Consider the following 47,493-nt stretch of genomic DNA (forward strand, 5'->3'; position numbering starts at 1 on the left):
AGCATCCATTCGTCCACGCGATCCGACAGCAGCAGCACTTCGATGCCCTTCTTGCGGAAGATTTCCAGATGCGGGCTGTTGCTGGCCGCGGCGAACGTGTCTGCCGTGACGTAGTAGATCTTGTCCTGGCCTTCCTTCATGCGCGACACGTAGTCGGCGAACGACACCGTCTGCGCCTGGTCGCCCGACTGCGTGGACGCAAAGCGCATCAGCTTGGCGATGCGTTCCAGGTTGGCCGAATCTTCGCCCGCGCCTTCCTTCAGCACCTGGCCGAATTCCGACCAGAACGTGGCGTAGTCTTCCGGCTTGTTCTCAGCCAGGTCTTCCAAGAGCGACAGGATGCGCTTGGCCGAGCCTTCGCGAATCGCGCGCACATCACGGCTTTCCTGCAAGATTTCGCGCGACACGTTCAACGGCAGGTCGGCCGAATCAATCACGCCGCGCACAAAGCGCAGGTACGACGGCAGCAGCTGGTCGGCGTCGTCCATGATGAACACGCGCTTGACGTACAGCTTCACGCCGTGGCGGCCGTCGCGGTCCCACATGTCCATGGGTGCGTGCTTGGGCACATACAGCAGTTGCGTGTATTCGCTGCGGCCTTCGACGCGGTTATGCGTCCAGGCGAGCGGGTCGTCGTAGTCGTGCGAGACGGTCTTGTAGAACTCGCGGTACTGCTCGTCCGTGACGTCAGACTTGCTGCGGGCCCACAGGGCGCTTGCCTGGTTCACCGTTTCCAGTTCTTCGGTCTTGACCTGCTCGCCCTTCTCTTGGTCCCACTCTTCCTTGGCCATGCGGATCGGCAAGGAAATGTGGTCGGAGTAGCGGCGCAGAATCTCGCGCAACTTCCAGCCGTTCAAGAGTTCGTCTTCATCAGCGCGCAGATGCAGCGTCACGTCGGTACCGCGCGTGGCCTTCTCGGCGGCGGCAATCGTGAACTCGCCCTGGCCGTCGGATTCCCACTGGATGGCGTCGGTGGCGCCGGCGCGGCGGCTCACCACCGTGACCTTGTCCGCCACGATGAACGACGAATAAAAGCCCACGCCAAACTGGCCGATCAGTTGCGCGTCTTTTTGCTTGTCGCCCGTCAGTTGCGAGAAGAATTCCCGCGTGCCGGAACGCGCGATCGTGCCCAGGTTAGCCACGGCTTCTTCACGCGACAGGCCGATGCCGTTGTCGGAAATCGTGATGGTGCGGGCGGCCTTGTCATAGCTGACCGTGATGGCCAGTTCGCCATTGCCTTCCAGCAGCTCGGGCTGGTCGATGGCTTCAAAGCGCAGCTTGTCGCAAGCGTCCGATGCGTTCGACACCAGCTCGCGCAGGAAAATTTCCTTGTTGCTGTACAGCGAATGAATCATCAGGTGCAGCAGTTGCTTCACCTCGGCCTGGAACCCCAGGGTTTCGGACGTGGAAGACGTGGCGGTTTGGCTCATAGTTTTACGAGAAGGTCGAAAAAATTAGGGACAAATAATGGCGGAATGCCCGGGCGCAACGGCGCTTGCGGTTGCGCTGCCCGGCAGCCGGGAAACCCTACTGTAGTGGGGGCTATCACGCCCTTTTCAAGGGTTCCTCAAAACAGTGACAGAAAGCCGCGATATCGCGTCTTGGCGTGAAGCACTTCCTCGCCGGCAGGCGCCTGGAGCTTTCCGCTGCGAATCAGCTTGCGGATATCGTCCATCCTGATGTCCAGCGTCTGCTGCGACCGCAACAGAAAATCTGCCGTCTCGCTGTCCATAATCCGATAGATGGGGCTGGACACCAATTGGCTGTTGCCCGTCTCGTCAAAATAATAAAGCCGCTCACCGTTCTGCCAGACCGAACCGAAGCGGTGATAAACGTCACCCCGTTTTTTCCACTCGCCCACGGGCGCGTCGTTCAGCCGCATGATCAGCGTAGACCGGGAAATCAACCCGCCCCGGCCGCCCCGCGAAGAACCCCAGGACTCTTCGCCCTTTAAATACAGCACCTGCTTGCCGTCCGTAAACACAAACGGCGACATCGCCGAAAACCGCCCGGACGCGAACGGATCATCGCCCGCCCGCTCCATGCGCCGCTTTTGGTTATTGAAGAAATAAATGCCGTCCTTGCCCGCAAACAGCACTTGATAGATATGCTCGCCGCGCTCGCTCAAGAGCCGGTACGGCGCATGCGCCGCATCAAAGGGCTGCGCGCCCACGTAAATCATGCCGTCGCGCGGGTCGTGCAAATAGGCTTCGCGGTCCAGGTCGCCCACCTTGAAGGTATTGAGCGCCGGGTCATCCGACAGCGGCAGCAAGGTGTCATGAAAATACACGCGGCGCCCATCCGCAAAGAAATCATCGCTGGTCTGCTCGCGGCTATTCCGCGTGGCCGGTAAACGGCGCAGCGTGGCCGGCTGTGCCTGCGGCATCTCGCGGCCTTCGTAAAAAACCCGCGACCCATCCGTTGCCAAATCCCGATCCAGCAGCGCCCGATAGGGTTGCGAGCTGGCGGGCAAGGCGGTAAACGGATGCAGATACGTCTGCGGCTTGGGGCCATGCCCGGTCCTGAACCGTATCGTCTGCCAGACCTCGCGCACGGCGCCCAGCTGGCGATTGATGGTGGTGAACAGCGCGCAGTAATACGTGGTGTTGCCGTCGCTGAAATAGCTATTGCCCAGAAACTGCGTCGACGCGGGTTTCAGGCCTGGCAGGATCAGATTGCCGCAATACACATGGCGGCTGTCCCTGGCGGCCTGGCGGCCATCATAGGTGGGCGTGTCAAACGCCTTGAAACTGGCCCGGTCCGCCTCGTCCATCCGGTAATAGCCATTGCTGGGCACGGCGGCGTAAATCGCGCCTTCATAACGCTTGTAGATGCTGCCCTTATACGATTCCCCGTCATCAGCGGCGGCGTAATCATCGTTGTCCAGCACCAGCAACAACAGGGTCATCGGCAAACCGGCGATGACCAAGGCCAGGATAATTCCGATCCATCTCTTGCGATTCAGCATTCGGCCTTTTTGCATTCACAGTGGCGGCCCAAAATTCTAACAAGCCCATACCGCCATTGCCGACCGCGATTAACTCCCCAGGCAAGCCCGGGCCTTCCCCGCTAAAATCCCGCACTTTCCCCTCCTACCCCCTCCACCTGGCCGGCCCTCCGCCCATGCAACCCGCCTCCCTTTCCCAACCCGCCCCCCACAGCGCCGCCGACGACGCGCCCAGCCATGATCTGGTCTATGGCCCCGACGACCGCCCCGCGCCGCCCGTCGCCTTCGTCGCCGCGTTGCAGCACCTGCTGGCCATCCTGGTTCCCATCGTCACCCCCGGCCTCTTGATCTGCCAGGCGCTCGGCGTCAGCAGCCGCGACACGACGCTGATCGTGTCGATGTCGCTGGTCATCTCCGGCATCGCCACCTACGTGCAGTGCAAGCGCTTCGGCCCCCTGGGCGCCGGGCTGCTCATCGTGCAAGGCACGAGCTTCAACTTCGTGGGACCGCTGATCGCTGGCGGCTCGGTCATGGTCAAGCAAGGCACGCCGGTCGAAGCCGTGATGGCCGCGATCTTTGGCGTCGTCATCGCCGGCTCGTTCGTCGAGATGGGCATCAGCCGCATCCTGCCGTTCGTCAAACGCCTGATCACCCCGCTTGTCACCGGCATCGTGGTGCTGTTGATCGGCCTGACCCTGATCAAGGTCGGCCTGATCAGCATGGGCGGCGGCTTCGGCGCCATGGCCAACGGCACCTTCGCCAGCGCGGAAAACCTGACGCTGTCCGGCCTGGTGCTGGGCACGATCATCCTGCTGAACCGCGTGCCGGTCGTGTGGATTCGCAGCACGGCGCTGGTCCTGGCGCTGGCCATCGGCTACATCGCCGCCGCCGCCATGGGCCGCCTGGACTTCACCGGCGCGCGCGAAGCCGCCCTGTTCCAGATTCCCGTGCCGCTGCACTTCGGCCTGGGCTTCTCGTGGGCGCTGTTCGTGCCGATGCTGATCATTTATCTGGTCACGTCGCTCGAAGCCATCGGCGACGTCACCGCCACCAGCAAGGTGTCCAAGCAGCCCGTTGAAGGCCCGCTGTGGATGCAGCGCATCAAGGGCGGCGTGCTCGTCAACGGCGCGAATTCGCTGTTGGCCGGAGTCTTCAACACCTTCCCGAGCTCGGTCTTCGCGCAGAACAACGGCGTGATCCAGCTGACCGGCATCGCCAGCCGCCACGTCGGCGTGTGGATCGCCGGCATGCTGATCCTGCTGGGCCTGTTCCCGGGCGTGGCGGGCGTGCTGCAAGCCGTGCCCGAACCCGTACTGGGCGGCGCCGCCATGGTGATGTTCGGCGCGGTCGCCGCATCCGGCATCAACATCCTGGCCGGCATTCAGCTGGACCGCCGCGCGCTGCTGATCATCGCCGTGTCGCTGGCCTTGGGCCTGGGCGTGTCGCAAGTGCCGGAAATCCTGTCGCACCTGCCGCACGCAGTGAAAAGCGTGCTGGAATCGGGCGTGGCTACCGGCGGCATCTGCGCGCTGGTGATGAACTGGTTCCTGCCGGAAAAGAAGTAATTGCGGGATAGGGTGGATGGGCGTTGCCAGCGGATTTTGGTGCTGGCGACGCCCTGCCCACCCCCTGTCAGACCGCCCAAAAATCAGGCCGCCTGACAATTTTCAAAAGTCCGCATATAATCGCTGTCTTCGTTCTCCCGCAGCCGTCATCTGGACGTGTTCGCGACCCCCTTGCCCGGGTGGTGAAATTGGTAGACGCAGGGGACTCAAAATCCCCCGCCGCAAGGCGTGCCGGTTCGATTCCGGCCCCGGGCACCAGAAAGCTCTCAAGCATTCGCCGGTTATATCGAAACCGCGCAACGCAAATTCCTCTGCATTGATTCCGCCATACGTTCCGCCTTTAGCCGGCGTAGAACGATGTGCTCGGGCGCGATTAGTTCGTTGCACGAACCAAGAATGCACGACAGAAGATTCAAAAGCCTCTGCACAAGCAGAGGCTTTTTTTTCGTTGCGGAGTTTGGCACGGGGGCAAACCCAGCCGCACGTTGAGCCACTAACGATGGGCAGCTACCCAACATTCCCAATATGGGTACAATCACACCCAATATGGGTATATCAGCCAAAGCCCCCCTCCCGCACAGCAGCCTTGCCGATGCGCTCTTTCCTGGCACCAAACAACGCGTGCTGGGGTTGTTGTTCGGCCAGCCGGATCGCAGCTTCTATGCCACCGAAGTGATCGGGCTTGTCGCCAGTGGATCGGGAGCTGTGCAGCGCGAGTTGGCCAATCTCGCGCAGACCGGCTTGGTGACGGTGAAGGCGGTCGGCAATCAGAAGCACTACCAAGCCAATCCCGACTCGCCCATCTTCGCGGAACTCTGCGCCATCGTGCAAAAAACGATCGGCTTGGCGGAGCCGCTGCGCGAGGCGCTTGCCCCGATGGCACCGAAGATCCAGGCGGCTTTCGTCTACGGCTCGGTTGCAAAAAACACCGACACCGCTCGCAGCGACATTGATCTGATGTTGCTTAGTGACGACATCAGCTACGGCGATGTATTCGCAGCATTGGAGGTTGCGGGTAATACGCTTGGCAGGCCGGTGAATCCGACCATACTGACGCACAAGGAATTCACCAAACGGGTGAAGGCGCAAGAGTCTTTTCTGACCCGAGTGCTGGCGCAGCCCAAGATCTGGATCATAGGAGGAGACGGTGACCTCCCCATTTGAAACGCTCAGCGGCCCGGGAAAACCACTGAAGCCCGAGCCTCCCGACCCCAGGGAATTTGAAGGTCTGAAACGCTCAGGGCATGCCAGATGGTTGCTGCGAAGGTCGATGCACTCGCACCGCTAGACGCGGGGAATGCAAGCGGCACCGCATAGGCGTGATTGCCCCAGAAGGCGTCACACCCCGACTCATCGTCAGATACCGTCAAGAGCGCCGGGAGTCACATCGGAAGACATGAAGTTCTCACATCACCTATGGGCAGTGGCCCTCAGCGTCATGGCGTCTTCGAGTATGGCCACGGAACCCTCCGCTCCTGGTGAGCTGGACGCCATACAACGTGCATCGCCGCAAGAGGCCCCTCATAAGGCGCCAGCTGACATCGCCGCTTCACCCCCAGCGCCCATCCAGATCTACGCCCCATCCGCGCCCTGCCGTGCCAAAACTGTCCGGCCCGGCGCCAAGACGATTGAAATCTACTGGACTAACGGTACGGATGGCGCGCGTGTGACGACTGACGAAGTCGATCACTACGTGGATTTGAACGTGGTCGTCAGAACGACAGGCTATCGGCATGGCGACTGCATCGAAGTCAAATTCCACTCTTCAGACGGCGAGGATGTGGCTATGGGAGAAAAGGAAATCGTGGTGCGCGGCAGAGTGAACGAAAGTGGCATCGCTTACTTCAAAGAACCGTTAAGAAACCATACTCTCTGGCTACGGGCACACACCCCTCAAAGCGTGTACCGTTGACAAAAATCATCATGACTCTTGCATCGCTTCGGATAGGCTTATGCGCAACGTAAAAGGCAAGTCCTCGTCCACCACGGATGGCTATTTGTTTTCTGATCAGATAGGTCACCTGCTGCGGCGTGTCTATCAGCGGCACACCGCGCTGTTTCAGCAATACATTCCCGATTCCCAACTCACCGCCGCGCAATTCGTGGTGCTGTGTTCGGTGCGGGACAATGGCGCGAGCTCGTTGGCTGATCTGGTCAAGGCCACGGTCATTGATCAGGCCACGGTGCGCGGCGTGGTGGACCGGCTCAAGCAGCGTGAATTGGTGCAGGTGGACCACGACCCGGTCGACCGGCGCAAAGTCGTCATTAACCTGACGCCCATCGGACAGGCGCTGGTTCAGGAAATGGAACCGTTCGCCAAGCAGATCACCGAAAGCACCTACGGCACACTGAACCCCGCCGAACGTCTGGCGCTGGATTTTCTGCTGACCAAAATGCTGAACGGCGACGAACAGGAATAGCCTGTTCATCGCCGCTGTTCAGTTGTGTCCGTCGCCGTTCCGCAAGCCTGCTCATCGCGTTCCGCGAGCACGCTCATCGCTTCGGGCCACGGCTCGTAGCCATTCAGCGCCACACACCGCGGCCTATCGCGGCATGTGACGATTGATCAAGCCAAGATCAATCCAGCGCCCGGTTCCTCGATTCCACATCTACGGACCAGATCGCGACGGCGCCCGCCACCAGCATGCTCGACAGCACCACCAGCGACAGCGTGAAGTGGCTGGTCATGATGGGTGCGATGATGGCCGGTGCGAACAGCCCGCCAAAACGCGCCACCGCTCCCGCCATGCCCATGCCGCTTGCGCGCAGGTCTGTCGGGTAGACCTCGGGCGTGAACGCGTACAGCGCGCCCCACGTGCCCAACAGCGAGAAGCTCATCAACAAGGTCGAGCCGATCACAACGGCAGGCGACGTGCCCAAGCTGTACAGCATGCATCCCACCGCGCTCAGGATCAGGAAGCCGATCAGCGTGGGCTTGCGGCCCCAGCGTTCAACGCCATAGGCCGACAGCGCGAAGCCGGGCAGTTGCACCAGCGCCAGCAGCACCAGAAATTCCTGCCCGCGCATGAAGGCGAAGCCTTCCGTGCTGAGCTTGACCGGCAGGTAGACGAAGACGCCGTAGTACGCGATGGAGATCAGCGCCCATGCCAGCAACAGCCCAATACTGCGGCGGCGATAGCTGGACGAGAACAGCGCGAACATGGATTTGTGCACGGGCGCTTCCGGTTGCAGCGCAGGCACTTCGACGTCACGGCGGTTGACGCGCGCAACACGCTCCAGCACCTTGCGCGCCTGGTCTGACTTGCCGTTCCGATTCAAGTACATCGGCGATTCAGGGATGTAGAAGCGCAGCACCACACCGATCAAGGCAGGCAGGCCGGTCACGAAGAAGATCACGCGCCAGGCGTCATCGCCCCACGACACGGCGACCAGCGCCAGCAGCGCCAGGAAGATGGTGCCCACGGCCCAGAACGATTCCAGCAGCACGAGCCAGCGGCCACGGCGATCACTGGGCAAGAATTCCGCCATCATCGTGTAGTCCACCGGCAGCGTGCCGCCCACGCCGATGCCGGTCAGGAAACGCAGGAACAGCAGCCACGTGAATTCCGGCGCAAAGGCCGACGCCACGCCCGCGCAGGCGTCGATGACCACGGCAATCATCAGGACCGGGCGCCGCCCGATGCGGTCGGCCATCCGGCCGAACACGAAGGCGCCAATCAGCATGCCGATAAAAAAGAACGTGCCGCTCTGAAGCGCTTGCGGCACGGTGATGCCGAAGGTCTTCGCGATGGACGGCGCGGAGAATCCGATGGACAACACTTGCATGGCGTCGGCCATCCAGACCAACCCGAATATCACGAAGAGCCGGTACTGGAACTTGCCGACACCCGCCACCTGAATGGCTTTGTCCACTGAAACCAATGAAGCTGACATAAATGAAACCCCTTGATGTGATCATCGCTAAAACCGCACGCGTTATGTCCGCGTTTCCTTAATGCAGCGCCGCATGCTCGCGTAGCCGCTTAATCGTTGCCGTGGGATCAGGCCAAGGCGGCGCTTGTGGCGCATGGCGTTCCCGCAAATAGCCAACCAAGTCCGCGACCTGCTGGTCGTTAAGGCTGTCCTTGAATCCCGGCATGTATCCCAGCGCGTCGTCGGCGGGTTCCTGGATGCCATTCAAGATCACCTGGATCAGGTTGTCGGGCGTGGCCGCATGCACGTTGGTGTTTGCGCTTAGCAACGGCCTTGCGCCAAACAGCGTGGGGCCGCTGCCTGCGTCATGACAGGCTGCGCAGGCGTTCTGATAGATGCGTTCGCCATTGGCGCGGCGGCCCTGAAGGGCGTGAATCGTCGCGGCGGGCGCGGGGGTGGCCGTGATGGGCGACGGCGCGGGGGTCACTGCGTAAGGCGATGGCCCGGTAGCGGCGGCGTCAGGCGACGGCGCAGCGGGCATATCGGCGGAAGCGGTCAGATCGCCCACCGCCGCCGGAGCCGCCGCGCCCGCCCCCTTCGGCAAGTCCAACAGATACGTCGTGATGGCGCGCACGTCGCTATCGGGCAATTCGGCCAGGCCATGAATGACCGGCGCCATCGGCCCCGCCGCCACGCCGTGCCGCGTTGAATAGCCCGTGCGCAGATACTTAAACAGCTCATCGCTGCCCCAGGCGCGCGGGCCGCTGGCCAACTGGTTCAGCGCCGGCGCGGTCCAGCCTTCTGCCTCGCCGCCCGCCAGATAATGCACGCCGGTTTTCTCCGCGCCCAGTGGGTTGCGCGGGGAATGGCATGCGGCGCAATGGCCGGCGCCTTCCACCAGATACGCGCCCCGCAACCACTGCGCGCTGCGCGACGGGTCGGTCGTGAACGGCGTGGCGTCGTGAAACAACGCGTTCCAGCCCGCCAGCAGCGGACGCATGTTGAACGGGAACGCCAGCTGTGTCTTGGGCGGTTCCGACTTCACGGCAGGCTGCGACATCAAGTAGCCGTACAGCGCCTGCATGTCCGCATCGCTCAGCTTGGCGTAGGCCGTGTACGGGAATGCGGGATACAGTTGCCGGCCATCCTGATGCACGCCTTGGCGCATGGCGCGTTCGAACGCCGTGTACGACCAGCGGCCGATACCGGTGTCGTTGTCGGGCGTGATGTTGGTGGTGTAGATCGTGCCGAAGGGGGTGTCCAGCGCCAGGCCGCCCGCATTGGTTTTGCCGCCAGGCGCCGTGTGGCAGACCATGCAATCGCCCGCGGCCGCCACCAGGCGCCCGCGTTCAATCGCACGCATTGAATACAGCGACACGTCCGGCCCCGCCGTAAGCGGCAGCGCCGGCTTCACCGGCCAGAGCGTCACGGCCAGACCCGCCAGACCTGCAAGCCCCGCCGCGCCCGCAGCCAGCCACATCCTGGCGCGCGACAAGGCAGTGCGCGCGGGGCGGCGTCCCGCCAGCGCCACGCGCAATGACTCGGCTTCGAACGGCGCTTGCCGCAGGCGCACGCCGGTTGCGTTGTGGATGGCGTTAGCGATGGCCGCCGCAGCGGGCAAGGTCACCACACCGTCCACGTCCAACTGGCCTTGCGTGACGACATCGCCCACAGGCTCGCGGCGGCTCAGTTCATGCGCAGTTTCGTATCGGGACAATGCGCCAGACGAGTCATCCGCGCCCTGCGATGCTGGGCTGGACCAATCGTCGAAGGCGGGTGGCGCGGCCAGCAAGCGGCGGGCGTTCTCCAACAACCACGGAGATTGGCTTTCTATTTCAGCGCGCACCGGCGCGCGGTGCGCGGCGTGCAAATGTTGGCTGTCATGCCCGGCAACCACGCGGGTTACATCGACGTGGCCGGTCTGCGGCTGCACGGCCACCTCGGCGACCCAGGCGCTCCACACCGTGCGGGCCGCGCCGGATTCGTCCGTGCATTGCACCTGCGCGGTCGCGAAGCCGGTTCCGCGCAGCATGCCCGCCCGCGCGGGCGGGGTGTCAGCCGCGGGCAGACCCGCCTGTTCAACGACTTGGCGCGCCAAGTTGCGCGCCCTGCCCTCGGGCAAGTGCCGCAGCCGCCATTGCACGGGGTCTTCGTTCAAGGCCAAGGCCTGCTCATGCCACAAACTTTCCTGCGCAAACACCTGCGCGGCATTCAAGGCATCAACACTTGCGTGCAGCGGCACAGCAGCGCGCTTGCCGAACGCGATGGGCGCATCGCTGCGCGCAGTGGGCTGCGCCGAGGCATCGGCCTGCCCAGGCTGGCTCAACATGCGCGCCAGACTGGGACGCACGGCCCAGGGCGCATCCGATGCAAACACGTGGTTCAACGCATCAGCTGAATGCGCGGATGGCGATATCGCGGCGCGATCGGAGGCCAAATCGGAGGCCACATCAGGGGCCAAATCAGCGGCCACATCAGTGCCCACAGCGGAGCTCATATCAGAGCCCATATCAGAGCCCAAATGAGAGCCCAAATGAGAGCCCACATCGGCAGCCAGCGAACCGTTCGCCTTCGACACGCGCAGCACGAGCTCATCGGCCGCCCCCGACTGGCAAGGCACGCACACCGGCCGGCCCACGGCCTGCGACAGCAGCGCGGCATCGGCCGCGGCGTCCATCAGGTCCAGGGGATGCAAGGCGTCTGTGGCGATAGCACGCGCGCCATCGCCTTCCGCCGTTACCCTGATCGCTGCGTCTTGCTGCTGTAGCAGCTCCGCAAGCTCGCGCCGGATCAACGCCAGCGTTGCCGCCGCGCAAGCCGGCAGCCACACGCGGGTGTGCCCGTTCAAGCTCCATGCCACAACGCGTGCGCCCACAGGCGGTTCGGATTGTGACGGCCGCAGTGCGTATTGAAGTGCATCAGCATCGTCCTCGGACGCCGGCGAGGATGCATCAGGCGTCAAGCGCTGCCACACCGGCGCCAAGGCCGCCGCCGCTTGCCGCGCGTATAGCGGCGTCACCGCCACCACGCCCGCGAAATGCGTGCGCTGCACCGCCGCCACCACACCCGGCTGCGCGCGAACCTCTGCCAGCTGCACCCGCTGCAATACGCTGCCCCGGTAGCGCGCGCCGTCCCACAACACCTCGGGCGGACGCAGCGCCAAGCCGTGCAACAGATCATCGGGCAGCGCGGCCGGCAGGCTGGCGGCACGCGAGGGTGCGTCGAAAGGAATTGCGCTCATCGCGTGGGCTCGCCCTTCACCGCCCGCAGCTGCACCGCCCGCATCGCCGCCTGCATGATCTCGACATGCGTGCCGCAGCGGCACAGGTTGTGATGCAGCTCGCTGCGTATCGCGTCTTCAGTGGGGTTGGGATTGCGCCGCAGCAGCGCTTCCACCGTCATGATCATGCCGTTCAAGCAGTAGCCGCATTGCGCCGCCTGGCAGTCGATGAAGGCTTGCTGCGTGGGGCCGGGGTGTTCGCGCGTGCCCAGCCCTTCCAGCGTAGTCACCGCCCGCCCCTGCGCCGCCTTCACCGGGATGACGCACGACCGCGCCGCCACCCCATCGATCAGCACCGTGCACGCGCCGCATTCGCCCAGGCCGCAGCCGTACTTGGGGCTGTTCAGCTCAAGATCGTTACGCAATACGTGCAGCAGCGCCGTCCCGGGCGCGGCCGGCACGGCGCATTCGCGTCCGTTGACGGTCAAGCGGATCGGAGGAGTGACGCTGCTTGAATTGGCTGGAGATCCCATGGGGCGTGACGCATGTCGGCAGTTCGGAAGGTACGAAGGTTGCCGCGACGCGGGCTGGKGATCAAGCCCCTTTGCCCGCGCGGCGGACACGGCGTCAGGCAGCGGCCCGGGACTTGGGGTCCACAAGCGGCGCGCTGAACACGTCGTAACCAAAGCACCAGGACGGGTCCTCGTTAGTGCGCAGCCAGGTGTTGTCGTGCGAAATGCGTTGCACCTTGCTGGCGCGTTCGGCGCGGTTGGCTTCGTACAGCGCAAACGCCAGCTCGTGGTTATTCACGCCAACTTCCTTGAAGCAACGCGCCAGCATGGCGCCATCTTCAATGGCCATGGCGGCGCCTTGCGCCATGTGCGGCTTCATCGGGTGGCAGGCGTCGCCCAACAGCACCAGGCGGCCCCGGCTCCACAGCGGCAGCGGATCACGTTCCAGCAATGACCACTTGGTCACGTCCACCGTGGCGTCAATCAGCGCCTGCACCGTGGGATGCCAGCCGCTGAACGCCTCGCGCATTTCGTCCTTGCTGCTGGGCAGCCAACGGTCATTCAGGTCCCAGTGTTCGACGGGTACGCCCGTCACGTAATAGAGCTCGTCCGCCTTGCCGGTCACGAAGTACACCATCATGTGGCGGTCGTCGCTCCACCATTTCACGCAGGCGTCGAACGGCAGCATGCCGGCCTTGACCTGCGGCGTGGGAAACACCGCGCGGTGCGCCAGATAGCCTGCGTACTTGGGCAGTTCCGGCCCCAGCAGTTCTTCGCGGATACGGGAGTTCACGCCGTCGGCGCCGATCACGATGTCGGCTTCTTCCGACGTGCCATCGGCAAAGTGCATCACCACCACATCGCCCTTGTCTTCCACGCGCGTCAGGCTCTTGTCGTAGACAACGGCGCTCTTGGGCAGGGCGTCGATCAGCAAGGCATGGAAGTCGCCGCGGTGCACGGTCAGGTACGACGCGCCATATTCCTTCACGGCGTAATCACCCAGCGGAATCTGCGCCAGGATGTCGCCCGTTTCCCAGTGGCGGCTGTACCAGTAATCCGGGTGCGACCCCTGAGCGTTAAGCGCGTCTTCGACCCCGATGCGGCGCAGGATCTTCATGACGTTCGGCCCCACGTGGATGCCGGCCCCTAGCCGCGAAAAACCCGGCGCCTGCTCGTAGACGCGGACATTCAGCCCTTCCTTGAGCAACAGCGCTGCGGTGGCGGCGCCGCCGAGACCCGCGCCGACGATGGCGATACGAGGGGATGTAGACACGGAACTTCTCCTTGCTGTTTTTTGAAAATCCAGAAAAGCGAACGCTTGAAACTTATGAAGTACACGCTTTAATTTTTGGTACCAAAATTTTCAGATCAAGCGTAAACCCCAAGACAGAGCAACAAAATAGTGCCTATATTTCACATGATTAGGTGAAAACCACTACGGAATGCAGGCTGGTCATCTGTCTCGCTCTTTGCAAGAATAGAGCGTATACGCTTCTTTTGAATTTATCGAAAACCCTAGGACCGACACTTTTTCAAGGCTTCCTACATGACGAAGACATTCCGAATTGGCCAGATCGTCCCCAGCTCGAACACGACGATGGAAACTGAAGTGCCCGCCATGCTGCAGGCGCATTCGTCGCTGCGCCCCGCCGACCGCTTTACGTTCCACTCCAGCCGCATGCGCATGAAGAAAGTGCAGAAGGAAGAGCTGGCCGCCATGGACGCCGAGAGCGACCGCTGCGCGCTGGAACTCAGCGATGCGCGGGTCGATGTGCTGGGCTACGCCTGCCTGGTTGCCATCATGGCGATGGGGCGCGGCTATCACCGCGTCTCGCAAAAGCGCCTGACCGAACGCACCGCCGAAAATGGCGCATCCGCCCCTGTCATCACCAGCGCCGGTGCGCTGGTGGAAGCGCTGCACGTCATGGGCGCAAAAAAGATTGCGCTGGTCGCGCCCTACATGGTGCCGCTGACCGAACTGGTCATGGACTACATCGCCGCCGAGGGTTTTGAAATTGTGGATTGGCGCGCGCTGGAAATTCCCGACAACCTGGAGGTGGGCCGCCATGACCCCGCCAAGCTGCCGGGCATCGTCGCAGGCATGAACGTGGCCGATGCCGATGTGATCGTGCTGTCGGCCTGCGTGCAAATGCCGTCGCTGCCGGCGGTGTCGCAAGTCGAAGCCGAAACGGGCAAGCCCGTGCTCACCGCGTCCATCGCCACCACCTACGCCATCCTGAAGGAATTGGGGCTGGACCCGGTGGTGCCGGGCGCTGGCGCCCTGCTCTCGGGCGCGTACCCCTATTCCCGGAGCGCACAATGACCCCCAGCACCTATCTCTACGGCGGCCAGGTACATGCCAACGGCATCCGCCAACACTATCTGCGCTATGGCGGCACGGCCGATAACCGAGCCAGCCGCGCCGCCGTCATCCTGATTCCCGGCATCACCAGCCCCGCCGTCACCTGGGGCTTTGTCGCCGAACACCTGGGCCGCCAATTCGACACCTATGTGCTCGACGTGCGCGGTCGCGGCCTGTCGGCCTCCGGCCCCGGGCTGGACTACGGCCTGGACGCGCAAGCCGCCGACGTCACCGCTTTCGCGCAAGCCTTGGGGCTGGAACGCTACACGCTCGTCGGCCACTCGATGGGCGGTCGCATTGCCGTGCGCGCAGCCAGCAAGCAACCGCAAGGGCTGGCAAGTCTGGTCATCGTTGACCCGCCCGTGTCCGGCCCCGGCCGCCGCGCCTACCCCGCCAATCTGGCCTGGTACGTGGACTCCATCCGGCAAGCCACCCACGGCATGACCGCCGAAGACATGAAGGCGTTCTGCCCCACCTGGACCGAGGCCCAACGCCAGTTGCGCGCGCAGTGGCTGCATACCTGCCATGAGCCCGCCATCGTGCAGAGCTTTGAAGACTTTGGCCGCGACGACATCCACGCCGACCTGCCCCGCATCACCGTGCCGCTGCTGTTGATGACGGCCGAAAAAGGCGGCGTGGTCGGTGACGACGACGTGGCGGAATGGCAGGGCCTGGCGCCGCAGACGCAGCATGTGCGCGTGCCCGGTGCGGGCCACATGATTCCCTGGGACAACGAAGCCGGCTTCTACGCCGCCTTCGGCGATTTCCTTGGGGCTCGGGTGGACTGACGCGCCCTCTACCAATCACTTTGCCGCCTTAAGGAATTCGCCATGTCCGTCAGCGATATCGATTTGATCCACGCCTGGAAGCAGGTGCTAACGCTGTCCCGCTTGGAAGCCGGCCAGATCGTCACCGTGTTGACCGGCGCCGACACGCATCCGCAAACCTTGCGCTGCGCAATTGCCGCCGCCACCGACATGGGCGCGCGCGTCAACCGCCTGGACCTGCCGCCCGTCAACGCCGATAAATCCATCAGCCGCGATGCCCTGGCGTATCTGGGCACCACGCCGCTCACCGGCAACCCGGCCGCCATCGCGGCACTGACGGCCAGCGACCTGGTTCTGGATTTGATGACGCTGCTGTTCTCACCCGAGCAGCACGAGATCCTGAAGACCGGCACCAAGATCCTGCTGGCCATCGAACCGCCCGAAGTGCTGTGCCGGCTGGTGCCCACCGACGCCGACCGCACGCGTGTGCAAGCCGCCGCGCGCCGCATCGAAGCGTCCAAACAGATGCACATCACGTCAGACGCCGGCACCGATCTGCGCTGCGCGCTGGGCGACTTCCCGGCCATTTCCGAATATGGTTTTGTCGACCAGCCCGGCCGCTGGGACCACTGGCCCAGCGGCTTCGTGCTGACGTGGCCCAACGAAGGCCAGAGCAACGGCCGCGTGGTGCTGGACCGCGGCGACATCCTGTTGCCCATGAAAGACTACGTGACCGACCCCATCGAACTCGTCATTGAAAGCGGCTACGTCACGCGCATCAACGGCGGCTTGCAGGCCGACATCCTGAAGGAATACATGGCGGCCTATGACGACCCGGAAGCCTATGCCGTGTCGCACATCGGCTGGGGMTTGCAGCCGCGCGCGCAGTGGTCAATGCTGGCGCACTACAACAAGGAAGCGCATATCGGCATGGACGCCCGCGCCTTCGAAGGCAACTTCCTGTGGTCCATGGGGCCCAATAACGAAGCAGGCGGCAGCCGCAATACCGCCTGCCATATCGACATCCCGATGCGCCATTGCAGCGTCGCACTCGACGGCCAGCCCGTCGTGATTCGTGGCGTGGTGCAAGACGAACCCGGACTGGCGCGCGCCGCCCGCCGCAAGGACACCCCATGAACGCATCCACCCAAACGATTCCCGCCGATGCCGTGCCCGGCGACATCTCGGCCTATTCCCGCCAGGGCTTCGGCACGCCGCTGCCGCTTAAAGCGCCCTTCGGCTTGTTGATCGTCGACTTCGTCAATGGCTTTGCCGACCCGGCCGTGCTGGGCGGCGGCAACATCCCCGAAGCCATCGCGCAGACGCGCCACCTGCTGGCCCATGCCCGCGCGCGCGGCTGGCCCGTGGCGCACAGCCGCATCGTGTTCTCTGACGACGATGCCGACAGCAACATCTTCTGCCTGAAAGTGCCCGCCATGCTGGCGCTGAAAGAACACAGCCCCAACAGCGCCATCGTGCCTGAGCTGGCCCCCGCGCCCGGCGAATACGTGGTGCGCAAGAGCACGCCGTCCGCCTTCTTCGGCACGATGCTTGCACCGTGGCTTGCGCAGCGCGGCGTACAGACCTTGCTGGTGGCCGGCTGCGTCACCAGCGGCTGCGTGCGCGCAAGCGTGGTGGACGCCATGCAGGCGGGCTTCCGGCCGCTGGTCGTAGCCGACTGCTGCGGTGACCGCGCCCTGGGTCCGCATGACGCCAACCTCTTCGACATGGCGCAGAAATACGCCGCCGTCATGCCGTGGGAGCAAGCGCTGTCAGAGACTAACGCCATGGTGGACTCCCTAATGCCGGCGGCTCGCTGAACCCGGCATAATCATCGTCCGGCCTGGACCTGCCCCAATGCCCCTGCCCCAGCCTCACCATTTGTCCCCCGCGCTGCTCGCTCATGCCGACGCATTACTCGTTGTGCGCGAGCCCACCGCGCCGCCCAAGCCGGCGCCGGGGCAACCCGGCACCGCGACGGATTATGTTCAGGCCACCCCCGAAATTTTTGTCGCGGTGGTGGCCGATGGCAGCCGGGTGTCGGAAGGCGGCGCAGGCTGGCGTGTGCTGGCCTTCAATGGCCACGTCGACCTGGGCACCGGCATCCGCACCTCGCTTGCGCAAATCGTCGCCGAAGAAATCGACGTGCCGATGGCGCGGCTGGACATGGTGCTGGGCCACACCAACGCCGCGCCCAATCAAGGGCCAACCATTGCCAGCGCCAGCATCCAGATCTCGGCCGTTCCACTGCGCCGCGCCGCCGCCCAAGCGCGCGAACACTTGATGCAGCTGGCCGCCGAACGATGGAACCTGCCGCGTGACGCGCTGCGCCTGCGCGACGGCGTGGTGCGCCCCCGTAGCAACGATGACCCGCGCCAGTTGGACTACGGTGAACTGCTAGCCGGCCAGCACATTCGGCTGACACTCGCCCCGCCCGATCAACCCGTCCGCTTGAAGCCCGCCAGCGACTACCGCATCGTCGGGCAAGGTGTGGCGCGCGTGGACATTCCCGCCAAGGCCACGGGCGAACTCAGCTTTGTGCATGACGTGCGCGTGCCGGGCATGCGTCACGGCCGCGTGATTCGTCCGCCGCATCCCGGGCGCGACGCCGGAGACTTCATTGGCCGTTGCCTGATCGATGTAGACCGGGATTCCGTCGCGCATCTGCCCGGCAATGTTCAGGTGGTGGCGCAAGGCGATTTCATCGGCGTGGTGGCGGATCGTGAAGAGCAGGCCATTGCCGCGATGCGCGCGCTGAAGGTGCGCTGGAAGCCGGTTCCGCCCGCGCCGCAACTGGACGATCTGGCAGCCGCCATCCGCACGAATCCGTCGAAGGCACGGCCCTTGATTGAAGACGGCGACGTGGATGCCGTCTGTGCCCAGGCCGCCACGCATCTGCGCCGCACCTACGTCTGGCCTTATCAGATGCATGCATCCATCGGCCCGTCTTGCGCCGTGGCGGATTTTTGCGACGGCCGGCTTACCGTCTGGACCGGCACGCAGAACCCGCACATGCTGCGCACCGATCTCGACCGCCTCTTGAAACTGGGCGAAGGCCAGATTGAGCTGATCCGCCTGGAGGCCGCCGGTTGTTATGGCCGCAATTGCGCCGACGACGTCTGCGCCGACGCGGCCTTGCTGTCGCGGGCCGTGGGCGCGCCCGTGCGCGTGCAACTCACGCGCGAACAAGAGCATCAGTGGGAGCCCAAAGGCACCGGGCAATTGATGGACGTGGGCGCGGCCATTGATGCGCAAGGTGAGCTGCTGGCTTACGACTTCGCCGTGCGTTACCCGTCCAACGACGCGCCACTGCTGGCGCTGCTGCTGACGGGCGCCATACCGGGCGAACCGCGCACGTTGGAAATGGGCGACCGCACCGCCGCGCCGCCCTACCGTTACGCAAACCGCCGCGTCGTCTGCCACGACATGCCGCCCATCGTGCGCTCGTCCTGGCTGCGCGGCGTGTCAGCGCTGCCGAATTCCTTCGCGCATGACTGCATGATCGACGAACTGGCCGAGGCGGCAGGCGCCGACCCGGTCGACTACCGCTTGCGCAACCTGGATGACGCGCGCGCCGTTGCACTGATCGACGCCACCGCAAAACACGCAGGATGGCAGCCACGCACGCCGGGCAGCCGGGGAAAGCCGGATGCCGACGGCGTGCTGCATGGCCGGGGCGTGGCCTATGCGCGCTACGTGCACAGCAAGTTTCCCGGCTTTGGCGCGGCCTGGGCCGCCTGGGTTATCGACCTAAGCGTCGACGCCGCCACCGGCCGCGTCCGCGTGCAACGCATCGTCGTCGGACAAGACACCGGCATGGTGATCAACCCAGACGGCGTGCGCCATCAAATCCACGGCAACGTCGTGCAAACGCTCAGCCGCTGCCTGCTTGAAAAAGTGGCCTTCGACCAGGCCGGCGTATCCAGCCGCGAATGGGGCGGCTACCCCATCATCGGCTTCAAAGATCTGCCCGCTATCGACGTCTTGCAGATGCCGCGCCAAGACGAACCGCCCATGGGCGCGGGCGAATCAGCTTCGGTGCCTGGCCCCGCCGCGATTGCCAACGCGCTTTTCGATGCGACCGGGCGACGCTTTTACGAAGCCCCGTTCACGCCCGAGGCGGTGCGCGCCGCGCTGGCGGGCTGAGCGTTTGACGGGAAACCCACGCATGACCGACATCAACCTATTGGTATTGCGCCACGCCGTCGAATGGGCACACGCCGGCATTCCCGTGTGGCTGTTCACGGTGGCGCGAACGTGGGGCTCATCCCCCCGGCCACCCGGATCGATCATGGCGATGAACGCGCAAGGCGCGGTGGCTGGGTCCGTGTCGGGCGGCTGCATTGAGGACGATCTGGCGGCGCGCGTGCAGGAAATGGACGCGGCGCCACAGCCGCCCGCCGTGCTGCGCTATGGCGTGTTGGCCGATGACGCGCGGCGCTTCGGCATCCCCTGCGGCGGCACGGTGGAATTGGTGATGGAACGCGTCGGCCCGCAAAGCCTGTTGCCCGAACTATTGAACGCCTGCATCCAGCGGCGTTGCGTGGCGCGCACGCTGGATTTGGCGTCGGGGCAGGCCACGCTGCAAGCCGGCCCGCCCGACCGCGCACCGAGCTTGGCCGCCACCACCTTCACCACGCACTTCGGCCCTACCGCGCGGCTGATCGTGATCGGCGCGGGCGACACCAGCCGGTATCTGTGCCAGATCGCCTTGACGCTGGGCTTTGACATCATCGTCTGCGACCCGCGCGACGCGCATCCGCACGACTGGACGCAGGCGGGCATGACGTTCACGCGTGAAATGCCCGATGACGTCATCTTGCGGCTGCGGCCCGACAGGCGCACGGCCGTCATTGCGCTAACCCATGATCCGAAGCTTGATGACCTGGCGCTGATCGATGCGCTGCAATCGGACGCGTTCTACGTCGGCGCGATCGGCTCGCGCAAGAACAATTTTCAGCGGCGGTCGCGGCTGCGCGAGTACTTCGATCTGGATGAGGCCGCGCTGAACAAGCTGCACGGCCCGGCCGGCATTTTCATTGGCAGCAAAACCCCCGCCGAGATCGCGTTATCGATCATGGCGGAGGTGGTGGCCGCGAAGAATGGCGCGGCACAAGACACGTGGGAACGCGTGGCCCAGGGCAAGGAACGGCTTGCCCTGGAACGCCCTTAGACACCCTTAGACGCCCTTAGACGTCCTTAGACGTCCTTAGTCCTTAGACGTCCTTAGACGCTGTCCAGGCTGGAGCGGTCCACCTCGGCGGCGGCCGATTGCGCGGCGCGCATTTCCTCGATGAAGACCGGCGCGCACACGCCTGCGATCAGCGCCGCCAGATCGTGATCCGCCTTGTCATAGGCATGGCGCCCGCTCAGCATGTTCAACGACCCGATCACCCGGCCCTCGTGACGCACCGGAATGTTGAACGCCGATTGCAACCCGCGATCAATCAGCATCGGCGCTTCAGAGAACACCGTGCGCACATCGTCTTCATTGCTGGCCACATACAGCCGCCCTTGCTCCAGCACATGGCGCGACCACGGGCCGCTGCCCGTGGCCTTGAAGCCGCCCAGCGGGCTGATGCTTTCGTCTGACGTGTACAGACGCTTCATCAGCTGATGCGACTCCAGATACAGCAGCGCCGTGAAGAGCTTGTGCCCGAAGGCTTCCTCAAGCAGGCCAGAGATCACGTTCCACTGCGCCTCGCGGCTGCTTGCCAGCCCCAAGGCCCGCGCATGCCTGGCCCACGGTTCGAATGCCGATGCGGACGTCATCAGTTGATCTCCTCAAGCACCACGCCACGCGTGTTCTTGCCGAAGAACAGAATGCCCAGGCCGCCCACCAGCAAAATGGCCGTCATCATGGCGAACACGCCCGCAAAGCCCAACACCGGGTACGCCACGCCCACGATGGTGGGCGACGCAATCGAGCCGATCCGCGCAAAGGCCGACGCCGCGCCCATGCCGGTTGCCCGGATAGAGGTCGGGTAGATTTCGGCGGTGTAGGTGTACTGGCCCGCGATCACGCCGTTCATGCCGAAAGACAGCAGCATGCTCAACATGATGATTTGCTGTTCGCCACTGGCCAGCGCCAAGCCCAATGCCGACAGGCACGACAGCAGCATGTAGATCAGAATCGTGTACTTGCGACCGATCTTGTCGTTGAAGTACGCGGCCGAGAAGTAGCCCGGAATCTGCGACAGATAAATCAGGATCGTGTACGAGAAGCTCTTGGTGATCGTGAAGCCGCGTTCAACCAGCAGGCTGGGAATCCACACCAGGAAGGCGTAGTAGCAGAACAGCACGGTGATCCAGAACACCCACACCAGCGCCGTCGTGCCCAGATACTGTTTGGAGAACAGCGAGGCCAGCTTGGCCATGGCGGTCTGTTGCGCAGCAGGCTTGGAGTTGGCCTTGCGCGTGGACACGGGCGTGGGCAGCGGACGGCCCAGCTTTTGCTCCACCTCGGCTTCGATGGCCGAGCAAATGCGGTTGGCTTCGGCGGTTTGGCCCGTGTGTTCCAGCCAACGCGGCGATTCAAACAACGACTTGCGCCACCACAGCAGGAACACCACCGGCACGGACGCAATGATCATGATCCAGCGCCAGCMATCGTCGCTCAACGGCACAATGAAGTAGCCCAGCAGCGCCGACATCACGAAGCCGAACGAGAAGAAGCCGGCCAGCGCGCCGGTGAAGCGGCCGCGATACTTGCTGCTGACGAACTCCGCCAGATACGGCGCGATGATGGCGCCTTCCGCGCCCATCCCAATGCCCGCGATCATGCGCAGGATGTAGAACTCGTGATAGTTGCGGGCAAACGCGTTGATGAAGGTGGCCACGCAGAACAGCAGCAAGGCCCACATCATGATTTTCTTGCGGCCGTAGCGGTCGCCCAGAATGCCGGAGAACAGCGCGCCCACCAGGAAGCCCACATAGGTGCTGCTGGCGATCCAGCCGATCTGGCCGGTGGAAAGCCCCCATTGCACGCGCAACGACGGAATGATGAAGGCAATGATGCCGGCGTCCAGCGCTTCAAAAGCGAGGCCCAGGCCGCCGATCATCAGCAGCCGGAAATGAAAGCTGGAGAACGGCAGCCGCTCCAGGCGGTCCGATACGGAATACATGATGACGATAGTTCCGGTAGAAATGTGAAAGCGGGCGGGGCGCGCGGGCATTGAGCGCACGCGTGCCTGGCCCGGCAGGGCTGGGTTCAGTGCTTAGTTCAGCGCGTTCTTGTGCAGCAAGCCGCGGTTCATGATCAGCTTGAGCGAATCGGGCTTGGTCAACAGCGCGATGTCATCCAGCGGATTGCCATCCACCAGCAACAGGTCGGCGTAGGCGCCTTCACAAACTTCACCCAGCAGGCCTTCCTGATTCAGGATCTCGGCGCCGATCAGCGTCGCCTGCTGAATCACCTTGGCGTTACCCAGCACGCGGGCGCGCAGCGTCAGTTCATCGGCTTGCATGTAGTGGGTTTCGCCCAGCAGATCGCTGCCGTAACCCATCTTCACGCCGACTTCGTCAAGGATTTCAAGCGCGGTCAGCCCTTGCGTGCGCACGGTGGCAATCTTCTTCACCGAGTCCAGCGGCAAGCCATAGCGCTCGCCGTCATTGGCCAGGCCTTCATAGGTGATCAGCGTGGGCACCATGTACGCGCCGTGCTCTTTCATCACCTGCGCGGCCTCGCGGTCGACCAGGTTGCCGTGTTCGATGGTGCGAACGCCGCAGCGCACCGCACGCGTAATCGCGCGCGGCGTGTAGGCATGCGCCATAACATAGGTGTTGGCGTTGCTGGCTTCTTCCACAATGGCGATCAGCTCGGCTTCCGAGAAGCCCAGGTTCTGAATCGGGTCATTGGGCGAGGCCACGCCGCCCGAGGCCATGACCTTGATCTGGGTGGCGCCCTTCAGGATTTCTTCGCGCACCGCCAGGCGGCAGTTGTCCACGCCATCCACCACGCGGCCGATGTTGCCGATCTTGACCGAGCACGGGCAGGGGTCGAGTTCGTCGTTGCGCTGGCGGAAGTCGCCATGGCCGCCCGTCTGCGACAAGGCCTTGCCCGAGCAGAACAGGCGCGGCCCATCGACCGTTCCGTCCAGCACGGCTTGCGCCAGCGCCCAGTCGGCGCCGCCCGCGTCACGCACCGACGTGAAGCCGCGGTCCAGCATGCCCTGCATGATGGGCAGCGCGCGCAGCAGGGCCAGCGCATTCGGCAAGGACGCCACGCGGCCCAGGTTGAACGACGACGCCACCACGTGCACGTGGCAATCGATCATGCCCGGCATCAGGGTCATGCCCTTGGCATCCAGCACCTGCGCATCCGGCGCCGTCAATTCGTCGGCGCTGATGCGGGTGATCATCCCGTCCTCGATCAGCACATTGGTTGCCTCTTCGAGGACCAGTGATCGGGTATTCAAGATCTTGCAATTCTTAACAACAACCGGCTTCATAAATAAATCACGCTATCTGTTCAACATGCAGGAAATTCAGCATGGCGAACTCTACCGGTACAATCCAAACGTCCGATACCGGGTCTCCCCTTAGGGAATCGACACAAATTTGAACAGCCTTATGAGTAATACTCATACCCTGTCTTTTCCGGCTGTGTGATTGCCGCCCCCGGTATTCGCCGACCGATGTATTCGCTCACGCATGGTTTAACTGCCCCATGAGACGCCGCTGCCCCACCCTCTCTGAATTGAATGCGTTCACCGCAGCGGCGCGCCATCTGTCGTTCTCCAAGGCGGGCAAAGAGCTGTTCGTTACGCAAAGCGCCATCAGCCGGCACATCGCCACGCTGGAAAGCTACCTGGGCCACGCGCTGTTCATTCGCGCCACCAACGGCCTGCAGCTGACCCGCATGGGCGCTACCTACCTGAGCCTGATCCGGCCGGCGCTGCACACGCTGGAAAGCGCCACGTCGCAGGTCATGGCGACCCAACAATCGGCCAAATCGCTGAACGTATCGGCCGCGCCCACGTTTGCCGCGCAATGGCTGTTCCCCCGCCTGAAGACCTTTCGCGAATTCAATCCCGACATCTCCATCAACTTCGTCCGCTACAGCGTGGCGGATTACAAAAGCACCGAACTGGATTTCGATGCGTCCATTCAATATGGCTATGGGGATTGGCACGACGGTGACGCCAAGTACCTGACGGGCCGGGAAACCCGGCTGGTGTGCTCGCGCGAGTATCTGGACCAGCATCCCATCAGCAGCCTGGAAGACATCAAGCAATGCACGCTGTTGCAGCACATTGAGATTCCGCTGTCATGGGAATACTGGTTTTCTACTTACCTCGGCGATTATGACCGCGCGCGTTTCGGGCCGGGGTTCAATCTGTTTTCGATGATTATCCAAGCCGCGTCGTCAGGCTTTGGGGTGGCGCTGATGCCGCATTGCCTGATCGAAAAGGAATTGGCCACGGGGCAATTGGTGGATATATTCGACCGCACGTTTGAAAGCCCGCTTGGCTATTATCTTTGCGCGCCCAACTGGCGCAGCAATATGGAAAGCTACGACCGGCTGAGCCAGTGGCTATCGCATGAGTGTTTGCATGGCGCGTCAGGGCCGGCTGCGGCAGACTGCCCTTACTGCGACGCCAGTGAATCAGCTGATCCGCTTGGGCAGCACAGCCCGCATCCAGCGTGACAGCAGCGGCCGGATGCGCTGATTGTGCAGAAGCACTGCGCCCAGCACGCCAATGAACGCCCCAATCACCGTATCCACGAACCGCGCCTGTATCACCGCCGAGGGATAGCCCTGGCCCAGATGCGGCGCCTCGGCAAGGAAGATCGTCAGCGGCGTGATCAGCGCCACCGCGCTGGCGTAGTGCCGCACCACCAAGGTTTCTATCCCGAACGACAGCGCCATCATCACCAGGCTCAACGTCCACACATTCAGCGGCAGGCTCAATAATGCCCACGCCACGCATAAGCCCAGCGCCGTACCAAAAATCCGATGCAGCTGGCGGTTCCACGCCGCCCACAAACTGGCCCCCTGGATAATCGCCAGGCAGCTGACGGGCACCCAATAGGGCCGCGGCAATTGCAGCAGTTCGGCCACCAGCAAGGATATTCCTACGAACAGCCCGATGATGATGGAGTCATACACGACAAAGTCAAAGGTCGGCTTGGGCAGCGGGGTTTCAACAGGAGGCGGCGCCACGCGCGTCATGTGCAGGGAATAGGCAAACGCCACCAGGCAGGCAACCAAACACCCCAGCGCCACCATGCCTACGCGCATCGGCACATCTTCAATACGCCCCGGCGTGTAGGCCGCAATGGCTGTCGCCATAATGAAAAACAAGCTGCCCGGCGGGCCTAGCCGGTAGCAGCGGCACACCATATTGACCAAGATGGCGATGATCGTCAGCGCGGCAACCATCGCCGTAGGCCAGAACTGCGTCAGCGCGCCCACCGCAAAGCACGCCACCATGCCGAACGACGCGGCCAGCAACATCATCATGCGGTGCTGCAAGGAAGAATTGGGCAGGCTCAGAAACACCATGCCGCCCAGGCTGGACATCAATCCATAATCCATGCGCCCGAAATACGCGCCCACCATCAGCGGCAGGCCCGACGACAACGCCGCCGCCAGCGGCATTTCCCAACGGCGGTCGCTGGTGTTGACGCGGATCAGTTCACGCCACGCATCCCGCACCTGCTCCTTGACGAAGCCAATCGGCCGCCATAACCCGTGGCTTCCGGGTGCATCCCTGTTGTCGTCGTCTTGTTTCATCCCTGGCCCCTCGTCGGCATGGCGAAGATTATCCTCCGCAAATTCCGTCCAGTGGATTTAACGGGAATTCCCTGATATTCCCGCCCCGGCCCGCTGGCTACCATTCCGCGCACTCGGCCACCGGCCGACAGAATACCCATGCGCTCAACGCGCGGAGACACCATGAAAGCACTTAAACACGTCGCGGCAGGCACCGCATTATTCCTTTCGTCCTGGGCGGCCACCGCCGGCGTGACTTTCGATAGCGTCAAGAATAAGGGCTTCGTCCAATGCGGCGTGTCCACGGGCGTGGCTGGCTTCTCGGTCAATGACAGCAAGGGCGGCTGGATCGGCCTGGACGTCGACCTGTGCCGCGCGCTTGCCATCACCATGTTTGGCGACCCCGCCAAATCCAAGATCATGGCGGTCAGCGCCGTGCAACGTTTCACCGCCCTGCAATCCGGCGAAGTGGACGTCCTGCCGCGCAACACCACGCTGTCGCTCACGCGTGACACCACCTTGGGCCTGATCGGCGTCGGCGTGAACTACTACGACAGCCAGGGCATCATGGTGAACAAATCCTTGAACGTGAAAAGCGCCAAGGAACTGGACGGCGCAACCGTCTGCGTGCAGCCCGGCACCACCACGGAACTGAACCTGGCGGACTGGTTCCGTTCGCAGAACATCGTCTTCAAGCCCGTTGTGGTCGAGCGTCTGGACGAGATCATCCGCGCGTTTGCCGTGGGCCGCTGCGATGCCTTCACCGGCGACAAATCCCAACTGGCCGCCGCGCGCAGCAACTTGGAGAACCCGGGGCAATACGACATTCTTCCCGAGAACTTCTCGAAGGAACCGCTGGGCCCGATGGTGCGCCAGGGCGACGAGCAATGGTTCAACGTCGTGCGCTGGACGATGTTCGCCATGCTGGAAGCCGAGGAATACGGCATCACGTCGAAGAACGTGGATGAAATGCTCAAAAGCACGAATCCCAACGTGCAGCGCCTGCTGGGCGTGACGCCGGGCATGGGCAAGAACCTGGGCGTGGACGATAAGTGGGCCTACAACATCATCAAGCACATCGGCAATTACGGTGAGAGCTTTGAGAAGAACCTGGGCCCCAGCAGCCCGTTGAAGCTGTCGCGCGGATTGAACGCGTCGTACCGCGATGGCGGGCTGATGTATGGGTGGCCGGTGCGCTAAACGCGCGTAGAACGCGGCTCCTGAACGGCCGGCGAACGCTCAACGCGCTCGCCGGCCGTTTTGCGTTTGGGGAGCGGGTGGCAGGATATGCCGAGCCGGGTTGGGCCGGATGGGTATGCGTAGGCACCGATTCGGAAGCCGCGCAGCAGAATCGCCCGGAAAAACCAGAGCCCGGGAGTCGTTACACTGGCGGTTCACCTCCTGCGACCATTCTGTTCGCGCCTGCCCCGCCTAGATGACGACAACCTCCCCCTCCGCCCAGTTCTTCCCCGCCGGATTCGTGCCCACCGAGGAACAGACCAAGATCCAAACCTCGCGGAGCCGGACCAGCCTTGTCATCGCCAACGCAGGCGCCGCCAAAACCACCACCTTGGCGCTGCGCGTCGGCGAGGCTCTGACACGCGGCTTGCCGCCCGAAGACATTCTGGCGCTGACCTTCACGGACGAAGCCCGGCAGGTTCTGCAAACGCGTCTGGTGGAAGTCGGCATCGCCTACAACACGGCGCGGCGCGTCAATGTGCTGACCGTTGAAGAATTTGCGCAGCGCGTGTTGTCGAAAATCGAAGACGGCAAACCCGAGAGCCTGCCGACCACGCGCGAACAACAAAGCTATGCCTTGTATGCGCTGGAAAACGTCGCCATCAATCACGCGCAGTATGCGGACGAGCTCGACATTCGCACCCACAACACCGCGGTCAGCCAGTTTCTGGATAATCTGCTGAAACTGAAAGCCACGATGATGTTGTCGCCCGACAATATCGCCGACCCCGAATACACCGCCAACAGCCTGAGCATTCCGCTGACGGATTATCTGTGGGCCATCGAATATGAAAAGCAGCGCATCGACGTCTTCGGCTTCATCGACGCGCGCGGCTTCTTCGATGCCACGTACGACCTTGCCTGCCTGATACGCAACGGCGCCGACGCGCGCGACGTGCTGCCCGCGTACCGGCTGGTCTTGTGCGACGAGCTGCACGACATCAACGAGGCCTCGTTCTGCATTATCGAAGCGCTGCTAAGCGTGGGCATCACGTACTTCGTCGGCGTCGGCGACAAAGACCAGGTGATCTATTCGCACTTGGGCGCCGACGAATCGTTCCTGCGACACCGCATCGCGTCCAGCTTCCCCGACTGCGTGAGCTTCCCGCTGACGATGACCTACCGCCACGGCCCGCACCTGGCCTACGCGATGGAAGCCTTCAAACGTAAACCCGTCGATTCAAACCTGCCATTGCGCACGGATATACACGAACGCCCCTACGCGCAGGCCCCGGGCGCGTGCGGCGCCGAGGTCGTGCGCGCCGTGCTTCAGTGGAAGCAAGACCGTAAACCGCTGGACGGCTGCTGCATTCTGCTGCGCGATGCGCACCAATCCATCGAAATCGAAAACGCGCTGATGAACGCCGGGGTGCAATACCGCACGCTGACGATGAAGAGTTACCTGCTGCGCGAAGAAATCCTGTTCCTGCGMGGCATGATCGCCATCGCGCTTGACGACTTCCACCACGTCGCCACGCCCGCCACGCGCGAAGCTATCGTCGACGCGCTGACCACCTTTGCCGAAGTGCCGCTAACGCCGCAGGAATTGCGCGAGGCCCAAACCACGCTGGCCAAGGAGCCGTCCGCGCTCAAGCACTTTTTCACCGGCCAGATCCAACGCGTCGGCAGCCCGGCGGCGCGCGGCCGGATTTCTGACGCGGTGGCGCACTTGCGTGAAGTCTCCGCCGACTCCCCCGCCTTCGCCGCGCTGGAAAAAGTCCGCGAGCTGGTGGACATGGATAAGCTGGCAACGCGTCTGTACGTGCATCCGTACGAAGCCTCCGTCGTCACCAAGTCCGTCACCGGCTTCATCGCTTCCGCAAAAAGCTCCGGCAAAACGCTGCGCGAATTCTCAGAATGGATCGGCGCCGCCGAAGCCTTCGCGGGCGCCCGGCCCGGAAAGAACACGGTGCAGCTGGACTGCATCGCGAACGTCAAAGGCAAGGAATTCGACCACGTCATCCTGCCGTTCATGGACGCCGGAGAGTTCCCGAATCCGCTGCGAAAAGTGAGTGAGGAAGAAAACCTGTTCTACGTCGCCGCGACGCGTACGAAAGCACGGTTGACGCTGGTGTCCACGGAAGTTGCGGCACAGCGCAGCGTGTTTATCGGGCAGATGCAGTTGGCGGGCATTCAACGGCGCGCGGACACGGCCGTGCGCCGGAACATGGCGGCACCGGTGCAGGCGGTGGGCCATCGGGATCTGCGCGTTGCGTATGCGAATCGGGATGTGGTGAAGGCGCTGGGAGCGCAGTGGGATAAGACGCGGAAGGTCTGGTATGTGCCGAGCGGGATGGATCTAGAGGCGTTTCGGGAGTGGTTGGTGGAGTAGGTTCGCTTACGTCGGTGCGAGCCCCTAACTCTTTGTGAGTCGATCCGTGTGGACGCATGATCTGCGCGATCGGACAAGCCTCTTACATTGCCCGATCGCGGTAAGCCTATGAATGCTATCGGTACTGGCCACACCATGTTCGATCATCAATGCTTGATCACTTGAGCATCAACTCTCAGACGCTTTCAGACATCGTGCAGCGGTCTCAAAGCCCCTGCCCTGGCCTATACTTGCACCGCTGCTGCACCAACAGCAGCCCGGGGTGAGAGCCGGAAACTCGATAGGCGGACGACCGCTGCCAAGCGGTATTTTTACGTCCGCGCGCCTTCGCACGCCTTCAATGGGCGGGCCTAGGCCGGGGCACGCTCGCGTGCGCCGGTGTCCTATCGAGCCGGTCTCTCAACCTGGTCTGGTGCCCGCCCACCCCGCTTGAGAGCGGGAGGCAGGCCAAGCGCTCGATAGGAGATGCAAGTGAATACGCTAGGCGACCGGCAGAGACCACCATCCGCAGCCAAAGAGATCCTAAACCGCCACAAAGGCCCTGACCTTTCCCATGGAACTGACCCCACGGTTGCAGGTCGGCTCCACCCCTTAATTGAGGATCCGTGGACTACTGATGGCGAAGCTGAATACGGCACCGTGAGACTAGAGCGGATTGCCATAATTGACCGTAACTTAGCGGCCATCTCCGCCATCGCCCGGATGCTCGCAAATGGCGTTGCTGAACCGAGTGCTACAGGAGGCGAACCGTTAAATCCATGGACAATAACCAGCCTTCTAGGCGGCATTGAAAGCATGTGCGGTTTCAGCATGGTCCAGACTGAGGAAATGCGTTCAGAGGCCATTGAGTGGACCCATGAGTAAAAGCAACAGTACTTCTTGACGCCCACAGTTTTTGTGGCGCGCACCGTACCTGGTGAACGTGACACTACTTAGGTGTCGAATGTGCAAGAGCCTCTATCGCTGAATCATCAGGAGCAGCCAAAAGCCCCATCGTGATGCCGACGACCCAGGGACTCGCGCGGCACCCGGCAAGAGTTCGGAGCACTAGACATCCATCCAGTGTGGCGCCACAATGGCGCCACACTCACCATTTCTATCTTTACATTATGAATCCCACGGATCGCATCAATTTGCGGCTCTCTAGCGAAGTTTTCGAGGTGATTGATCAGGCGCGCAGCAAGCGGCCTGGCAACGTGTCAAGAAACACGTGGATCGCTGAAGCAATTGAAGAAAAGCTAGCACGTGAGCTTGCGCTTGCAAACGCCCCCATCGAGCGAACAGTCAATGCCTAAATTTTACGAATTCTTCGCTGGTGGCGGGATGGCACGAGCTGGGTTGGGCTCTGGATGGGAATGTCTATTTGCCAATGATTTTGACTACAAGAAAGGCATGACATACCAAGCGAACTGGGGTACTCGTGGTGAGCTGAGAATTGGCGATGTCAACACCGTCGAAGCAGCGTCCCTTCCGGGATATGCAGATCTCGTATGGGGATCCTTCCCTTGCCAGGATCTTTCCCTTGCGGGCGGCGGCGCCGGATTGAAGGGAGAACGATCTGGAACTTTCTATCCTTTCTGGAAAATCATAGAAGATCTTGGTGTCGGCGGGCGAGCGCCAAAAATCGTCGCTTTGGAAAATGTACTAGGTACATTGACGTCTCACAAAGGCAAAGACTTTGCCACTATTTGTCAAGTCCTCGCAAAAGCGAACTATCGATATGGCGCCCTCGTAATTAACGCATCGTTGTACGTGCCGCAATCTCGTCCTCGATTGTTTATCGTTGGGGTGCGCGATGATGTAGCTATTCCGCCAAGCCTGCTTGCACCGGAGCCAATAGGACCATTTCACACAAAGGGTCTGTGCAAAGCTATTGACAATATCTCTGCAGAAGCAAAAGAAAGGCTCGTGTGGTGGAATGTTCCCACGCCTTCTCTAAGGTCATCGACATTTGCAGACATTATTGAAGAGAATCCAGAAAGCGTTACTTGGCATTCTCCGGCAGAAACGAAGCAATTGCTCAGCATGATGTCTCCCACAAATTTGGCGAAAGTGGAAGCGGCCAAGCGCGCTGAGCGCAGGATGGTAGGAGCGATCTATAAGCGAACTCGCGTAGATGAAACCGGTGCGAAGGTTCAACGAGCGGAAGTTAGATTTGATGACGTCGCGGGTTGCTTGCGCACGCCAGCAGGAGGATCTAGCAGGCAGACGATCATTGTGGTCGATGGAAGCAAGATCCGATCCCGTCTCATTTCCGCGAGAGAGACAGCGCGCCTTATGGGCCTCCAAGACTCCTACATTTTGCCCAAGAACTACAACGAGGCTTATCACCTAACTGGCGATGGAGTTGCAGTCCCGGTCGTGCGACATTTAGCCCACCATGTCTTCGAACCACTGATGGGGTTAGCCACCGCGGACCGTCATGAAGAGGCAGCATGAGCTCAATCCCGTGTAGGCAGAATTTAGCTTTACGCGAAAAAATTGAGCAATTTGCCGAGACCCTTAGAAATGAAGCACATAAGCTGGGCGACCATGGCTTAGATGAACGAGAGTTCTACAATTCGGGACTTTTCCGCGGAGCAATTGAGAGAATCCGAGGTCAGTTTTCTGCGACGATGCGGGAAAAACGAATTTTCGTTCACCACATCCTTAATCATTTGGAGGATGGCGGATACATTAGCGCCTGGGACTTGACTGACGACGCCAATCGAAACGATTACGTGGTTCAACTCAATAGCGGAAAAACGGCGGTCATCGATCTTAAAGGGTGCCTGGACGGCAACAATACGAACATTTTTGAGCGCCCTTCTATTGCGGATGAGTTCGTAATTTGGAGCGTATGTTCAAATCCAGGCGCCGATCCTCGCCGAAACACGTGGTCAGGCATTCATTCTCGCCTCAGCGCGGAAATGATCTCGAGACAACAAAGAGTCGATGGCGTCATCGTATGGGATATGGTGTGTGGGACGATTGGAAAACCATGTCCAAAAATACTTGACGAAAGTAGGCTAACCACTGTTGGCCCATTCCGCGTACCGCCGCCATGTGTGTATCTGCTTCCTGGATCCATCCCTTCCGTGGAAAAACCAGTCGCCACTGGCCAGAAGCTCCACGAGCTTGAGTTGCTAACCGCATTTCATAATTGTTTTTCTGGGCGAGACGATGAGATAAACTCCGTAGACTTCCTCCTTTCTGAACATGGAGGAGTCTTAAGTCGACAAACGACAATTCGTCGTGCTCAAACAGTTCAGCAATTGTCCGAACCCTCCGTTATTCGGCGGGTATAGAAAAAAAATGTCAAAAAATCAAAAAGAGATTCTTGAACAATTTGACGCAGAATATGTTGGCCCATCTAAAGGATCATTATCGTTGGTGCTGATTCTTACCAGAAATGCCACAGATCGCGAATTTCCGCTTAACAAAACCGATTTTGTGACGGCTAAAGGTGGGCAGGTTTCCGGATTGGGAGGGCCAGCTGTTAAAAAAATACTAGCGAGCCATGGAATCGAACGCATTCTGTCGACCGAAGGTGGACGAACAAGTCGCGGCAACATGGACCGCATGAACGCATATATCGACTTGCTCAATGACCTGCATAGCCGAGGATCCATTGACCTCCCGGAAGTCGAGAAATTTTGGGTTGCCCGCACACTCGCCTATTTCGATGCGCAGCCATTCACTTTCAAGCTTGATCCATCCAAATCCCTGAGAGCGTGCGTAAGAGAGCTCCTTGCGCAGGCCGTTGAACGTCAACGTGAAGTTAGAGGTGTCATGTACGCGGGTGCCGTGATGCAACACCTGGTTGGTGCCAAACTGGATTACGTAACTAATGGAACCCTGGAGCAGCACGGCTTCGCAGTAGCCGACGCTCCATCTGGACGTGCTGGCGATTTCCTTATTGGAGACGTTGCCGTCCATGTAACCACTGCACCTGGCGAACCGTTGATTCGAAAATGTGGCGCCAATCTGCAAAACGGCCTTCGGCCACTAATCGTAACTACGGAAGATGGGTTGGGCGGCGCCAAAGCTTTGGCTAAGCAGGCAGGGATCGAAGATCGATTAGACGTCATCGAAATTGAGCAATTTATCGCCACGAATGTCTACGAATGGAGCGTATTTGAACGTGATGCACGGTCAACGGCAGTGGCTAACATCATAAATCGGTACAACGCAATCATTAGCAAGTGCGAGAGTGATCCAAGTTTGCGAATAGAATTTGAGGAATAGTCTATGACAGGTGAGTCTCGCTCCCAGATCATGAGAACGGTCAAATCCAAAAATACTGCACCGGAGTTAGTTGTTCGAAAGCTTGCCCACCGGTTGGGATTTCGCTTCCGACTTCATCGGTCTGATCTGCCTGGCTCACCTGATATGGTCTTTCCCTCTCGACGGAAGGTAATTTTTGTGCATGGGTGTTTTTGGCATGGGCATCAGTGCAAGAGGGGCGACCGCTTGCCCCGCACGAATACGGACTATTGGATAACGAAGATCGCAAAGAATCACCAGCGTGATGAACTCGCCGTATCGCAACTAAAAAGCACAGGTTGGGACACGCATATTGTTTGGGAATGTGAACTCAAGGACTTAGAAAAACTTCAGGCTTCGCTATTGAACTTCCTCGAGAGCAAAAATTAACAGATGAAGTTTGAGGCGTCGAAGGCCATTGCGCAATGAAGGGACTTTTAGTCACACGCCCTCGTGAACTTGCCGCCGACGGCCGGTGGTCAAGTTGAACTCCTAAGGTCGAAGTACGCCTCATTTGGCATGTGCTCCAGACATGTCGTTTCGGTGTACAAAGCAGCAATTAAGCGAGGTCACAACTCCCGTTTATCATTACGAAGCAGTGAGCACGCTCAAATGCGTTACTCTCCCCTCCCCAATCACTCCCCCCTCCAGGAGCCCCACATGGCACAAGCCTCCGCCCGTCACATCCTCGTTTCCACCGAAGCCAAGTGCAACGAACTCAAGACCTCCATTGAAAACGGCGCTGACTTCGCTCAAGTCGCCAAGGAAAACTCCAGCTGCCCGTCGAGCCGTGACGGTGGCAATCTGGGTACATTTGGCCCGGGCCAAATGGTCAAGGAATTCGATACCGTCGTGTTCAGCGCCCCGGTTGGCGTGGTCCAGGGTCCGGTGAAGACCCAGTTTGGTTATCACCTGGTTGAAGTGACCAGCCGCCAGGACTAAGTCCCGCCGCTGCACGCAAAAAAACCGCCGCCTGGGGTGACCCGGCGGCGGTTTTTTATTGTGTTTGCGATCACTGTTTGCGATTGCTGTTTGCGATTGCTGTTTGCGATTGCTGCCCGCGCTTGCAATCCTCGCGCCAACGTCTCCGGCGCTATCCGTCCTTGCCCGTCATCACCCGATGCGCCAAGGCATCTGCGTCCAGCCCGGCGATATCCCGTTCGATGACCTTGACGCCGCCCTTCAGGATCGCCACACGATCCGCCAGCGCCACCACATCCGCCATGTTGTGGCTGATCAGGATCACTGTGCGTCCTTCTTCGCGCAGTTTGCGCACCAGGTTCAACACCAGCGCGGTTTCCTTGACGCCCAGGGCGGCGGTGGGTTCGTCCATGATGACGACGCGCGCGTTCCAGCGCAGGGCTCGGGCGATGGCGACGGCTTGGCGTTGGCCGCCCGACATGCGTTCGACGGGGCGGTCCATGTCTTCGATGGGTACCGACAGGCGCTGCAAATAGCCGCGCGCTTCTTCGGCCATGCGGCGCTTGTCCAGCACTTGGAACGGTCCCACGCGGCGCACGCGTTCCGCGCCCATGAAGACGTTTTCCCAGATGGACAGGCGCGGCGCCAGCGCCAAATCCTGGTAGATCGTTGCAATGCCCTGCACCAGCGCGTCGTGCGGCGAGCGGAACGCGACCGGCTTGCCGTTCAGGCTCAGGTTGCCGCCCGTGGGCGGTTGCGCGCCGGAGATGATGCGGATCAGCGTGGATTTGCCCGCGCCGTTGTCGCCGCAGATGGCCATCACCTTGCCTTCGGGCACGTCCAGGTCCACGCCCTTCAGGGCCTCGACAGCCCCATAGGACTTCCGAATCTGGCGAAGCGACAACGCGGCGGTCATGGTGGTCACGGTTTTGTCAGGGTTACTTGGCGGCGGGTTGCAGGAATTTCTGGACGTTGCTGGCGTCGACCAGCACGGAATCCATGAACAGGTACGGGCCTGACGCCACCTTCTCTTTGGGTTCCTTCTTCACGACGATGCGGTCGATGGAGTCGATGGCGCTGGTGCCCAACTGCTCGAACGGGATCATCATCGTGGCGGTGATCAGGCTGTTGGGGTCGGCGATGCGGCGATAGGTTTCAGGGCCGCCGTCCACCGATACCAAGGTGATGTCGCCCTTCTTCATGCCTTGGGATTGCAGCAGGTCGTCGATGACATAGGCTTGCCCGTCAAACGATGCCCACACGCCTTTGAACTGGCCTTGATGGCGCAGAAACAGCGCCTGCATGCCGTTGCGCACGTCGTCGCGCCAGCTTTGGGTGCGTGCCATGCTGAACTTGGCCAGGTCTTTGACGGCGGTGTTTTCCGTGAGAACGGCGTCGAGCATCTTGCCGCGAATGCGGGTGCCGGAGTTGCCATCAAAGCGCGCGGACAGGATGTTGCCCTGGTAGCCCATCTTGCCCAGCAGATACAGCACCGACTGCGCGCCGGTGGCGTATTCGTTGACTTCCACGTCGAACAGCATGTGCGGGCTGGCGCCGGACATCACACCAACAACGGGGATGCCTTTCTCTTTGGCGGCTTGCAGCTGGGCATCGGTTTCCACGGGCTTGCCCATGGCGATGACGATGGCGTCGACCTTCTTGTTGACGAGCGTATCCAGCTGTTCGGCCAGCTTGGGCAGTGAGCCTTCGGCGTTCAGTTGCGTCACGGTCCAGCCTTTGGCGCGGGCGGCTTCGGCCGCGGCGTTGGCGACACGGGCGTGCGTTTCGGACGACATCTGGAACGCGACGATGCCCACGTCAAAGGCGTGAGCGGCGCTGGCGGCCAGGGCCTGGACAGCAAACGCGCTGACAAGCAACGTGCGCTTAAGCAATGTCTTCATGGTGGTTTCCCCTTCGGATCAGAATTTGAAAGCCGCTTTCTTCAGCACGGCCGATGACACCGCGACGGACGCGATCATGATGAAGCCCAGCACGATGTCCTGCACGTAATACGGCGCGCCCATCAGCACGAGGCCGTTGCCCAGCACCTTCAAGATCAGCGCGGCAACAAGCGTGCCGGGGATGTTGGCGTGGCCCGGGTTGAACATGGTCATGCCCAGCAGCACAGCAGCGATGGCGTACAGAAAGTAGTCGCCCGCCATGTTGGGCGCGGCGGACGACAGGCTGGACGTGAGCAGCACCGCGGCCAGGCCGGCGCACATGCCGGACAGCGCCAGGCCGATGCTTTTCATGGCGCGGATGTTGATGCCGGCCAGGCGCGCGGATTCCCCCGCTTCGCCCGTGGCCGTCATGCGCGCGCCGGTGCGCGTCCACTTGATCAGGAAGTAGGCGGCCAGCACGGTGCCCAGCATCCAGAGCACCAGTGCGGGAATGCCGAAGGGTTTGGCGCGCGCCAGATCGGTGAAGGTGGCGGGCCAGCGGCCCACGTAAGACACGCCGTCGGTCAACATGAAGGCGAAGCCGCGCGCCATGGCCGCCATGCCTAGCGTCGCAATCAGTGAAGGGACGCGCAGTCGGGTCACGGCAATGCCGTTGACCAGGCCGCAGAGCAACCCGACGCCCAAGCCCGCTGCAACCGCCATCAACACGGGCTGGCCGGTATGCACCAGCGCGCCGGTGACGACGGCGGCAAGGCTCGCCACGTCGGCCACGGATAAATCCAGTTCAGCGGTGACCAGCGCCAGCGTGAAGCCGATGGCGATGATGGCCAGGAAGCTGGTTTCCTTGGCGATGTTCAATAGATTGTTCGGCGCCGCGAAATTTTGCGCGGCGATTGCGAAGAAGCCCACCAGGACCAATCCTGCGATTGCCGTGCCGTACTTTTCCAGGATGCCGCGCATCGACTTGACCCTTGCTGCGTTGATTTTCGTTGTCGTGCAAGGGTTATCCACCACCTGCCGGGCGTTAGCGCCCTGATGGCGTAGCAGTTTATACCCGGGCGGCGGCCGGCAGGGGCGCGTTGTCGCTGCGTGGACTTAGGGTTTTTACGGCAATCGCAACCCGGCCAAGGCGTGCGACACCGGAGTCAACGCCGCCTCAGCGGCGCGGAACTGGGCGTACAACGCGCGATAGGCGTCCCTGCGCGCGGCCTGCGGTTCGTAGCGATGGGCGGGCCGCACGAGTGCATCCTGCGCGGCGGCAAAGCTACCGTAGCGGCCCAGCGCGGTCCAGGCGGCAACCGCCGCGCCCACCACGCCCGGCTGTTCGGCCTGGCCCACGACGACGGCGCGTTCGCAGATGTCGGCCTTGACCTGGCACCACTGCGGGTTGGACGCCGCGCCGCCACCGAAACGGATTTCCCCTACCTCGCTGCCCAGCGCGGCTTCGGCGCGTTCCAGCACGGTGCGATTCAGGAAGGCCACGCCCTCAAGCACCGCCCACGCCAAGTCGCCCGGACCATGGCGCCGATTCAGGCCAACGAAAGCGCCACGCAGATGCGGGTCCCAGTACGGCACGCGCTCGCCTTGCAGATAAGGCAGGAACAGCGCGGGCTGCGGATCTCGCGGCGCGTTCAGCAGCGCGTTCATGGCGTGGCCGACGCCCGCCATGCCGTCTTCACCCAAGCGCCCAAGCAAGGGCAGCAGCCATGCGATGGTGTCCGCGCCGTTCTGGCCCGGTCCGCCAATCTGGTGATTGCCGTTGCCCCAGTCAACCGTCATCAGCCCTTGCGCCTGCACCGGCTCGGCGCCCATCGCGCCAAACACTTCGGTGGTGCCCGAGATGTTGTAGGCGTAGCCCGCGCGCAGCGCGCCCAAGCCAGCCACGGCCGCCCAGGTGTCGTTGGAACACGCGACGACGCTGCGACCGGCCAGCCGCGCCAATGCCCCGGGCAGGCCGGGCTGGACGGCGGCGACAACCGCCAACGGGTCCAGCAGCGGCGGCACCCAGGCAGGGTCGGCGCCTAGCGCGGTCAACAGGTCAGGCCCGCCCGCGTGCGGCTGCGCGGCCGCTGCCAGCCGCGCCATCGACACGGTGTCGCTGGCGGCACGGCCCGTCAGCCGGAAGTTCAGATAGTCCTTGGGTTCCAGCACGACGCGCACGCGGGCGGCGTGTTGCGGCTCGGTGCGCAGCAACCACGCCAGGCGCGCCCAGGGGTGAAAAGCGTTGATCTGTTTACGTTCGGGGTGATCGGCAGGGATGGCCGCCAGCCATTCGCCCACGTCCGCCGCCGTACGCGTATCGCGCCATGTGATGGCCGGGCGGATGGCGGCGCCCTGCGCATCGACGAACACCTGCGTGCGCGTGACGCCGCAGATGGCGATGGCGGCAACGGCATCGAACGCCGCGCCCGCTTGCTCGGCCAAGGTGTTGGATAGGGTTTGCAGGCCGCGCCACCACGCGTCGGCGTCGATCTCGTCCCAGCCGGGCGGGCCGCCCGCACCCGCCGGGCTGTCGATGAAGCAGGAATGCGCGATGCCGCCTGCCTCGTCGACCAGCGCCGCCCGAAAGCGCGTGCCGCCCAGGTCCACGGCCAGCACATAGCCAGAGCCGGAAGAGGACGATTCGGAAGAAGCCGTGGAGACGATCGATGGGGCGGACATAGCCGGGAATTGTATTTCAGGGCGGACAGGCAGCGTGGATGTCGAGGTGGCGTTGGGGTGGCATCGAGACGATGTTGGGGCGATGCCGAGCCGACGGCCGGGGTGGCGTCGAGACGATGCCGAGGCGATGCCGGGCTGACGGCCGGCGTGGCATCGCTGCTGCGGCCGTCGTTGCGCCGCAGCACCGGAAACCCTATCAGTTGATAATTTCTGTTCAGGTGACAAGGGCAATACCGTGCGACAGAATGGGCCGCACCCGGAGGAGACAGCCGGGGCCCAAAAAAAACATCACACGTCCAAGGCCCATGAAAAAATCCAAGAGCAATGTGATCATCACCTGCGCCATTACGGGGTCGGTTCATACGCCGTCGATGTCCCCGTATCTGCCGGTGACGCCGGACGACATCGCGCAGTCGGCGCTGGACGCCGCCGAGGCTGGCGCTGCCATCGTGCACCTGCACGCGCGCGACCCGCAAACCGGCAAGCCCACGCAAGACCCCGCGCTGTATGCGCAATTCTTGCCGCGCATCAAGGCTGCCAGCGATGTCGTCATCAACATCACGACGGGCGGTTCGCCCGTGCTGCCGGTCAGCGAACGCATGCTGCCCGCCACCCAATTCAAGCCCGAAGTGGCCTCGTTGAATATGGGGTCGATGAACTTCGGCATGTATGAATTGCTGGAACGCTTCCAGGAATTCAAGCACGACTGGGAACGCCCGTATCTGGAGTCCAGCAACGACTTGATCTTTCGGAACACGTTCAAGGACATCGAGCACATCCTTGCGTCCTGCAACGACAACGGCACGCGTTTTGAGATCGAATGCTACGACGTTGGCCATCTGTATACGGCCGCGCACTTTGTGGACAAGGGTTTGCTGAAACCGCCGTTCCTGATCCAGTCGGTATTCGGAATCCGCGGCGGCATTGGCACCCACCCCGAAGATGTGATGACGATGCGCCGCACGGCCGACCGGCTGTTTGGTGACGACTACGTGTGGTCGGTGCTGGCCGCCGGCCGCAAGCAAACGCCGCTTGCCACGATGTCGGCCACGATGGGCGGCAACGTGCGCGTGGGGCTGGAGGATTCGCTGTGGGACGGCCCCGGCGAATTGGCGCGCTCGAACGCGGACCAGGTACGGCGCATCCGCCGCATTCTTGAAGATCTGTCGCTGCGCATCGCCACGCCCGACGACGCGCGCGAGATCTTGCAACTGAAAGGCCGGAACAACGTGGCGTTTTGACCGCGCACCGACAACGATTCATACCCTAGCGGGGAGACAACATCATGAAGAACACCTTGAACGCGGCCGTGGCCGCCGCATTGCTGAGCCTGGGCGCGGCCGCCCACGCCGACGACAGCGTGATCCGCATCGGCTTCATCACCGATATGTCGGGCTTGTCGGCAGACGCCGATGGCCCCGGTGGCGCCGAAGCCATCAAGATGGCGGTGGCGGACATGGGCGGCGCCATCGACGGCAAAAAGATTGAAGTGCTGGTGGCCGACCACCAGAACCGCGCCGACATCGCGTCGTCGCGGGCGCGCGAATGGCTGGACCAGAAAGGCGTCGACATGCTGATCGCGGGCGCGAACTCGGCCGCCGCACTGGCCATGGCGAAGGTGGCCGAAGAAAAGAAGACGCCGTTCTTCGTGGTCAGCGCGGGAGCGTCGGAATTGACGAACGCGCAGTGCACGCCCTACACCGTGCACTACGTGTATGACACGGTATCGCTGTCGCGCGGCACGGCCCGCGCCATGCTCAAGGAAGGCAATAAGGACTGGTACTTCCTGACGGTGGACCACGCCTTCGGCCACGCGCTGGAGCGCGACGCGTCCGCCGTGGTGCAAGCCAATGGCGGCCAGGTGAAGGGCCGCGTGCGGCACCCGCTAAACACGGCAGACTTCTCGTCATACATCTTGCAGGCGCAGGCGTCGGGCGCAACCGTATTGGGTTTGGCGAACTCCGCCAACGACACCAGCAACGCCGTGAAGGCCGCCGCAGAATTCGGGCTGACGCCCAAGATGAAGATCGCCGGCCTGCTGGTGCTGATCACCGACATCCACGCGCTGGGCCTGGCCGCCGCGCAAGACATGTACCTGACCACGGCCTGGTACTGGGACCAGGACGACGCGTCGCGCAAATGGGCGGCGCGCTTTGAAGAGCGCATGAAGAAGAAGCCGTCGATGCTGCAAGCGGGCGATTATTCGGTCACCACTACCTATCTGAATGCGGTGAAAGCCACCGGCACGACCGATGGCGACACGATCATGAAGTGGGTAAAGAGCAACCCCGTGAATGACTTCTTCGTTCAGAACGCAACGGTACGGGCAGATGGCCTGCTGGTGCACGACATGTATTTGATGCAGGTGAAGAAGCCCGCGGAATCCAAGGGGCCGTGGGACTACTACAAGCTGATCGCGAAGATTCCGGGTGGCGACATCTACACGTCGCCGCAGGAATCCAAGTGCCGCTTGATGACGCCCTGAGCCGGATGCGCCCTCCGCGCCCTCCGCACCCTCCGCATCCGCTTCGCACGCTGCCCCTGCTGCGCCCGGCACACCTCTAGGAACACCCATGACCTCGCAAGACTTGACCGCCCTACCGGTCGACCTGAGCGGCCGCCGCGTCATCATCACCGCCGGCGCATCAGGCATCGGCGCGGCGCTAGCCGATGCCTTTGCCGACCGCGGCGCGCGCGTGCATCTGTGTGATGTGGACGACGGCGCCTTGGCCCACTGCCGCCACGCCTGGAGCCGCGCCGACGTCAGCCGCCGCGACGACATCGACCGCTACATGCAGACGGCGCTAGCGCACCTGGGCGGGCTGGACGTGCTGGTGAACAACGCCGGCATTGCCGGCCCCACCGCCAGCGTCACCGACATTGAACCGGCCGACCTGAGCGCCACGCTGGACATCAACCTGGCGTCGCAGTTTCACACCGTGCGCCACGCCGTGCCCGCGCTGCGCGAAGCCGGTGGCGGCTCCATCATCAACATCAGTTCCGTGGCGGGCCGCATGGGGTTGCCCATGCGCACGCCCTATGCCGCGTCCAAATGGGGCGTGGTGGGGCTGACGCGGTCGTTGGCCGTGGAGCTTGGCGCCTACGGCATCCGCGTTAACGCCCTGCTGCCGGGCTTGGTGGCTGGCCCGCGCATCGACCGCGTCATCGCCGCCCGGGCGCGCACCCTGGGGCTCACGGTGGAAGAAGAAACCAAGCTGGAATTGGCGGGCGTCAGCCTTCGGCAATTCGTAAGCGCCGCCGATATCGCGAACATGGCCTTGTTCCTGGCCAGCCCGTTTGGCGCGATGATCAGCGGGCAAGCCATCAGCATCGACGGCGATCTGCAATCGCTGCCGTGGCAGCCGCCGGCGGACTGACGTGCGGCGTGCTACCCGATCAGCTGGATCGTGTCCGCAAAAACGCCCGCCCGGCGCGCTTGCGCGGTGGCGTGCAGCGCGCCCAACAACCGCTCAGCCAGTTCCTGGTTTTGCGCTTCTCTGCGGGTGATCAACACGAACTCGAACCACTGCCGCGAGGTGAGCGGCAGCGCGACGATGTCGGGATAGACGGACGCAATATCCGACGCCGACAACGCATTGACCAGGCTGATGCCTTTCACGGCGCGCACCGTTCCCGGCACCAAGGTCATGTGTGCTTGCATGCTGGAATCCAACGCTGCGGTATCACCAATGTCGCCCTGCGCGACCACGTAATCGGACCACAGCGGCTTCACGAACGACTCCGGTGAAATATCCGCTACCGCAATCGCCCCGCGCTGCGCCAGGGGATGCTCGCGGTGCACGATAGCCATGACGTCGGTGCGCAGAAAAGGCGTGAAGTTCAGACGCGGGCTGTCGCGCCCGACCGCGCCCAGGCCAAAGTCAGCCCGCATGGTTTCGACGGCGCTAATCACCTGCACCGATGATTCCACGTCCACCGAAAAGGGCCGCTTGCCATGTTCATCCACATAGCGCTTCACGGCTTCGGGCGCATACACCAGGGCCAGCGCAGGCGAGGACGCAATGCGCAAACCGCGCCCGCCAAACTGCTCGATGCTGTGCAGCGCTTCGTCGATGCGCACCAGCTCGTCCAGCACGAACTTCGCTTCGGTGTAGAGATACTGCCCGGCTTCCGTGGGCCGCAGGGTCTTGTGCGAGCGGTCAAACAACTGCACGCCAGTGGCGCTTTCCAGCCGCGACACGGCGTGGCTGATCGCGGGCTGCGTCAGGCTCATCACCTGGGCAGCCTGACGCGTCGAACCGGTCATGACGACCGTATAGAAGATGCGCAGATCGTGGATATTGAAATTGCGCTTCATACCCCTACTTCGCCACGCGTTCAATTTCTGGCGACACCCACTTTCCGCTCAGCAAATCCGGCTTCGGCCAGTAATACCGCATCGTCACCATGAATGGGCCATCGGGCGCGGGCAGCCAATTGGATTCCTTGCCCTTGCCCGGCGATTGCGCCTGGATGTAAAGCGTCAACCCGCCGTCCGGGTCTTTCTTCAGCGACGGCAGCATGGGCGAATTGATCAGATATCGATTGATGGCGTTCGGCGCCAGCAACTGTTCGGGCAAGCGATACATGGTCATGGACCAGAACGCGTTGACGGGCGGCAGGCTGCGCGGCGCAAAGCGCAATGTGTACGCGTACTTGCCATCCAGCTCCTGACCGCGGCTGTCTTTCTCCAGCACGGGGTATAGCGCCTCTTCGCGCGAGTTGGCGCCGATGCCCACCTGCGTACCGGTCGCGCGCGCCAGGTAGTTGTTTTTCAACGTGCTGCGGTCGCCAAACAGCGTGTCGGTTTTGCCGCCGAGCGCCGTGCGGTTCTTGTCGATATCGTTTTGCGCCGTATGCATGCCTTCCCGCAACGCGCGGCGCAGCCGGGGGTCCAGGCTTTCCGCCTTGTAAGGCTCGCCCGGCCGGATGCCGATGCTGGCAAAGCGTTCGCGCAGCCACTTCTCGGTAGGATGCGTGGGCGCAAATTGCATCAGAAAGGCCAGCTGGTTATAGAACTCTAGCGACGTACGCATCTCACCAGGCGGCACCGGAGGTATCCACTCAACGGCCGCAGGCGCGGGCGGCGCGGGCCGCTTGGCAAAGGCCGACAGCGGCTGAATCTTGTAGCGCGACTGGATGCGTTTGACGTTTTCAAGATCGGCCGCGTTGAACAGCTGCGTGCGGCCCACCATGTTGACGAGTTCCGTCTCCGACTTGATCACCTTGGTGATGCCTGCCGGTACCTTACCGTTCCAGCGCGGACCCGCGATCAGGAAATTGCCACCGCCGTTACCCGTGCTGCGGCTGCCGATATACGCAAAATTGTACGTATACAGATCCATCAATTGCAGAACAAAGTAGCGCCGCTTTTCCATCGGCGGCACGCTGATGACGACGGGTTCCGCCCGCAGATCCAGCACGGCAAATGAATACGGCGTGTCGGAATTCGGCGTGACAAAGGCCGTGTCTTCCGGCGTGAACACGCGCGCAATGTTGTTGACCGTGTTGAACGGCCCCTTGTACTGCGKGTTGCTCTTGTCGATGCTGAACGCGTACATGGTCTGGTAGCTGGCGACCATGGGCGTGCCGTACAGATAGGCTTCGCTGGCGATGCTGCGCGCTTGTTGCGCCGTGACGCCATGGATACCGACCGACTGCGACCCCGTGGCCTCGTCGGGCGACGTGAAGCTGCACCCGGCCAGGCTTGCCGTCAGGCCGGCGGCAACCACGGTGGCGGTGAGCCAACGCGCAGGCGCGCGTCGTGCAAGGCAGGAAAATCCAGTGATACTCTGGCGGTCGCGCATGGTTTGCTCCAACACAGTCAAGATGTTGGCAACGCCCAGGTGGCGGCAGCGTCGCAGGCAAGGCAGAATTTCCGGGGACGATTCTGGCATATTTCCCGGCAATGAAGAAGAAAGGGTGTGGCGCGCGCGCCGCATCAGCGCACTGAAACGTCCGGCAGGGCGTCCGCGCGCGGTACAACCCCACGTTGCGACCCCGCATTGCAATCCCGCTTTGCAATCCCTCAGGTACATCATGCAAGACGACGACTCCGCCCGCCCCACCGTCCCGGACACCAATGTGCGGGCGTCTTCCTACTACGTATTGCAGGCGCAGCACGTGTGCAAGCAATGCGGGCAGGCCACGCCGGTGTTCGCGCTAGCCGTGCCGCCCGGCTATGAAAGCACCGAAGCCGACAGCGAGCTGGACGACGACAAAGACAGCCTTGGCCTGGCGCCGGGGGATTTTCACGACTGGCTGTTCCGCCCTGAGGCATGGCAGACGATACCCGGCCCGGCCTTGCTTTCCCAGGTCTACATGCTGTCGGCGAATGTCGCGCTGACCTTGCAAAGTCTGGCGCCAGCATTGCGTCAGGATGCCACGCAACAAGAACAATGGACCAACTTCTGCGAGCATTGCGGCAGCGCGGTGTGGGAAGGCGGGCTGTACCCGACCCCGGGTCAGCCCTTTTGCCCGAAGGACGATACCGCCGCCGCGCAGATCACCGTGCACACCGTTGACGCGCCGTTCGATGGCTACGCCCGCATGATCTGGACAGACGGCTATCGGAATAAGTGGCCGTTGTTCAAACGGCTGGGCGTCGCGTGCAGCGAGGGGGAATGATTGCCGGCGCGTCTGGCGGCGGAATCGGCCGCCGCTAACGCATCCCATGCTTACGCGTCGACTTCCTGCGCGTGCTCCGTCAGGTTTTCCAGGTGATGCAACGGAATGGCGACGATGGCGCTTTCCGAGGCGCTCGCGTCGGTCGTCAGATGCTGGATCAAATCCACCGTGGTCGAGCGGCGCGTCAGCATCAGGCAGGTGACCTCGCCATCGATGACGCGCGTCGCATGCCAGCACCCCGGCCGCATGCAGATGCCCTGCCCTTGCGGCACGCGAAACGCGGCAAGCGTGGCCAGATCGGGGCTGCCATCCGCAGCGCTCTGCGCCACCACTTGAATGATCTCGCCGGTCAGCGGCACGATGGCCTGCTGCGTCAGCAAGTGCTTTTCCAGGTTCGTGATTTCGGTGGACGGGCTGCGATAGTTCACCCACAACAGTTCGGCATCACCGCCCGCGCCCGTGTTGAACACATGCTCCTGCCAAAAATCCGTGGCAGGGTTCGAGAACAACGGTACGCCGTTACCGTCCGGCATCGGCTTGCCCAGCATCCAGCCGTACGCGGTAAAGGCGTCGGGTGTCAGAACATTGACTTCCAATTGCTTGTTGCTTGTCATGCGGGACCCTGTGATGGCTTGGGCGAAGCGCCGCGTTTTGGAAACTCGGCGTCGTAGTCGAAATCGCCGCGGGCAATGGCTTCCAGAATGGCGGCGCGCCGATCGGCAGCGCGCTTGAGGTTGGCGGCCGTGGGCTTGACGCGGATACGCTCGACGCAGTGCCGGCCTTCAAAAAAGAAACCGATCTCGATCGACGATTCCGACGCGGGCCTGACCCCATCGAACCCCTGGCTCATCGCCTTTCCCGTGGTGATTGCTGATGGGCGACATGATATCGCTTCGACGTGACCGCTGTAACCCTGGGTTGAAGTCAGGGCGCGCTGCGGGATTCAAGGTCCATTGCCTCGGGCCATATGACCCGAGGCGCCCAGCGCAACGCCAGGTTGTACGCGGGTACGTCGTTCGCGTCCCGTGGTTCGATGTCGCAAGGCGGCAAGGCTTGCGGGCCTTGCTGCATGTAAGTGCAGACGTAGGCCCAGAGGTTGTCCAGATCGTGGTTGTAGGTGCTGAGGTGGAAGCGTTCGATGACGTCATTGGTGTTGGGTTTGACGATGGCGATGGATACGCCCCACTTGATCATTAAGCCACCGCCAGAGGTAGCGCCCCATTGTTCCCAGACTTCCGCGCGGACATCGTCCCAGGGGTAGCTGGCCGTGGTGACGTACCAGCGGGTGAAGGGGTTCCACCAGACCATGTGGAAGCCGTAGACGTAGATGCGGCGGCGGGCGCGGTTGAAGCGGATGGGGAGRTCGCGGGGCTGGGTGACTTCAATTCGATAGAGAAGCACACTCAGCCACGCGAAAAGCGCCGTCGTGAACAGGGCCATGAACACCAGAGAAAGGGCAGTAGAGGTGAACCCTTCGTCGCCTCCTGCCAGCAGCCCGAAGACGATCTCGGGTGCTCCGAAAATTGCCGTGTAAGCCGTATACGGAATAGCAAAAATAAGAAGACCACGTATGCTCGAAGATCGTCGAGACAACTCCATGTATA

The 47,493-nt window shown here is 62.4% G+C and carries 41 protein-coding genes and 1 tRNA gene (1 of these 42 only partly in view); 23 read left to right on the forward strand and 19 right to left on the reverse strand.

All coding sequences use genetic code 11. The features are described from left to right. Nucleotides 1–1,430: the 5' portion of a molecular chaperone HtpG gene (gene htpG, locus AC1DB0_RS24965; RefSeq protein WP_054427526.1), read on the reverse strand. It extends 469 nt beyond the left edge of the window; 1,430 of the gene's 1,899 nt are visible here — the first part of the coding sequence; its start codon is at nucleotides 1,428–1,430; the stop codon falls past the left edge of the window. Nucleotides 1,431–1,567: 137 nt separating this feature from the next. After that, nucleotides 1,568–2,968, reverse strand: a complete 1,401-nt coding sequence (locus AC1DB0_RS24970; RefSeq protein ID WP_175171011.1) for a DKNYY domain-containing protein — start codon at nucleotides 2,966–2,968, stop codon at nucleotides 1,568–1,570. A gap of 155 nt (nucleotides 2,969–3,123) precedes the next feature. Here AC1DB0_RS24970 and AC1DB0_RS24975 point away from each other — a divergent pair, with 155 nt between their 5' ends. The 5 genes from AC1DB0_RS24975 to AC1DB0_RS24995 all read left to right on the forward strand — a co-directional run bounded on the left by AC1DB0_RS24975 (nucleotide 3,124) and on the right by AC1DB0_RS24995 (nucleotide 6,932). Next, on the forward strand, nucleotides 3,124–4,512 hold the full coding sequence (locus AC1DB0_RS24975) for a uracil-xanthine permease family protein (RefSeq protein WP_175171012.1): 1,389 nt from the start codon (nucleotides 3,124–3,126) through the stop codon (nucleotides 4,510–4,512). A gap of 173 nt (nucleotides 4,513–4,685) precedes the next feature. Further along, nucleotides 4,686–4,770 (forward strand) — tRNA-Leu (locus tag AC1DB0_RS24980). Between the two features lie 267 nt (nucleotides 4,771–5,037). Next, nucleotides 5,038–5,676: a nucleotidyltransferase domain-containing protein gene (locus AC1DB0_RS24985; RefSeq protein WP_454669842.1), complete on the forward strand. Its 639-nt coding sequence runs from the start codon at nucleotides 5,038–5,040 to the stop codon at nucleotides 5,674–5,676. Between the two features lie 289 nt (nucleotides 5,677–5,965). Next, nucleotides 5,966–6,424 carry a hypothetical protein gene (locus AC1DB0_RS24990; RefSeq protein ID WP_441371677.1) on the forward strand — a complete coding sequence of 153 codons (459 nt, stop codon included), beginning with the start codon at nucleotides 5,966–5,968 and terminating at the stop codon, nucleotides 6,422–6,424. A gap of 40 nt (nucleotides 6,425–6,464) precedes the next feature. Beyond that, nucleotides 6,465–6,932, forward strand: a complete 468-nt coding sequence (locus AC1DB0_RS24995) for a MarR family winged helix-turn-helix transcriptional regulator (RefSeq protein WP_054427522.1) — start codon at nucleotides 6,465–6,467, stop codon at nucleotides 6,930–6,932. A gap of 157 nt (nucleotides 6,933–7,089) precedes the next feature. Here the strand turns inward: AC1DB0_RS24995 and AC1DB0_RS25000 are convergent, their stop codons facing one another. From AC1DB0_RS25000 to AC1DB0_RS25015, 4 genes are all read right to left on the reverse strand, one after another. Then, on the reverse strand, nucleotides 7,090–8,406 hold the full coding sequence (locus tag AC1DB0_RS25000; RefSeq protein ID WP_175171015.1) for an MFS transporter: 1,317 nt from the start codon (nucleotides 8,404–8,406) through the stop codon (nucleotides 7,090–7,092). A 58-nt stretch (nucleotides 8,407–8,464) separates the two neighbouring features. Next, the gene (locus AC1DB0_RS25005) at nucleotides 8,465–11,626 is read right to left on the reverse strand and encodes a c-type cytochrome (protein WP_476758169.1); all 3,162 of its coding nucleotides are present in this window, start codon (nucleotides 11,624–11,626) and stop codon (nucleotides 8,465–8,467) included. Continuing rightward, on the reverse strand, nucleotides 11,623–12,138 hold the full coding sequence (locus AC1DB0_RS25010) for a (2Fe-2S)-binding protein (RefSeq protein ID WP_476758170.1): 516 nt from the start codon (nucleotides 12,136–12,138) through the stop codon (nucleotides 11,623–11,625). The genes AC1DB0_RS25005 and AC1DB0_RS25010 overlap by 4 nt, the downstream gene beginning before the upstream one ends. 94 nt (nucleotides 12,139–12,232) lie before the next feature. Further along, nucleotides 12,233–13,390 carry an FAD-dependent monooxygenase gene (locus AC1DB0_RS25015; protein WP_054427518.1) on the reverse strand — a complete coding sequence of 386 codons (1,158 nt, stop codon included), beginning with the start codon at nucleotides 13,388–13,390 and terminating at the stop codon, nucleotides 12,233–12,235. 273 nt (nucleotides 13,391–13,663) lie between these two features. On the opposite strand from AC1DB0_RS25015, the gene AC1DB0_RS25020 reads away from it, so the two are divergent. Genes AC1DB0_RS25020 through AC1DB0_RS25045 form a run of 6 tightly spaced genes read left to right on the forward strand, consistent with a single transcriptional unit; the run spans nucleotide 13,664 to nucleotide 20,419 of the window. Beyond that, a complete protein-coding gene (locus tag AC1DB0_RS25020; protein ID WP_054427517.1) occupies nucleotides 13,664–14,440 on the forward strand; it encodes a maleate cis-trans isomerase family protein in 777 nt (258 codons plus the stop codon). Further along, complete coding sequence (locus tag AC1DB0_RS25025) at nucleotides 14,437–15,267, forward strand: alpha/beta fold hydrolase (protein WP_175171018.1); 831 nt, start codon at nucleotides 14,437–14,439, stop codon at nucleotides 15,265–15,267. The genes AC1DB0_RS25020 and AC1DB0_RS25025 overlap by 4 nt, the downstream gene beginning before the upstream one ends. Before the next feature lie 42 nt (nucleotides 15,268–15,309). Beyond that, a complete protein-coding gene (locus AC1DB0_RS25030; protein ID WP_447578817.1) occupies nucleotides 15,310–16,383 on the forward strand; it encodes a 2,5-dihydroxypyridine 5,6-dioxygenase NicX family protein in 1,074 nt (357 codons plus the stop codon). Then, nucleotides 16,380–17,066: an isochorismatase family protein gene (locus AC1DB0_RS25035; RefSeq protein ID WP_054427514.1), complete on the forward strand. Its 687-nt coding sequence runs from the start codon at nucleotides 16,380–16,382 to the stop codon at nucleotides 17,064–17,066. Before AC1DB0_RS25030 ends, AC1DB0_RS25035 begins: the two co-directional genes overlap by 4 nt. Before the next feature lie 37 nt (nucleotides 17,067–17,103). Beyond that, nucleotides 17,104–19,392 (forward strand): xanthine dehydrogenase family protein molybdopterin-binding subunit, encoded by a 2,289-nt coding sequence (locus tag AC1DB0_RS25040; RefSeq protein ID WP_476758171.1) that lies wholly within the window; start codon nucleotides 17,104–17,106, stop codon nucleotides 19,390–19,392. Between the two features lie 22 nt (nucleotides 19,393–19,414). Further along, nucleotides 19,415–20,419: an XdhC family protein gene (locus tag AC1DB0_RS25045; RefSeq protein ID WP_476758172.1), complete on the forward strand. Its 1,005-nt coding sequence runs from the start codon at nucleotides 19,415–19,417 to the stop codon at nucleotides 20,417–20,419. 53 nt (nucleotides 20,420–20,472) lie between these two features. On the opposite strand, the gene AC1DB0_RS25050 is transcribed toward AC1DB0_RS25045, so the two are convergent. From AC1DB0_RS25050 to AC1DB0_RS25060, 3 genes are all read right to left on the reverse strand, one after another. Beyond that, nucleotides 20,473–21,018 carry a GAF domain-containing protein gene (locus AC1DB0_RS25050; protein WP_342066798.1) on the reverse strand — a complete coding sequence of 182 codons (546 nt, stop codon included), beginning with the start codon at nucleotides 21,016–21,018 and terminating at the stop codon, nucleotides 20,473–20,475. Next, complete coding sequence (locus AC1DB0_RS25055) at nucleotides 21,018–22,370, reverse strand: MFS transporter (protein ID WP_476758764.1); 1,353 nt, start codon at nucleotides 22,368–22,370, stop codon at nucleotides 21,018–21,020. The genes AC1DB0_RS25050 and AC1DB0_RS25055 overlap by 1 nt, the downstream gene beginning before the upstream one ends. 93 nt (nucleotides 22,371–22,463) lie before the next feature. Next, nucleotides 22,464–23,696, reverse strand: a complete 1,233-nt coding sequence (locus AC1DB0_RS25060; RefSeq protein ID WP_476758173.1) for a metal-dependent hydrolase family protein — start codon at nucleotides 23,694–23,696, stop codon at nucleotides 22,464–22,466. A gap of 248 nt (nucleotides 23,697–23,944) precedes the next feature. Between AC1DB0_RS25060 and AC1DB0_RS25065 the strand changes: the two genes are divergently transcribed. After that, on the forward strand, nucleotides 23,945–24,895 hold the full coding sequence (locus AC1DB0_RS25065) for a LysR substrate-binding domain-containing protein (protein ID WP_175171051.1): 951 nt from the start codon (nucleotides 23,945–23,947) through the stop codon (nucleotides 24,893–24,895). Here the strand turns inward: AC1DB0_RS25065 and AC1DB0_RS25070 are convergent. Further along, nucleotides 24,854–25,984, reverse strand: coding sequence for an FUSC family protein (locus AC1DB0_RS25070; protein ID WP_447578820.1), 1,131 nt, complete (start codon nucleotides 25,982–25,984; stop codon nucleotides 24,854–24,856). The genes AC1DB0_RS25065 and AC1DB0_RS25070 overlap by 42 nt on opposite strands. Nucleotides 25,985–26,146: 162 nt before the next feature. Here AC1DB0_RS25070 and AC1DB0_RS25075 point away from each other — a divergent pair, with 162 nt between their 5' ends. The 7 genes from AC1DB0_RS25075 (at nucleotide 26,147) to AC1DB0_RS25105 (ending at nucleotide 34,721) form a co-directional block, all read left to right on the forward strand. After that, nucleotides 26,147–27,163, forward strand: a complete 1,017-nt coding sequence (locus AC1DB0_RS25075; protein WP_054427506.1) for an amino acid ABC transporter substrate-binding protein — start codon at nucleotides 26,147–26,149, stop codon at nucleotides 27,161–27,163. 235 nt (nucleotides 27,164–27,398) lie between these two features. Continuing rightward, nucleotides 27,399–29,534, forward strand: a complete 2,136-nt coding sequence (locus AC1DB0_RS25080; protein WP_476758174.1) for a UvrD-helicase domain-containing protein — start codon at nucleotides 27,399–27,401, stop codon at nucleotides 29,532–29,534. A 1,245-nt stretch (nucleotides 29,535–30,779) separates the two neighbouring features. After that, complete coding sequence (locus AC1DB0_RS25085; RefSeq protein ID WP_476758765.1) at nucleotides 30,780–31,973, forward strand: DNA cytosine methyltransferase; 1,194 nt, start codon at nucleotides 30,780–30,782, stop codon at nucleotides 31,971–31,973. Further along, entirely contained in the window at nucleotides 31,970–32,821 is an 852-nt protein-coding gene (locus AC1DB0_RS25090) for a hypothetical protein (protein ID WP_476758177.1), read from the forward strand. Before AC1DB0_RS25085 ends, AC1DB0_RS25090 begins: the two co-directional genes overlap by 4 nt. A 7-nt stretch (nucleotides 32,822–32,828) precedes the next feature. Continuing rightward, nucleotides 32,829–33,761, forward strand: a complete 933-nt coding sequence (locus tag AC1DB0_RS25095; protein ID WP_476758178.1) for a DUF4928 family protein — start codon at nucleotides 32,829–32,831, stop codon at nucleotides 33,759–33,761. Nucleotides 33,762–33,764: 3 nt separating this feature from the next. Further along, nucleotides 33,765–34,169, forward strand: coding sequence for a very short patch repair endonuclease (locus AC1DB0_RS25100; protein WP_476758179.1), 405 nt, complete (start codon nucleotides 33,765–33,767; stop codon nucleotides 34,167–34,169). A gap of 270 nt (nucleotides 34,170–34,439) precedes the next feature. Further along, nucleotides 34,440–34,721 carry a peptidylprolyl isomerase gene (locus AC1DB0_RS25105; protein WP_054427504.1) on the forward strand — a complete coding sequence of 94 codons (282 nt, stop codon included), beginning with the start codon at nucleotides 34,440–34,442 and terminating at the stop codon, nucleotides 34,719–34,721. Between the two features lie 151 nt (nucleotides 34,722–34,872). Here the strand turns inward: AC1DB0_RS25105 and AC1DB0_RS25110 are convergent, their stop codons facing one another. The 4 genes from AC1DB0_RS25110 to AC1DB0_RS25125 form a co-directional block, all read right to left on the reverse strand. Next, entirely contained in the window at nucleotides 34,873–35,616 is a 744-nt protein-coding gene (locus AC1DB0_RS25110) for an ATP-binding cassette domain-containing protein (RefSeq protein WP_476758188.1), read from the reverse strand. Nucleotides 35,617–35,638: 22 nt separating this feature from the next. After that, complete coding sequence (locus AC1DB0_RS25115) at nucleotides 35,639–36,601, reverse strand: sugar ABC transporter substrate-binding protein (RefSeq protein WP_346551733.1); 963 nt, start codon at nucleotides 36,599–36,601, stop codon at nucleotides 35,639–35,641. An 18-nt stretch (nucleotides 36,602–36,619) separates the two neighbouring features. Further along, on the reverse strand, nucleotides 36,620–37,561 hold the full coding sequence (locus AC1DB0_RS25120; RefSeq protein ID WP_346551735.1) for an ABC transporter permease: 942 nt from the start codon (nucleotides 37,559–37,561) through the stop codon (nucleotides 36,620–36,622). 144 nt (nucleotides 37,562–37,705) lie between these two features. Next, entirely contained in the window at nucleotides 37,706–39,262 is a 1,557-nt protein-coding gene (locus tag AC1DB0_RS25125) for a xylulokinase (protein ID WP_476758180.1), read from the reverse strand. Between the two features lie 305 nt (nucleotides 39,263–39,567). Here AC1DB0_RS25125 and kce point away from each other — a divergent pair, with 305 nt between their 5' ends. The 3 genes from kce (at nucleotide 39,568) to AC1DB0_RS25140 (ending at nucleotide 42,639) form a co-directional block, all read left to right on the forward strand. Then, nucleotides 39,568–40,503: a 3,5-dioxohexanoate:acetyl-CoA acetone transferase gene (kce, locus tag AC1DB0_RS25130; RefSeq protein WP_342066803.1), complete on the forward strand. Its 936-nt coding sequence runs from the start codon at nucleotides 39,568–39,570 to the stop codon at nucleotides 40,501–40,503. Nucleotides 40,504–40,547: 44 nt separating this feature from the next. Next, nucleotides 40,548–41,747 carry an ABC transporter substrate-binding protein gene (locus AC1DB0_RS25135; protein WP_175171029.1) on the forward strand — a complete coding sequence of 400 codons (1,200 nt, stop codon included), beginning with the start codon at nucleotides 40,548–40,550 and terminating at the stop codon, nucleotides 41,745–41,747. A gap of 88 nt (nucleotides 41,748–41,835) precedes the next feature. Next, entirely contained in the window at nucleotides 41,836–42,639 is an 804-nt protein-coding gene (locus tag AC1DB0_RS25140) for an SDR family oxidoreductase (protein WP_476758181.1), read from the forward strand. A gap of 11 nt (nucleotides 42,640–42,650) precedes the next feature. Here the strand turns inward: AC1DB0_RS25140 and AC1DB0_RS25145 are convergent, their stop codons facing one another. After that, nucleotides 42,651–43,580 carry a LysR family transcriptional regulator gene (locus AC1DB0_RS25145; protein ID WP_054427498.1) on the reverse strand — a complete coding sequence of 310 codons (930 nt, stop codon included), beginning with the start codon at nucleotides 43,578–43,580 and terminating at the stop codon, nucleotides 42,651–42,653. Nucleotides 43,581–43,584: 4 nt separating this feature from the next. Continuing rightward, entirely contained in the window at nucleotides 43,585–45,069 is a 1,485-nt protein-coding gene (locus AC1DB0_RS25150; RefSeq protein ID WP_476758766.1) for a DUF1254 domain-containing protein, read from the reverse strand. Between the two features lie 232 nt (nucleotides 45,070–45,301). Between AC1DB0_RS25150 and AC1DB0_RS25155 the strand changes: the two genes are divergently transcribed. Continuing rightward, nucleotides 45,302–45,889, forward strand: coding sequence for a hypothetical protein (locus tag AC1DB0_RS25155; RefSeq protein ID WP_476758182.1), 588 nt, complete (start codon nucleotides 45,302–45,304; stop codon nucleotides 45,887–45,889). A 50-nt stretch (nucleotides 45,890–45,939) separates the two neighbouring features. Here AC1DB0_RS25155 and AC1DB0_RS25160 read toward each other — a convergent pair whose 3' ends face one another. The 3 genes from AC1DB0_RS25160 to AC1DB0_RS25170 form a co-directional block, all read right to left on the reverse strand. Beyond that, entirely contained in the window at nucleotides 45,940–46,503 is a 564-nt protein-coding gene (locus AC1DB0_RS25160; RefSeq protein ID WP_346551740.1) for an ureidoglycolate lyase, read from the reverse strand. Next, nucleotides 46,500–46,739, reverse strand: a complete 240-nt coding sequence (locus AC1DB0_RS25165; RefSeq protein WP_346551742.1) for an Arm DNA-binding domain-containing protein — start codon at nucleotides 46,737–46,739, stop codon at nucleotides 46,500–46,502. Before AC1DB0_RS25165 ends, AC1DB0_RS25160 begins: the two co-directional genes overlap by 4 nt. A gap of 74 nt (nucleotides 46,740–46,813) precedes the next feature. Further along, nucleotides 46,814–47,329, reverse strand: a complete 516-nt coding sequence (locus AC1DB0_RS25170; RefSeq protein ID WP_476758767.1) for a DUF6708 domain-containing protein — start codon at nucleotides 47,327–47,329, stop codon at nucleotides 46,814–46,816. Nucleotides 47,330–47,493 lie beyond the last annotated feature (164 nt).

This window comes from Achromobacter sp. 10T422, from assembly GCF_056394065.1.

Bases quoted from the DNA above. Each gene is read 5' to 3' on its own strand.
- AC1DB0_RS25155 (WP_476758182.1), top strand. From the start codon at position 45,302: ATGCAAGACGACGACTCCGCCCGCCCCACCGTCCCGGACACCAATGTG.
- AC1DB0_RS25100 (WP_476758179.1), top strand. From the start codon at position 33,765: ATGACAGGTGAGTCTCGCTCCCAGATCATGAGAACGGTCAAATCCAAA.
- AC1DB0_RS25145 (WP_054427498.1), bottom strand. From the start codon at position 43,580: ATGAAGCGCAATTTCAATATCCACGATCTGCGCATCTTCTATACGGTC.
- AC1DB0_RS25095 (WP_476758178.1), top strand. From the start codon at position 32,829: ATGTCAAAAAATCAAAAAGAGATTCTTGAACAATTTGACGCAGAATAT.
- AC1DB0_RS25000 (WP_175171015.1), bottom strand. From the start codon at position 8,406: ATGTCAGCTTCATTGGTTTCAGTGGACAAAGCCATTCAGGTGGCGGGT.
- AC1DB0_RS24985 (WP_454669842.1), top strand. From the start codon at position 5,038: ATGGGTACAATCACACCCAATATGGGTATATCAGCCAAAGCCCCCCTC.
- AC1DB0_RS25010 (WP_476758170.1), bottom strand. From the start codon at position 12,138: ATGGGATCTCCAGCCAATTCAAGCAGCGTCACTCCTCCGATCCGCTTG.
- AC1DB0_RS25070 (WP_447578820.1), bottom strand. From the start codon at position 25,984: ATGAAACAAGACGACGACAACAGGGATGCACCCGGAAGCCACGGGTTA.
- AC1DB0_RS25135 (WP_175171029.1), top strand. From the start codon at position 40,548: ATGAAGAACACCTTGAACGCGGCCGTGGCCGCCGCATTGCTGAGCCTG.
- AC1DB0_RS24990 (WP_441371677.1), top strand. From the start codon at position 5,966: ATGGCCACGGAACCCTCCGCTCCTGGTGAGCTGGACGCCATACAACGT.
- AC1DB0_RS25110 (WP_476758188.1), bottom strand. From the start codon at position 35,616: ATGACCGCCGCGTTGTCGCTTCGCCAGATTCGGAAGTCCTATGGGGCT.
- AC1DB0_RS24995 (WP_054427522.1), top strand. From the start codon at position 6,465: ATGCGCAACGTAAAAGGCAAGTCCTCGTCCACCACGGATGGCTATTTG.
- AC1DB0_RS25005 (WP_476758169.1), bottom strand. From the start codon at position 11,626: ATGAGCGCAATTCCTTTCGACGCACCCTCGCGTGCCGCCAGCCTGCCG.
- AC1DB0_RS25115 (WP_346551733.1), bottom strand. From the start codon at position 36,601: ATGAAGACATTGCTTAAGCGCACGTTGCTTGTCAGCGCGTTTGCTGTC.
- AC1DB0_RS25040 (WP_476758171.1), top strand. From the start codon at position 17,104: ATGCCCCTGCCCCAGCCTCACCATTTGTCCCCCGCGCTGCTCGCTCAT.
- AC1DB0_RS25050 (WP_342066798.1), bottom strand. From the start codon at position 21,018: ATGACGTCCGCATCGGCATTCGAACCGTGGGCCAGGCATGCGCGGGCC.
- AC1DB0_RS25165 (WP_346551742.1), bottom strand. From the start codon at position 46,739: ATGAGCCAGGGGTTCGATGGGGTCAGGCCCGCGTCGGAATCGTCGATC.
- AC1DB0_RS25075 (WP_054427506.1), top strand. From the start codon at position 26,147: ATGAAAGCACTTAAACACGTCGCGGCAGGCACCGCATTATTCCTTTCG.
- AC1DB0_RS24970 (WP_175171011.1), bottom strand. From the start codon at position 2,968: ATGCTGAATCGCAAGAGATGGATCGGAATTATCCTGGCCTTGGTCATC.
- AC1DB0_RS25035 (WP_054427514.1), top strand. From the start codon at position 16,380: ATGAACGCATCCACCCAAACGATTCCCGCCGATGCCGTGCCCGGCGAC.
- AC1DB0_RS25125 (WP_476758180.1), bottom strand. From the start codon at position 39,262: ATGTCCGCCCCATCGATCGTCTCCACGGCTTCTTCCGAATCGTCCTCT.
- AC1DB0_RS25090 (WP_476758177.1), top strand. From the start codon at position 31,970: ATGAGCTCAATCCCGTGTAGGCAGAATTTAGCTTTACGCGAAAAAATT.
- AC1DB0_RS25105 (WP_054427504.1), top strand. From the start codon at position 34,440: ATGGCACAAGCCTCCGCCCGTCACATCCTCGTTTCCACCGAAGCCAAG.
- AC1DB0_RS25140 (WP_476758181.1), top strand. From the start codon at position 41,836: ATGACCTCGCAAGACTTGACCGCCCTACCGGTCGACCTGAGCGGCCGC.
- AC1DB0_RS25120 (WP_346551735.1), bottom strand. From the start codon at position 37,561: ATGCGCGGCATCCTGGAAAAGTACGGCACGGCAATCGCAGGATTGGTC.
- AC1DB0_RS25020 (WP_054427517.1), top strand. From the start codon at position 13,664: ATGACGAAGACATTCCGAATTGGCCAGATCGTCCCCAGCTCGAACACG.
- AC1DB0_RS25025 (WP_175171018.1), top strand. From the start codon at position 14,437: ATGACCCCCAGCACCTATCTCTACGGCGGCCAGGTACATGCCAACGGC.
- AC1DB0_RS25160 (WP_346551740.1), bottom strand. From the start codon at position 46,503: ATGACAAGCAACAAGCAATTGGAAGTCAATGTTCTGACACCCGACGCC.
- AC1DB0_RS25060 (WP_476758173.1), bottom strand. From the start codon at position 23,696: ATGAAGCCGGTTGTTGTTAAGAATTGCAAGATCTTGAATACCCGATCA.
- AC1DB0_RS24975 (WP_175171012.1), top strand. From the start codon at position 3,124: ATGCAACCCGCCTCCCTTTCCCAACCCGCCCCCCACAGCGCCGCCGAC.
- AC1DB0_RS25045 (WP_476758172.1), top strand. From the start codon at position 19,415: ATGACCGACATCAACCTATTGGTATTGCGCCACGCCGTCGAATGGGCA.
- kce (WP_342066803.1), top strand. From the start codon at position 39,568: ATGAAAAAATCCAAGAGCAATGTGATCATCACCTGCGCCATTACGGGG.